Origin of the sequence: Providencia sp. PROV175, assembly GCF_032707045.1 — a bacterium.
Taxonomy (GTDB): Bacteria; Pseudomonadota; Gammaproteobacteria; order Enterobacterales; family Enterobacteriaceae; genus Providencia; species Providencia hangzhouensis.
In genome coordinates, this window is record NZ_CP120533.1 from 3,171,451 (window position 1) to 3,229,121 (window position 57,671).

The 57,671-nt window shown below is 40.0% G+C and carries 46 protein-coding genes and 1 pseudogene (2 of these 47 only partly in view); 25 read left to right on the plus strand and 22 right to left on the minus strand.

Annotation, left to right across the window (positions count from 1 at the left end; all coding sequences use genetic code 11):
- The 5 genes from P3L44_RS14390 to P3L44_RS14410 form a co-directional block, all read left to right on the plus strand.
- Positions 1-531, plus strand: the 3' portion of a protein-coding gene (locus P3L44_RS14390; RefSeq protein WP_140170793.1) for a type I secretion system permease/ATPase. 1,569 nt of this gene lie to the left of the window's left edge; the window shows 531 of its 2,100 coding nt (coding positions 1,570-2,100); the start codon falls outside the window, past its left edge; it ends in the stop codon at positions 529-531.
- A gap of 169 nt (positions 532-700) precedes the next feature.
- Complete coding sequence (ybfE, locus tag P3L44_RS14395) at positions 701-994, plus strand: LexA regulated protein (protein ID WP_004256256.1); 294 nt, start codon at positions 701-703, stop codon at positions 992-994.
- Between the two features lie 154 nt (positions 995-1,148).
- On the plus strand, positions 1,149-1,676 hold the full coding sequence (gene fldA / locus P3L44_RS14400; RefSeq protein WP_004256261.1) for a flavodoxin FldA: 528 nt from the start codon (positions 1,149-1,151) through the stop codon (positions 1,674-1,676).
- 268 nt (positions 1,677-1,944) lie between these two features.
- On the plus strand, positions 1,945-2,394 hold the full coding sequence (fur, locus tag P3L44_RS14405) for a ferric iron uptake transcriptional regulator (protein WP_004256285.1): 450 nt from the start codon (positions 1,945-1,947) through the stop codon (positions 2,392-2,394).
- Between the two features lie 636 nt (positions 2,395-3,030).
- Positions 3,031-3,564, plus strand: coding sequence for a polymer-forming cytoskeletal protein (locus P3L44_RS14410; protein WP_272661753.1), 534 nt, complete (start codon positions 3,031-3,033; stop codon positions 3,562-3,564).
- Positions 3,565-3,739: 175 nt separating this feature from the next.
- Here the strand turns inward: P3L44_RS14410 and chiP are convergent, their stop codons facing one another.
- Both chiP and ansB read right to left on the minus strand, forming a co-directional pair.
- Positions 3,740-5,137: a chitoporin ChiP gene (gene chiP / locus P3L44_RS14415; protein WP_004256290.1), complete on the minus strand. Its 1,398-nt coding sequence runs from the start codon at positions 5,135-5,137 to the stop codon at positions 3,740-3,742.
- Between the two features lie 537 nt (positions 5,138-5,674).
- The gene (gene ansB, locus P3L44_RS14420) at positions 5,675-6,718 is read right to left on the minus strand and encodes an L-asparaginase 2 (RefSeq protein WP_109911037.1); all 1,044 of its coding nucleotides are present in this window, start codon (positions 6,716-6,718) and stop codon (positions 5,675-5,677) included.
- Positions 6,719-6,912: 194 nt separating this feature from the next.
- Between ansB and ycaO the strand changes: the two genes are divergently transcribed.
- Entirely contained in the window at positions 6,913-8,667 is a 1,755-nt protein-coding gene (gene ycaO, locus P3L44_RS14425; protein ID WP_272661752.1) for a 30S ribosomal protein S12 methylthiotransferase accessory factor YcaO, read from the plus strand.
- Between the two features lie 67 nt (positions 8,668-8,734).
- Here the strand turns inward: ycaO and P3L44_RS14430 are convergent, their stop codons facing one another.
- The 3 genes and pseudogenes from P3L44_RS14430 to P3L44_RS14440 form a co-directional block, all read right to left on the minus strand.
- Positions 8,735-10,330, minus strand: a complete 1,596-nt coding sequence (locus tag P3L44_RS14430) for a UxaA family hydrolase (RefSeq protein ID WP_272661751.1) — start codon at positions 10,328-10,330, stop codon at positions 8,735-8,737.
- Between the two features lie 11 nt (positions 10,331-10,341).
- Positions 10,342-10,743: pseudogene (locus P3L44_RS14435) on the minus strand (MFS transporter); the annotation flags it as partial.
- Between the two features lie 151 nt (positions 10,744-10,894).
- On the minus strand, positions 10,895-11,788 hold the full coding sequence (locus tag P3L44_RS14440; RefSeq protein ID WP_272661750.1) for a dihydrodipicolinate synthase family protein: 894 nt from the start codon (positions 11,786-11,788) through the stop codon (positions 10,895-10,897).
- A gap of 345 nt (positions 11,789-12,133) precedes the next feature.
- Here P3L44_RS14440 and P3L44_RS14445 point away from each other — a divergent pair, with 345 nt between their 5' ends.
- The 4 genes from P3L44_RS14445 to pflA all read left to right on the plus strand — a co-directional run bounded on the left by P3L44_RS14445 (position 12,134) and on the right by pflA (position 17,659).
- A complete protein-coding gene (locus tag P3L44_RS14445; protein WP_272661749.1) occupies positions 12,134-12,907 on the plus strand; it encodes an IclR family transcriptional regulator in 774 nt (257 codons plus the stop codon).
- 462 nt (positions 12,908-13,369) lie between these two features.
- Positions 13,370-14,227, plus strand: a complete 858-nt coding sequence (gene focA, locus P3L44_RS14450) for a formate transporter FocA (protein ID WP_272661748.1) — start codon at positions 13,370-13,372, stop codon at positions 14,225-14,227.
- A gap of 70 nt (positions 14,228-14,297) precedes the next feature.
- Positions 14,298-16,580: a formate C-acetyltransferase gene (gene pflB, locus P3L44_RS14455; protein WP_140170798.1), complete on the plus strand. Its 2,283-nt coding sequence runs from the start codon at positions 14,298-14,300 to the stop codon at positions 16,578-16,580.
- Between the two features lie 281 nt (positions 16,581-16,861).
- Positions 16,862-17,659: a pyruvate formate lyase 1-activating protein gene (gene pflA, locus P3L44_RS14460; RefSeq protein WP_227528824.1), complete on the plus strand. Its 798-nt coding sequence runs from the start codon at positions 16,862-16,864 to the stop codon at positions 17,657-17,659.
- Positions 17,660-17,706: 47 nt separating this feature from the next.
- Here the strand turns inward: pflA and P3L44_RS14465 are convergent, their stop codons facing one another.
- Positions 17,707-18,129, minus strand: a complete 423-nt coding sequence (locus tag P3L44_RS14465; protein ID WP_272661747.1) for a DUF2000 domain-containing protein — start codon at positions 18,127-18,129, stop codon at positions 17,707-17,709.
- Between the two features lie 149 nt (positions 18,130-18,278).
- Here P3L44_RS14465 and P3L44_RS14470 point away from each other — a divergent pair, with 149 nt between their 5' ends.
- The 3 genes from P3L44_RS14470 to P3L44_RS14480 all read left to right on the plus strand — a co-directional run bounded on the left by P3L44_RS14470 (position 18,279) and on the right by P3L44_RS14480 (position 20,944).
- The gene (locus P3L44_RS14470) at positions 18,279-18,746 is read left to right on the plus strand and encodes an Lrp/AsnC family transcriptional regulator (protein WP_004256307.1); all 468 of its coding nucleotides are present in this window, start codon (positions 18,279-18,281) and stop codon (positions 18,744-18,746) included.
- Between the two features lie 346 nt (positions 18,747-19,092).
- Positions 19,093-19,899: a BPSS1780 family membrane protein gene (locus P3L44_RS14475; protein ID WP_004256309.1), complete on the plus strand. Its 807-nt coding sequence runs from the start codon at positions 19,093-19,095 to the stop codon at positions 19,897-19,899.
- A 151-nt stretch (positions 19,900-20,050) separates the two neighbouring features.
- Positions 20,051-20,944: a LysR substrate-binding domain-containing protein gene (locus tag P3L44_RS14480; RefSeq protein ID WP_272661746.1), complete on the plus strand. Its 894-nt coding sequence runs from the start codon at positions 20,051-20,053 to the stop codon at positions 20,942-20,944.
- Here the strand turns inward: P3L44_RS14480 and P3L44_RS14485 are convergent.
- The 6 genes from P3L44_RS14485 to lrp form a co-directional block, all read right to left on the minus strand.
- Positions 20,930-21,658 (minus strand): sulfite exporter TauE/SafE family protein, encoded by a 729-nt coding sequence (locus P3L44_RS14485; RefSeq protein ID WP_140170800.1) that lies wholly within the window; start codon positions 21,656-21,658, stop codon positions 20,930-20,932. The two genes, P3L44_RS14480 and P3L44_RS14485, sit on opposite strands and share 15 nt — an antisense overlap.
- 183 nt (positions 21,659-21,841) lie before the next feature.
- The gene (serS, locus tag P3L44_RS14490; RefSeq protein WP_004256329.1) at positions 21,842-23,134 is read right to left on the minus strand and encodes a serine--tRNA ligase; all 1,293 of its coding nucleotides are present in this window, start codon (positions 23,132-23,134) and stop codon (positions 21,842-21,844) included.
- A 108-nt stretch (positions 23,135-23,242) separates the two neighbouring features.
- Positions 23,243-24,586: a replication-associated recombination protein A gene (locus tag P3L44_RS14495; protein ID WP_094960674.1), complete on the minus strand. Its 1,344-nt coding sequence runs from the start codon at positions 24,584-24,586 to the stop codon at positions 23,243-23,245.
- Positions 24,587-24,672: 86 nt separating this feature from the next.
- The gene (lolA, locus tag P3L44_RS14500; protein ID WP_140170802.1) at positions 24,673-25,293 is read right to left on the minus strand and encodes an outer membrane lipoprotein chaperone LolA; all 621 of its coding nucleotides are present in this window, start codon (positions 25,291-25,293) and stop codon (positions 24,673-24,675) included.
- 88 nt (positions 25,294-25,381) lie between these two features.
- Positions 25,382-29,038: a DNA translocase FtsK 4TM domain-containing protein gene (locus tag P3L44_RS14505; protein WP_316928245.1), complete on the minus strand. Its 3,657-nt coding sequence runs from the start codon at positions 29,036-29,038 to the stop codon at positions 25,382-25,384.
- Between the two features lie 424 nt (positions 29,039-29,462).
- Complete coding sequence (gene lrp / locus P3L44_RS14510) at positions 29,463-29,957, minus strand: leucine-responsive transcriptional regulator Lrp (RefSeq protein WP_004256338.1); 495 nt, start codon at positions 29,955-29,957, stop codon at positions 29,463-29,465.
- Positions 29,958-30,492: 535 nt separating this feature from the next.
- On the opposite strand from lrp, the gene trxB reads away from it, so the two are divergent.
- The 6 genes from trxB (at position 30,493) to infA (ending at position 38,308) form a co-directional block, all read left to right on the plus strand.
- The gene (gene trxB, locus P3L44_RS14515; protein WP_004256339.1) at positions 30,493-31,452 is read left to right on the plus strand and encodes a thioredoxin-disulfide reductase; all 960 of its coding nucleotides are present in this window, start codon (positions 30,493-30,495) and stop codon (positions 31,450-31,452) included.
- Between the two features lie 182 nt (positions 31,453-31,634).
- Positions 31,635-33,314, plus strand: coding sequence for a DUF4153 domain-containing protein (locus tag P3L44_RS14520; RefSeq protein ID WP_272661744.1), 1,680 nt, complete (start codon positions 31,635-31,637; stop codon positions 33,312-33,314).
- Between the two features lie 413 nt (positions 33,315-33,727).
- Entirely contained in the window at positions 33,728-35,494 is a 1,767-nt protein-coding gene (gene cydD, locus P3L44_RS14525) for a heme ABC transporter permease/ATP-binding protein CydD (RefSeq protein WP_140170805.1), read from the plus strand.
- 2 nt (positions 35,495-35,496) lie between these two features.
- A complete protein-coding gene (cydC, locus tag P3L44_RS14530; protein WP_272661743.1) occupies positions 35,497-37,239 on the plus strand; it encodes a heme ABC transporter ATP-binding protein/permease CydC in 1,743 nt (580 codons plus the stop codon).
- 7 nt (positions 37,240-37,246) lie between these two features.
- Positions 37,247-37,948 (plus strand): leucyl/phenylalanyl-tRNA--protein transferase, encoded by a 702-nt coding sequence (aat, locus tag P3L44_RS14535; protein WP_140170807.1) that lies wholly within the window; start codon positions 37,247-37,249, stop codon positions 37,946-37,948.
- A 141-nt stretch (positions 37,949-38,089) separates the two neighbouring features.
- Positions 38,090-38,308, plus strand: coding sequence for a translation initiation factor IF-1 (gene infA / locus P3L44_RS14540; protein WP_004244560.1), 219 nt, complete (start codon positions 38,090-38,092; stop codon positions 38,306-38,308).
- Positions 38,309-38,368: 60 nt separating this feature from the next.
- Here infA and clpA read toward each other — a convergent pair whose 3' ends face one another.
- Together clpA and clpS are read right to left on the minus strand one after the other, a co-directional pair.
- Positions 38,369-40,651 carry an ATP-dependent Clp protease ATP-binding subunit ClpA gene (clpA, locus tag P3L44_RS14545; protein WP_004256354.1) on the minus strand — a complete coding sequence of 761 codons (2,283 nt, stop codon included), beginning with the start codon at positions 40,649-40,651 and terminating at the stop codon, positions 38,369-38,371.
- 31 nt (positions 40,652-40,682) lie between these two features.
- A complete protein-coding gene (clpS, locus tag P3L44_RS14550; RefSeq protein WP_377145624.1) occupies positions 40,683-41,018 on the minus strand; it encodes an ATP-dependent Clp protease adapter ClpS in 336 nt (111 codons plus the stop codon).
- 378 nt (positions 41,019-41,396) lie between these two features.
- Between clpS and cspD the strand changes: the two genes are divergently transcribed.
- A complete protein-coding gene (cspD, locus tag P3L44_RS14555; RefSeq protein WP_004256359.1) occupies positions 41,397-41,642 on the plus strand; it encodes a cold shock domain-containing protein CspD in 246 nt (81 codons plus the stop codon).
- A gap of 73 nt (positions 41,643-41,715) precedes the next feature.
- Here the strand turns inward: cspD and P3L44_RS14560 are convergent, their stop codons facing one another.
- The 5 genes from P3L44_RS14560 to P3L44_RS14580 all read right to left on the minus strand — a co-directional run bounded on the left by P3L44_RS14560 (position 41,716) and on the right by P3L44_RS14580 (position 46,989).
- A complete protein-coding gene (locus P3L44_RS14560) occupies positions 41,716-42,666 on the minus strand; it encodes a DUF1177 domain-containing protein (RefSeq protein WP_272661742.1) in 951 nt (316 codons plus the stop codon).
- Between the two features lie 251 nt (positions 42,667-42,917).
- The gene (locus tag P3L44_RS14565; protein WP_004256362.1) at positions 42,918-43,670 is read right to left on the minus strand and encodes an IclR family transcriptional regulator; all 753 of its coding nucleotides are present in this window, start codon (positions 43,668-43,670) and stop codon (positions 42,918-42,920) included.
- Entirely contained in the window at positions 43,667-44,500 is an 834-nt protein-coding gene (locus tag P3L44_RS14570; RefSeq protein WP_272661741.1) for a nitrilase-related carbon-nitrogen hydrolase, read from the minus strand. The genes P3L44_RS14565 and P3L44_RS14570 overlap by 4 nt, the downstream gene beginning before the upstream one ends.
- Positions 44,501-44,510: 10 nt before the next feature.
- A complete protein-coding gene (locus P3L44_RS14575; RefSeq protein ID WP_004256368.1) occupies positions 44,511-45,857 on the minus strand; it encodes a purine-cytosine permease family protein in 1,347 nt (448 codons plus the stop codon).
- Between the two features lie 436 nt (positions 45,858-46,293).
- Complete coding sequence (locus P3L44_RS14580; protein WP_140170811.1) at positions 46,294-46,989, minus strand: FadR/GntR family transcriptional regulator; 696 nt, start codon at positions 46,987-46,989, stop codon at positions 46,294-46,296.
- A gap of 200 nt (positions 46,990-47,189) precedes the next feature.
- Between P3L44_RS14580 and P3L44_RS14585 the strand changes: the two genes are divergently transcribed.
- The 3 genes from P3L44_RS14585 (at position 47,190) to P3L44_RS14595 (ending at position 50,286) form a co-directional block, all read left to right on the plus strand.
- Positions 47,190-47,873, plus strand: a complete 684-nt coding sequence (locus P3L44_RS14585; protein ID WP_272661740.1) for an RraA family protein — start codon at positions 47,190-47,192, stop codon at positions 47,871-47,873.
- 67 nt (positions 47,874-47,940) lie between these two features.
- On the plus strand, positions 47,941-49,203 hold the full coding sequence (locus P3L44_RS14590) for an MFS transporter (protein WP_272661739.1): 1,263 nt from the start codon (positions 47,941-47,943) through the stop codon (positions 49,201-49,203).
- Between the two features lie 78 nt (positions 49,204-49,281).
- Positions 49,282-50,286: a mannonate dehydratase gene (locus P3L44_RS14595; protein ID WP_272661738.1), complete on the plus strand. Its 1,005-nt coding sequence runs from the start codon at positions 49,282-49,284 to the stop codon at positions 50,284-50,286.
- A 63-nt stretch (positions 50,287-50,349) separates the two neighbouring features.
- Here the strand turns inward: P3L44_RS14595 and macB are convergent, their stop codons facing one another.
- The 3 genes from macB to P3L44_RS14610 form a co-directional block, all read right to left on the minus strand.
- Positions 50,350-52,293 (minus strand): macrolide ABC transporter ATP-binding protein/permease MacB, encoded by a 1,944-nt coding sequence (gene macB, locus P3L44_RS14600; protein WP_140170815.1) that lies wholly within the window; start codon positions 52,291-52,293, stop codon positions 50,350-50,352.
- Between the two features lie 2 nt (positions 52,294-52,295).
- Positions 52,296-53,402 (minus strand): macrolide transporter subunit MacA, encoded by a 1,107-nt coding sequence (macA, locus tag P3L44_RS14605; RefSeq protein WP_094960663.1) that lies wholly within the window; start codon positions 53,400-53,402, stop codon positions 52,296-52,298.
- Positions 53,403-53,616: 214 nt separating this feature from the next.
- A complete protein-coding gene (locus tag P3L44_RS14610) occupies positions 53,617-55,281 on the minus strand; it encodes a DUF2813 domain-containing protein (RefSeq protein WP_094960662.1) in 1,665 nt (554 codons plus the stop codon).
- Positions 55,282-55,683: 402 nt separating this feature from the next.
- Here P3L44_RS14610 and P3L44_RS14615 point away from each other — a divergent pair, with 402 nt between their 5' ends.
- Together P3L44_RS14615 and P3L44_RS14620 are read left to right on the plus strand one after the other, a co-directional pair.
- Complete coding sequence (locus P3L44_RS14615; protein WP_004256402.1) at positions 55,684-56,583, plus strand: lysine exporter LysO family protein; 900 nt, start codon at positions 55,684-55,686, stop codon at positions 56,581-56,583.
- Positions 56,584-56,634: 51 nt separating this feature from the next.
- Positions 56,635-57,671, plus strand: the 5' portion of a protein-coding gene (locus P3L44_RS14620; RefSeq protein WP_140170818.1) for a DUF2867 domain-containing protein. Its footprint extends 445 nt past the window's final position; 1,037 of the gene's 1,482 nt are visible here — the first part of the coding sequence; its start codon is at positions 56,635-56,637; its stop codon lies off the right edge, out of view.

The following is a 57,671-nucleotide window of genomic DNA, read 5'->3' on the forward strand; positions in this document are numbered from 1 at the left end:
ATGGATTTAGCTGTCGCAGATACTGTGTCATTACGTCGAAAAATGAGCGTTGTATTACAAGAAAGCACTTTATTCGTCGGTTCTATCGCAGAGAATATCCGTTTAAGCCACCCGCAAGCGACTAACGAACAAGTTATTCACGCAGCAAAATTAGCTGGAGCATATGACTTTATTATGGCATTGCCTGATAATTTTAATTATCCCTTATCAGAAAAAGGCTTGAACCTTTCAGGTGGTCAACGTCAAAGAATTGCACTTGCGCGCGCTTTACTCACCGAACCAGACATTTTAATTCTCGATGAAGCCACTTCTGCGCTCGATTACGAGTCAGAAGCTGCCATTATGGAAAATATGCCTTTAATTACGCAAGGAAGAACAGTCATTAGTATTGCTCACCGACTCAACACGATTATGCATGCTGATAGGATATGTGTTATTTGCCAAGGAGAAGTACACGAAATGGATACACACGAAAACTTGCTCAAATCAAATGGCTTATACGCCAATTTATGGCGCCAACAAACGCAATAACACGGATAAAAAAGCATCACACCTATAGCAAGTGGTGCTTTTTTACTAAAAGCGCTCATTTTACAACCGATTAAATCAAATCATCGTAGATGAAGCTATAGCACAAGGGGATTAGCTAGGGTATCATGGCGCGCTGAATTACTGGCACACCCTTTTAGCAGTTATAGACATGGCAAAAGAACAAACGGATCGAACTACACTAGATTTGTTCGCTGAGGAACGAAGGCCTGGGCGACCTAAAACAAGCCCGCTATCACGGGATGAACAACTGAGGATCAACAAACGCAACCAACTGAAACGAGATAAAGTGAAAGGATTGCGTAGAGTTGAATTGAAACTGAACGAAGAAGCTGTCGTGATATTGAATCAGTTAGCTGAAGATAAAAATATAAGCCGTAGTGAATTGATCGAAGAAATTTTGATGTCACAACTTGAGCATGTTAACACATCAATACTCAAATAACGTTATCTTGATAAATCACACAAATTTGACAGACTTAGCATCATTTTTTCGCCAGAATAAGGCGTAATATTCTATCTATTTTCGTTCTAAGTGGGCTCTAGAAGGCGAATTTTCACTTCTAGTCCTCTTAGAAAAACAAGAGGTTAATCACTTTATGGCAGTCATAGGCATTTTCTTCGGAAGTGACACAGGTAACACAGAAAATATTGCCAAAATGATCCAAGAAAGATTGGGCAAAGATGTAGCAGAAGTTCACGATATCGCAAAATGCAGTAAAGAAGATATTGAAGCTTTTGATATTCTACTTCTCGGTATTCCAACTTGGTATTATGGTGAAGCTCAATGTGATTGGGATGATTTCTTCCCTACTCTCGAAGAAATTGATTTCGAAGGTAAACTTGTCGCCTTATTTGGTTGTGGAGACCAGGAAGACTACGCTGAATATTTCTGTGATGCTATGGGTACGATCCGCGATATTATTGAGCCTCGTGGTGCTGTTATTGTTGGTCATTGGCCAACAGAAGGTTATCACTTTGAAGTATCCAAAGGTATGGCAGATGACAACCACTTTATTGGTTTAGCTATTGATGAAGATCGTCAACCTGAGCTAACTGATGAACGTGTTGATGCATGGGTAAAACAAATCTCTGAAGAAATGTCTTTAGCTGAAATTTTAGGCTAATAGATCATATAAAGAAACCTTACCCATAGATTACACCACTGTCTTGTACAAAATGAATCACTAAGCCAGCGGCGTAATCTAAAATAACCGATAAGGTATCCTAATAGGATAGGTTCTCAAGAGATTATCAAAATAATGAGACAATGCATGGTTTCTATTTTTATTTTCCATGCCTATAATTGTAAATCAGTTTAGAAGACAACTGTATTGATGTTAAAAATGTCTCATTATTGTTAAATTTATGATTTAAGATACAGGACAAACCCGCATGACAGACAACAACAAAGCATTGAAAAATGCTGGACTCAAAGTCACTCTTCCAAGATTAAAAATTTTGGAAGTACTTCAAGAGCCTGAGTGCCACCACGTCAGTGCGGAAGATCTCTATAAAAAGCTGATCGATATGGGCGAAGAGATCGGGTTAGCAACCGTATACCGCGTGTTAAACCAATTTGATGATGCAGGTATCGTAACCCGTCACAACTTCGAGGGGGGTAAATCTGTATTCGAGTTAACTCAGCAACATCACCATGACCATTTAATCTGTTTAGATTGTGGAAAAGTGATTGAGTTTACTGACGAATCCATTGAAACTCGCCAAAAAAATATCGCTGCTCGCCATGGCATTAAACTATCTAACCATAGTTTATATCTATATGGTCATTGCGCAGATGGTGATTGCCGTGATAATGCTGACGCACACGAAGCAAAAGAGTAATAGTATTCAACCATCGCTGATAAAACGTAATGGTTAAAAATACCAAAACCCTGATAATAAACTTTATCAGGGTTTTTTATTTCAAATATCCATATTTTTTTCACTCAATTAGTGATAATTTATGATGAGTAACTTAAATTTAACTATTTATCACTACAATTTTTAGTTAAAAAAAAATTTTCCTAGAAACTATAATAGTTGCAATTCAAATCAAAACCCTTATATTATTTCACTGATGAATATATTCTATCATCTAGAATTATACTTATATATCAAAGTGGTATATAAATAACATTATAGATGTTTTCTAATTTTTCATACTATATAAAAATTATTTTATTTCCTTTCTATTATTTTAACTATAATTTAGAAAGTTGATGATTCAAATGTAGTCATAAAGTTAAAATACACTTTAAATGTACAATTACATTTATTGACTAAACTAATTACGTATTTTAGTAATTTGTAAGAGATTATCTGATGAAAAAAACATATCTTTTTCTCAACACAAGTTTTTTCTTCTGGTTTCTTACTTTAATAGGGTGGTTTTTTAGCTATTTCTCTATCACCTTATTTTCGTTCGTATTATCAGTGCTATTCTTGATCGTATACTTCAATCAAAAAAAGGTAAGTAAAATGTTCACCAAAAGACAAAACAAGCCCACGCCTACATCGACGCCCCCTTCTATAAGTAATGAGCCTGAAGTGACTGCAAAGATAGAAGAACAAATTACACTATCAACGCCTACTATTAGTGAAGAAAAATCGAATACGGTTATCTCTAGGGACGTTATTTTTGAAGGGAATATTACCTCTAATGAGCAAGTACATATCTATGGAAAAGTCATTGGAAATATAACAGGAAAAGAAAATACGGTTAAAGTTATGTTAAACGGCCAAGTTACGGGAAATATCACCTGCAAAGAACTGGTGGTTAATGGTCGTATTGAAGGTGAATACTTATCTGATACTATTTGTATTGAAAATAATGGCGAAATCCACGGTACTATCCATTACAGTAGCTTATCAATTAAAAAAGGTGGGGTTTTATCTGGCCATGCTCAAATTAAAAATCCTCCTCATCAATCGGAAAAAGTTACCATATTAAAAGATAAGTTAAAACAAGACGCTATCATACCCAATGAAAGTGTAAATAACGCTTCTTTGTAGTCACCATAAAAATAAGGTGAATATACCCACCTTATTTTCAATTTTTATATCAGTATTTACACCCATTAAAACATCTCATTAATATTAAAATATATAGCAAACCTCTTTCCTATCTAGGCAAATGACTGCCATAGTTCCCCTATAGCAGTCATTTGTTACTAAAATATTTTCTACTCTAGAATACAGTAAATGGCATCATTACCATAAACTTAATATCTTTTTCATCTTGGAAAATATTTCCATAACCACCACCATAACTCGGAATATCTGTATGATTATCATATTTGGTAAAATGTAGCTTAAATAGCGTATCTTTTGCTCTACCTGACTGCACGGTATATAAAATATCAAAGTTCCATGCACTTTCTTTTAAGCGTACATCTTGAGCATATTGGCTATTCGTACTTGGTTTAGCATCCCAACCATAAATATATGAGGTTCCGACTTTCCATCCTGCTAAATCCCAATTTTTTAAATCATACATAACACCAGCCATAACGGCTTTTTCATTATTAGCATTCCAGTCTGAACGGCCATCCCACCAGATATCCATGCGGCCATTTGATGTTGCCCAACCAGGGGTCATACGCTGTAGGAAATAACCTTGATTACCTTTAGCTTTTACATAGGTTCCCTCTAATTTAAAATCAAATTCATCGTAGGTGTAACCTAATGTCATCGCTTGCAACCAAGCTAAACCGTCATAAACATCATTAACTCCGCCGTCTGAAACCTTGTCTTTTGCTCCATAAAATTGATAAGACATACGTAAATCACGGTCTACAACAGGAACAGCATAGGAAACCTTGGCAAAATATTGGTCCATATAGCTTTTTGCTTGCCCATATGCCCCTTCAAGAACTAAGTTGTTTTTAAAGTCATATTTGAAACCAATTGATTGTAAATAGCTGATCCCAGTTTTACCATCCGCTTCACGAAAATCATACATACTGCGGTACCAAGGTGCTTTATAGCGGTCGGTCCACATATAGGACATGCTGAGTTCACCATTTTGCTCAAAATCAAACACCCCGCCCACCTCTAATCCACGGTATGTTCCAGGCATATAACTCCAATGGGATGCTAATAGCGTTTGCCCCGTTGGTTGAATATAGCCGCCTCTCCCCCAGAAAGGGCCATATTTCAATTTTGCAGCCGCTTTATAAAAAGTCACACCACTACGATCCCCTGTCCATTTTTCATCCCAACGTGATTTTGCGTCACTAAAACCGATTTCATTTGGTGCAGCAGGCCCACTGTTCGATAGCTCAATAGCTGTAAAACCCGCTAAATCAAGCCCAATAATGTCCTGAAAATAGCCTGATGAGAAATCTAGGCTGGCATTAAACGTTGAGTGTTTAAGATTATCCGCATACTTTTTATATTTATCACTATTAGGGTCTAAATCTTTACGTGAACGATCTCGTTGCCAGTAGTAAAGGCCACCAGTAAGTTTTGAATCTTCAAGAAATTGCTCCGCATGCATGATTGGCTGGTAACCAATAGGCAGCATCGCTATTGCGATTTTTAAGACGAGCAATTTCCTGCCAGTATTGACATTTTTATTAACCATTCTTGTATTCCTCTAATATTTTTTAATTTTATTTTTCGGCCGAAATACGATTTAACTTTCCATTTAAATCTAAATATTCACAATGAGTTATGCCTCATGCGATGTATTTAGCCTATTTTTTGCAACGCGAATTATCAACACAGATACAGGCTTTGTTGCCAAAATATGATCAACGACACATTAATTTTAATTAATTGCCATTATCACCAGTGATGACCTTGCTAAAAATAAAATGTAATAAATTGATAAATATAAAAAATATATAGAGAATACACATAAGAAAGGGTTCAAGATAAAATCAATAAATTAACTGTTTGTACCTTAATTTTTCCTATTTTGTAGGAATTCTCAAAGTTCTATCACCACATTGACCTAATTGCCTTAAAAAAGCTCAGATTACTGAGTCAAATAATTAGGATAAATGTTGTTGTACTGAAAAATAACATACGTAAGTATAAAATTTCTTAACAAACAATAAAGCTAACGGGGTACAGGCTACTGCACCCCGCTGTATGAAATAAATACTCGTTTTGATAATTAATATTTTTCGAATAATGCCTGAATTTGCTGAGGATCTTTAGTCTGAGTTAAGGCTAATTGCAGCAATACGCGCGCTTTTTGCGGATTTAACCTTTCTGAAGCAACAAAACCATATAAGTTATCATCCACTTCGGCATTTCTTGTCGTATACCCTGTTGGTACACGGCTTGAGCGAACGACAACCACGTCTTCTTTCGCTGCTTTTGCTAAAGCGTCAAAGACAGTCTTATACATATTACCGTTACCCACACCCGCGCTTACAATTCCTTCAACCCCTTCTTCTCTCAAGGCTTTCACAGGAGCTGCTGATGCATTGGCATAGTTATAAACGATACCTACCGCAGGGAGCTTTTCGAGCTTACTGACGTCGAATGCCGCTTTGTCACTACGAGGTTGCGCTGCTTGGAAATAAGTAACTTTACCATCATGAATAAAGCCTTCTGCCCCACTATTAACGGCATCAAACGCTTGTACTTCAGTGGTGCTCATTTTCATCACATTACGGCCTTGCACGACTTTATCGTTCATTGCCATCAAAACACCGCGCTCTCCAGCAGACTTATCCGTCGCTAAAACGACTGCATTATACAGGTTCAAAGGACCATCAGCGCCTAAAGCCGTTGACGGTCGCATTGCACCAACCAAAACAATTGGCTTTTTACATTGCGTGGTTAAATCAAGGAAAAATGCCGTTTCTTCTAAAGTATCAGTACCGTGAGTGATTACAAAACCATCTGTTTTATCACAATCTTGGTTAATTTTTTTCGCCAGTGCCAACCAAACTTGGTCATTCATATCTTGCGAACCAATATTCACCAATTGCTCACCGCTTAAATTAGCGATTTTTTTGGTTTCTGGCACCGCATTAATTAAAGCATCAATCCCTACTTTACCCGCTTGATAACTGGAAGATGTGGCTGAATCACCACCTCCTGCTATCGTTCCCCCTGTCGCCAATACCGTAATATTCGGTTGAGCGATAGCGGATACGGCAAACAGTGAAACCAATGTCGCCAAAAGCGCTTTATTTCTGTTTTTCATCCTATTTTCCTTTCATTAATAAACTTCGGTTATTATGTGGAATTGTGCTGAATTTTATGTGACCTATACAATTATTTTAGGATAAATAATGAATTTTAAGATGATTTATCTATGAATGAATAAAAAGCGTGAGGCTTGCAGCAAAAATCCGTATCATAGCCCGTTTGAAACACTCTATTCACAAGTGACTGACAATGAGCCAAACTTTTATTCCCGGCAAAGATGCCGCTCTTGAAGATTCCATTGATGCATTTCAAACCAAATTAAAGAAATTAGGGTTTGATATTGAAGAAGCCTCTTGGTTAAACCCTGTACCTAACGTTTGGTCTGTACATATCCGCGATAAAGCGTGCCCACTTTGCTTTACTAATGGTAAAGGGGCGAGCAAGAAAGCTGCATTAGCCTCAGCGCTTGGTGAGTATTTTGAGCGTTTATCAACGAATTACTTCTTTGCGGATTTCTACCTAGGTAAATCTATTGCTGAAGGGGATTTTGTCCACTACCCTAATGAAAAATGGTTCCCATTAACCGAAGATGATAGCTTACCTGAAGGGTTATTAGACAATCGTTTGATTAAGTTTTATGACCCCGACAACGCCTTAGCCGCCAGCCAATTAATTGACTTGCAATCTGGTAATGAAGAACGCGGTATTTGTGCACTGCCATTTACCCGTCAATCAGACAACCAAACCGTGTATATTCCAATGAATATTGTCGGTAATTTGTATGTCTCTAACGGTATGTCTGCGGGAAATACAGCCAATGAAGCTCGTGTACAAGGTCTTTCCGAAGTCTTTGAACGTTTTGTGAAAAATAAAATCATCGCTGAAAGTATTAGCCTGCCAGCTATCCCAGAAGATGTTATGGCGCGCTACCCTGCAGTCGTTGAAGCGGTTGAAACCTTAGAGAAAGAAGGTTTTCCAATTTTCTGTTATGACGCATCACTAGGCGGACAATACCCTGTAATTTGTGTGGTGTTGTTCAATCCACAGAACGGGACTTGCTTTGCCTCATTTGGTGCTCATCCTGACTTTGGTGTGGCCCTTGAGCGTACTGTCACAGAATTGCTGCAAGGCCGTGGCTTAAAAGACCTCGATGTGTTTAATGCACCAACCTTTGATGACGAAGAAGTAGCAGAGCATACGAATCTTGAAACTCACTTTATTGATTCAAGCGGTTTAATTAGCTGGGATCTGTTTAAAGATAATGCCGATTATGCCTTTGCAGATTGGAGTTTTAAAGGCACAACTCAAGAAGAATTTGCAACACTTATCAGTATTTTCAATAAATTAGATGCTGAAGTCTATATTGCAGATTATAACCATTTGGGTGTCTACGCTTGCCGTATTTTAGTCCCAGGTATGTCTGATATTTACCCAGTAGAAGACTTACATATCGCCAATAACGCGATGGGCGCTTATTTACGTGACACCATTATCAACCTACCTGATAGCCAATGGGAAAAACAAGATTATCTTGCCCTTATCGAGCAATTAGATGATGATGGTTTAGATGATTTTACCCGTGTTCGTGAATTACTTGGTTTGGCTGTAGGTAAAGACAATGGGTGGAGTAACCTGCGTATTGGCGAACTAAAATCCATGTTGGCACTGGCTGGTGGTGATCTCGAGCAAGCACTTACTTGGGTTGAATGGACACAAGACTTCAATAGCTCGGTATTTACTGCTGAGCGTGCAAATTATTATCGTTGCTTGCAAACCCTGTTGTTGTTATCCCAAGAAGAAGAACGTGATCCTGCACAATACTACAACGCCTTTGTACGTATGTATGGTCAAGAGGCAGTAAATGCTGCATCAGCCGCTATCGCTGGGGAATCATGCTTCTATGGCTTGTGGTCTATTGACGAAGAACTTAAAGCACTTCCTGCGCATCAAGCCTTGCTGGCTGCTTATGAAAAGCTGCAAAAAGCAAAGCGTGATAATGCATAATGTGAATTAAATCGTTGACGGGGAACTTGCCCCGTCAACATTTTCACAATTTATTGGTTTATATTAATTATAAATCCAATGAACGTTTCCATAATAAGAAATCAAACTGTTCTAATCGGTCCGCTTGAACCTGATAGTCACCGCTTGCCGTTTCAATCACCCGTTCAAATAACCCTTTACTAATTGTTGGTAGTGGAACCCCATCAATAATTGGCCCGCAATCATAATCAATTATGTCTGACAGACGCTCTGCAATGGCACTATTAGTCGATATTTTTAAAACTGGCACAATCGGGTTCCCTGTAGGAGTTCCAAGTCCTGTTGAAAAAATAACCACATTACACCCCGCAGCAACAAGGCCGGTAACCGCATCAACATCATTACCCGGCGTGCAAACTAATGATAACCCGCTGTCAGGCATAGGCTCCGCATAGTCACACACTGCACTAATCGGCGACGTTCCGCCTTTTTTAGCCGCTCCCGTCGATTTAATTGCATCTGTTATTAATCCATCTGCAATATTACCGGGACTCGGGTTATCGGCAATCGTAGTATTAAAGAAATTTGCTGTCTTTTCATAACGCTCCATCAAGTCTAAGAATTTTCTCTTATCCTCAAAAGACACGCACCGTTTCACCATGTCCCCTTCTGCACCACACAATTCAGGGAATTCAGCTAAACCTGATGCGCCCCCCAAGGTCACTAACCAATCAGAAACTAGCCCCATCGCAGGATTACCCGAAATACCAGAAAAACCGTCAGAAGCGCCACATTTCACACCGAGTTTTAAATGAGACAACGGAACATCCACACGGGACTGTGGTTCGACAGCCTTCATGCACTCATAAGTTTGCTTCAAAGCGGTTTGCATCATTTCTTCTTCGCTATTCCATTCTTGCTGGCGGAAGTAAAGTGCAGGCTTATTAAAATTGGAGTTTCGAGCAGCCAGTGACTCTTTAAACATTTTGCGCTGTGCTTTTTCGCAGCCCAAACTAAACACCGTAATACCTATCACATTAGGGTGATCTGCATAAGCAGCAAGCACATCACACATCGTTTTACTGTCAGAAGTCGCCCCACCACAACCACTCGTGACCGTAATGCAACGCACACCTTCTATATGTGGGAATAATTTAGGTTTTGCGGCTTCCCTTTGCTCGCCTGCGGTTAAATCTAACGCAAAGTTTTTCAAACTATTATTGGTATAACCTAATGCCTCATTTAAGGCATCAGTGAGCTTTGTTACATTGCGGTTTTCACAAAATACTAATGGAAAGATTAACCAATAGTTTGCAGTTCCCACTCGCCCATCTTCACGTATATAGCCTTTAAATGTGCGTCCTTGATATGCCGATACATCTGGCGCATTCCACTCATATGGCGCATCTTGCTCTAAAGAAACCGGAGCTGCATAGTGGCGAATATTATCGACTGTGATAACTTCACCTTTTGCGATTGGCTTTGTGGCTTTTCCTACTGCAGTACCATACATCGAAACAATACCATCAACGGGTATCGCTTCCATGGCGAACTTGTGTTTTGCTTTCACATCGGTCACTAGGGTCACTTCTTCACTTCCCCAGTGGTAGATATCTCCTGCTTGCAGGTCTTTCAAAGCAACAATTAGGTTGTCGCTCTCATCAATTTTGAGAATTTTTTGCATGTCACACCTTCCTAAAAATTGTCATTAGTTAGATGACAATGCTTTGAGGTTGTTGTTATGAGTGTTTTTTTAAGTAATGCGATTAAAACGGCACAACCGACGGTGATCACCGCTAATATCACGATACCTGCGGTATTGCTATTCATCATTTTATCGACTTCCACGCGAATGATTGGTGCGAGGAATGAACAGAATGCCCCCATGGTGGTACAGAAACCAATTCCTGCTGCTAATGCAGGGCCGCTTAATAACTGAGGAGGAAACGTCCAAAATACTGGTTGAACGGATAAAAAACCAACAGCGCTTAAACATAATGCTGCAATAGCAAAAACAGGGCTTGCAAATGCTGACAATGCCAAACCTAATGCTGCGGCTAACATACACAGCACTGAGATTTCGATGCGACGAGTTGGCAACAAAATACAAAATAAACATCAGGGGTACTAAACGTTTCCACGATTTGGCTATCGCAGAATTTAAAACAGGATTGTTATAAGCTTTAGTTGTCGCCATGATATTTTTCCCTGTTGGTAAGATGTTCTATTGTGTTTGATTCAGGAAAGGTCAGAGCGGTGAATCAGCAAGGGTTAACAACTGCTGAAGTTGCTCAATCTGTATATTGTTCAACCCCATAAATGGTGCTGTACAATAATCTGAATTAACCACACCTTTTAGCTGCAACGCTTTCTTAAAGGTTGGGATGAATGGCGCATTGACGCCATATATAGCCATCAATTGGTCTACTCGTTGCTGGTGTTTTGCCACTAACGCTAAATCACCTTGGGTAAACGCCTGCATCCATGATGCAAAAAATTGCGGCACAATATTTGAAAGCCCACCAATGCACCCATTTCCCCCCGATAACACCACATGAGCAAAGTTATTATCGTAACCTGCGTATACCTCAAAATGAGGCAAGCGTGATTTCACCGTTTCAATCACTTGGGCGGTATGAGTCGTGTCAGGAATGGTATCTTTTAATCCGATGATATTGGGATATTTATCCGCTAAACGTAGGCAAACATCAGGGGAGACAGAATAACCTGTTCGTTCAGGGAAGTTATAAATGAAAATGTTAGCAGATGTTTTGGCTGCTATCGTGCTGTAAAAACGGAAAACACCTTCATCATCCAGCGGAAAATAATATGGGCTAATGATCATCACCCCATCAATTCCTTTTTCATATGCATAGTTAGCCAATTCAACCGACTCTTGCACATCAAGGCGGCTTGCTCCTGCATAAACACGCATTTCCTCCTTTGGGTAACGACTACATAGGTCGATGAGTTTTTTTGAGCTCTGCATATTAAGCGCAAAAAATTCCCCCGTGCTTCCCATAGTGACAAAACCGGAGACTTTGCCCTTCAATGAGTCATAAACACGTATATTTTGTTCTATATCCACTCGACCTTTGTCATCAAAGATGGTCACTACTGGAGTGATATAACGACTTTCCATACTGATAATCTCCTTGTTACCGATATTCATATATACAAACTACATTCATAAATAAAAACCAAAAACAAGAAATCATGAATTATGGATTGAGTCAAATTCATACAACTCATATGAAAATTTTATGTAATAATCTGATTAAAAAGATATTTGAAGGGATTAAGTGGTCATAAAGCTAACTAAAGAATAATTTTTTTATTGCTAAATTTTGAGCAAGGTCACGCCTTTTGGATGACTTTACCCATTATTAAGAGTGACCAATTTGAGATTAAACGTATTCCTGAGATGATTTACATAGTGGTATTTTAAACCTAGAATAGCGACAAAATTAATCAGTGAGGTGGTTTAATGTCTACGGGGCACATGCCGACAATTCGGGTATTAGAAATACTGCAAGTTTTATCGGCTGAAAATACTGGGCTTTCTTTGACACAACTTTCTGATAAAACACAAATCTTAAAGGGGACTATTTATCCTATCTTAAAAACGTTGGTTGAACATCGATATATTAATTATGATGACAATAGCCAGCTGTATTATTTAGGTATCGCCTGCTCACTCCTTTCCCGCTCATTTTTCGAAAAATCCTATTGGCTAAAAATGGTTCATCGGGAAATGGTACATATTGTTGATGAATGCAATGAAGTGTGTCAAATGGGGATTTTAGACGGTGCTAATGTGTTATACATTGATAAAGTTCAATCGGCGCAAAAGGTCCAATTAATCTCTAATATTGGAACTCGTTTGCCTGCGATTTACTCGGCACTGGGTAAGGCTATGATTTTTAACTACAGTGACCAACAAATTTCCGAGCTTTATCCTTCAGGTTTTACCCCGTTAACCCAATACAGTGTGCAAACTTTGGCTGAACTGCGCCTACAGCTTAACGCAGTTCGTGAAAATAATTATGCCGTTGATAATAAAGAAATAAATGAAGAAACGACCTGCTATGCTGTTGCATTGCGTCAGCGGGATAAAATCATAGCTGCAATTAGTGTGTCTATCCCAACTTTCCGCATTGATGAATCCAAAGTGAACCAAGTCATCAAAACACTTTTAGCAAGTCGTGAACGTATTGAGCAAGAATTGAACACACTCGAAGATATTGAGTTTTATACCTAGCCATAACATTAAAAGCTGTTTGATTAGTTAACATATATCACTTTCATTTGTAGATTCATTTATACGAATCTTTTATTATTTACATTATTGTTAGATAAATATTGCAGAAATAAGGTTTGGTTAAGGAATATATATCGGAATCCCCCCGAATTAAATAGGGTATTATGCAAACATAAGTTAAATTGTATGCCAAAAGGATCATATTCATCTTAAATAGTTAACATTTACGCGTATATTTTTACTTATTTTAATGCTCAAAACTGACCTTATAAAAATTTTATATAAATTTTAAAAAATATTTATACATTATATATCAACAAGATAGATTCAAATTTAACAATTTACTAACCATTTTCACCGCTCTCTCTAGAGAGTTCATGATCCATATCAAATTTATCAATTCACCCCTTTGTTACTATTATTGCGTGCTATAATTAATCAACTTTGTAAGAGAGTGTTGGTATGAAAGCTGACAACCCTTTTAATTTATTGCCACCTGCTGTAATGGCGCAAGTCGCAGATGATGCCTCTTTTTATAAGGCAAATAAACATCCTGCAATTACTTACTTGTCAGCATTCACTGCCGGTATTTTTATCTCTATCGCGTTTGTATTCTATATCACAGCAACAACTGGGGCAGCTGAAGCGCCTTATGGTTTCACTAAACTTATTGGCGGGATTTGTTTCTCCTTAGGTCTGATGTTAGTGGTTGTATGTGGCGCAGATCTTTTCACCTCCACCGTACTCACTATCGTCTCAAAAGCCACAGAAAGAATTACTTGGGGGCAAATGTTCCGTAACTGGTTTAATGTCTATATTGGTAACTTAATTGGTGCGTTATTCTTTGTTGCACTGATTTGGTTTGCAGGACAATACACCGCAGCCAATGGTCAATGGGGGTTAAATGTATTACAAACCACCAGCCATAAATTACACCATACCTTTATTGAAGCGGTTACATTAGGAATTTTAGCAAACTTAATGGTTTGCCTTGCGGTTTGGATGAGTTACTCCGGCCGTAGTTTAACTGATAAACTGGTCGTTCTAGTGTTACCTGTCGCGATGTTCGTAGCGAGCGGTTTTGAGCATAGTATCGCAAACATGTTCATGATCCCGTTAGGCATTATGATTAAAGAGTTCGCCCCCGCTGAATATTGGTCTCAAATAAATATGTCTCCTGACCAATTTTCACACCTAACGGTTGGTAACTTTATTACAGATAACTTAATTCCAGTCACTATCGGAAATATTATTGGCGGTGCGATTTTAGTCGGCCTCATTTATTGGTTTATGCATTTACGTAGTGGCCAAAAACATTAATAGCCACTGACACACACGAAAAGATTTATTAAGATCCCTAAAAGATCCATTGTTAAAAGGTAAAAGTATCATGTCCGAGTTAAATGAAAAATTCGCTTTAGCATGGCAAGGTTTTAACCAAGGTGACTGGCAGAATAACGTCAACGTACGTGACTTCATCCAGAAAAACTACACTCCATATGAAGGTGATGAATCTTTCTTAGCAGGCTCTACTCCAGCAACTGACACGTTGTGGGATAAAGTCATGGAAGGGATCAAAATCGAAAACCGCACTCATGCGCCAGTTGATTTTGACACTGATGTCGCTTCAACCATCACTTCTCATGATGCAGGTTACATTACTAAAGAATTAGAAAAAGTCGTTGGCTTGCAAACTGACGCACCTCTGAAACGTGGTCTTATCCCATTCGGTGGTATCAAAATGGTTGAAGGCTCATGCAAAGCTTACAACCGTACTTTAGATCCAGAAATCAAAAAAATCTTCACTGAATACCGTAAAACTCACAACCAAGGTGTTTTCGACGTTTACACGCCAGACATCTTAAAATGCCGTAAATCAGGTATCTTAACTGGTCTACCTGATGCATATGGTCGTGGTCGTATCATCGGTGACTACCGTCGTGTTGCACTGTACGGTATTGATTTCCTGATGAAAGACAAATTTAACCAATTCACCTCTTTGCAAGAAAGATTAGAAAAAGGTGAAGACCTACAAATGACTATCCAACTGCGCGAAGAAATTGCTGAACAGCACCGTGCATTGGGTCAAATGAAAGAAATGGCTGCAAAATACGGTTACGATATTTCTGCACCAGCAACAAACGCACAAGAAGCAGTACAGTGGACTTACTTCGGTTACTTAGCCGCTGTTAAATCACAAAACGGTGCTGCAATGTCATTTGGTCGTGTTTCTACCTTCTTAGACGTGTATATCCAACGTGACTTAGAAGCAGGTAAAATCACCGAACAACAAGCGCAAGAATTGATTGACCACTTAGTCATGAAACTGCGTATGGTACGTTTCTTACGTACTCCTGAATACGATGAGCTGTTCTCTGGTGACCCAATCTGGGCAACTGAATCATTAGCAGGTATGGGCCTTGATGGCCGTACTCTGGTAACGAAAAGCACATTCCGTTTCCTGAACACACTGTATACCATGGGCCCATCTCCTGAGCCAAACATGACTATCCTGTGGTCAGAAAAACTGCCAATGAATTTCAAAAAATTCGCAGCTAAAGTGTCTATCGATACCTCATCAGTTCAGTATGAAAATGATGACCTGATGCGTCCAGACTTCAATAACGATGACTACGCAATTGCATGTTGCGTCAGCCCAATGATTGTTGGTAAACAAATGCAGTTCTTCGGTGCTCGCGCAAACTTAGCGAAAACCATGCTGTATACCATCAACGGTGGTGTTGATGAAAAACTGAAAATGCAAGTTGGTCCTAAACATGCACCAATCATGGACGAAGTCTTAGATTTCGATACTGTGATGAACCAAATGGACCACTTCATGGATTGGTTAGCAACTCAGTACGTCACTGCACTGAACTGCATCCACTTCATGCACGATAAATACAGCTATGAAGCTTCGCTGATGGCGTTACATGACCGTGATGTTTATCGCACCATGGCTTGTGGTATTGCGGGTCTATCTGTTGCTGCTGACTCACTGTCTGCAATCAAATATGCGAAAGTTAAACCAATTCGTGATGAAGACGGTATCGCTATCGACTTCGAAATCGAAGGTGAATATCCACAATTTGGTAACAACGATTCTCGTGTAGATGATATCGCGTGTGACTTAGTTGAACGTTTCATGAAGAAAATTCAGAAACTGCCTACTTACCGTAACGCGGTACCAACTCAGTCAATTCTGACCATCACATCTAACGTTGTGTATGGTAAGAAAACAGGTAATACACCAGATGGCCGTCGTGCAGGTGCGCCATTCGGACCAGGTGCAAACCCAATGCACGGTCGTGACCAAAAAGGTGCGGTAGCTTCACTGACTTCTGTTGCTAAACTGCCATTTGCTTACGCGAAAGATGGTATTTCTTATACTTTCTCTATCGTACCAAATGCGTTAGGTAAAGATGATGATGTTCGTAAAACGAACTTAGCGGGTCTGATGGATGGTTACTTCCACCACGAAGCGTCTATCGAAGGCGGCCAGCATCTGAACGTTAACGTTATGAACCGTGAAATGCTGTTAGATGCAATGGAAAACCCAGAGAAGTACCCACAACTGACTATCCGTGTATCTGGTTATGCTGTACGTTTCAACTCACTGACTAAAGAACAACAGCAAGACGTTATTACTCGTACTTTCACCAGTACAATGTAATAATTAGCTCATTAAAATAAAGTAAATTAAAGACCCCGCTTTACGGGGTCTGAGGTTGTTGACAAAGCGGGATAAAAGCGTGATTTTTCCCGCTTTGTGTTATCAGCCGAAAATCAATAAATTGATTTTCCTAGTTTATTTTCAAAACCTATTCGACTTGCAGCCAAACATAATATGTTTGTCAGCAGTCTGAGCCCCCTCACGGGGGCTTTTTATCTATACCAGCAACGATATTTTTGCTCTAAAGTTTGCGGTATGAAGGATATTTTGGAGTGCCTGCTATGTCTATCAATGATACTAAAACCAAAACAATAGCGACGACTAATGTGACAGAAACCCCAACCACACTCGGCCGTATTCATTCGTTTGAATCATGCGGAACCGTTGATGGTCCTGGGATCCGTTTTATTGTGTTTTTCCAAGGCTGCTTAATGCGCTGCCTGTATTGCCATAACCGCGATACTTGGGATACCCACGGTGGCAATATTGTTACCGTTGAAGAATTAATGAAAGAAGCCGTAACCTATCGCCACTTTATGAATGCGACTGGCGGAGGTGTTACCGCCTCAGGCGGAGAAGCTATCTTACAAGCTGAATTTGTACGTGACTGGTTCCGTGCCTGTAAAAAAGAAAATATTCATACTTGCCTTGATACCAATGGATTCGTGCGCCGCTACGACCCAGTGATTGATGAACTGATGGATGTCACTGACTTAGTGATGTTAGATTTAAAGCAAATCGATGATGAAATTCATCAAAAATTAGTGGGTGTTTCTAACCATCGTACTTTGGAATTTGCTCGTTACCTTGCCAAACGCAACCAGAAAACTTGGGTACGCTATGTTGTCGTGCCGGGTTGGAGTGATGATGACCATTCAGTACATTTACTGGGCGAATTTACCAAAGATATGAGCAATATCGAAAAAATCGAATTACTGCCCTACCACGAACTCGGTAAACACAAATGGGAAACCATGGGTGAAGAATACAAACTAGATGGCGTTAGACCACCATCAAAAGAAGTGATGGAACGAGTTAAAAGTATTCTAGAAAGTTATGGTCACAAAGTAATGTACTAACCAATTTGAGGCTCTTTATAGAGCCTCTGCTTTATCTGCCATTATTCCTATCTAAACAAAGGTAAGTGGCCAATAAGCTGCGTCACCGCCTTTTTATTTCCTACCAATCCAATACCAGCTAACTGAATATTTTTATATTCGTGTTCTAATAATTTTTGCTGATACTCATCATAAGTCCGGCACGATTGTGCCAATAAGCTAAAAGGAATAATGTATATTTCATTTACCTTTAATGCAGCCACTTCAATCTCTTTAATATACTGCTCCGGTGATTTTAAAATCGGTAATGGCGCATAAATCACACCGGGATAATTGATATTATCCGCACTGTTCAAATCTTCCCCTACTATATTGTTAACTTTATTTCCTAAACTCACGCCAATCACACTAGCGGCATTCATTGCCAACCCGTTAGATAAATCCTGATTAACGACGATACCGCAACGATGCTCAGCTGGATTAAATATCATTCCTGTCCCCTATGATTTTATCTGTATTCAATTTCCCAATAATTATGGCATTTAAAGAAAGAAATAGGCTTTCTAACTCAGTCATTACACGCTAAGATTTAGGTAAATTTATCCCATTTAAAGCATTTTTAAGGTAGAGATTTTCATTTATGGCAATAGATAAGACAGAAATAAAAATACTAAAGTTACTACAAGATGACGCTCGAATAACTAACCAAGTGCTTGCCGAAAAAGTAGGCATGTCAGCCTCTCCCTGTTGGCGAAGGGTTAAAAAATTAGAAGAAGAAAATATTATTCAAGGATATCGCGCCATTCTCAATCGTAAAAAGATTGGCTTAGGTGTGATGGTTTTTGTTCGCGTCATTATTGATAGTGATAGCGAGGCTGAAGCACAAAAATTTGAACAAGAAGTGACTGAGCTAGAAAATGTCGTCGCTTGCTACAGTATTGGTGGTGATACTGACTTTTTATTACAGGTTGTATCCCATGATTTAGACTCCTATGCCGACTTTGCTATGACGGTTATTCGCCGGTTACCGGGTATCAAAGAAATGCAAAGTATGTTTGTACTTAAAGAAATTAAGCCGTTGGATGCTTACCCAATATCACTTATTTAGCTTTTAAATTAAATAAAATCTTACTTAATTATTATGAATCGTGATTATTTAATTGACGATTTAACCTTGTTGATAGAACCAAAAAATAGCTTTTTTCACTAAATATACTAAATATTCGTATTTTATTCAGTACATTAAGGAATAGATAACCTTCTTATTTCGATAGAAAATATTTTATACAAGAAAATTTTAATCAAAAATACCTTACCAGAATAGTCTGCTTTATAATAAGCTAACTTATCTGCATACTACTGCCGATAAGTTACAAGAATGAGTATAAGCTCAAAAAACTTATTAATAATAATATATCGCTAATTCACTACGACTAACAGGTTCCTTTTTTATCATGAATAATGAAAACTTCAGTGCAGATAACAACCCTGCACCTACAATTAACGCACAAACTCAAGCCGATACATTCGTTTTTCACGCAGAACCTCGCGCAGTAGATGCAGGTGAAGGTGTTAACTGGATCAGCCAATCATGGTCTCTCGTTAAAGAAAAACTGGGAATGTGGATCCTAATTAACATCGTTCTGTTTGCGGTGATCTTTATCATTTCAATGATCCCATTCTTGAACTTACTGATTACTTTTATTACACCTATTTTTATCGGTGGTATTATTGCTATCAGTGAAAATCAACGTAAAACAGGCCAAGCAGAAATCGGCTTATTATTTGCAGGCTTCCAAAATAAATTTGGTACCCTATTTGCCGTTGGAGCCATCAACTTTGCTGCTAACTTAGTAGGAATGATCATCGCATTTATTATCGGTGGTTCTGCAATGTTCGGTTTACTGATGGAAAGCAACCAATACGGTTCGCCATCTGACGCGGCTATCCTTGCGTCTTCAGGTACATTCTTCTTTGCAATCATCATAATGGCCATTGCAGCATTAGTGGGTACAGCCTTAACTTGGTTTGCTCCTGCATTAGTGATGAACCATGATTTCACTGTTGGCGCTGCAATCTCAGCAAGCTTACAAGCTGTTAAGAAAAACCTCCTACCAGGTATCCTGTTCTTTATCGTTTTATCAATCTTAATGATAATTTCAGTTATCCCATTAGGTTTAGGTTTATTAGTTTCTATGCCAATTATGTATGTTTGCTATTACAGCAGCTATCGCAGCCTGTTTTTCTCACAAGTAAAATAAACCAAAATCTAATGATTTGACGACTTTGTTAAATCATTAAATCTAAAAAAAGGAAAGCAATTGCTTTCCTTTTTGCTATCCCGAAAAAATTCACATATATTCCTTTAAATGATAATTTCCCTCTTCTTTTCATAATTTGGAGTTGTTTTCCATGTATTTCGATACCACTGATTTAAAACTGTGTGTTAATGTCGCCAATGCAGGAAGCATCACCCAAGGAGCAAAACTAACTTATCTTACACTGCAATCTGCAAGTGAACGAATACGTGGGTTAGAAAATGAATTAAACATCGATATATTTATTCGTTCAGTGAAAGGGGTTTCATTATCGAATGCAGGTCATGTATTTATCGAGCATGCGAAAACAATTTTGCAGCAAATTGAATTAATGCAAGATGAACTGCGAAAATATAGTCGACACCTGCGTGGGCATATTAATATTCTTTGTAATACTTCAGCTCAAATGGAATTTTTACCCGCCCGTGTTAGCGCTTATTTACGACAACAACCCACTATGTCTGTATCCGTGAAAGAAATGCCAAGTGCTAATATCGTCACTGCCATCAAAAATAAAATTGCAGATATTGGTATTATCGCAGATTCTACTGACCTCACTGGTCTGGATATTCGTCCATTCAGCTCAGATGAATTAGTCGTTTTTGCCCATAAAGATAGCCTTTGGGTAAGCCAAAAAAGCGTTCTATTTTCTGATATTATTGATGCTGAATTTATTGGTTTAATGGAAGATAACCCATTACAAAAACATATTGATAATAACGCTAAACAACAAGGCAAACGGCTCAACTACCGGGTACGCATGCCAACACTAGATGCGGTAATGCAAGGGGTTAACGATGGAATTGGCATTGCTATTATTCCCAAACAAGCGGCACAGCGTAGTCAATTTTCTACTAGTAAAATACTGCAATTGACCGAAGATTGGGCATGCCGAAAATTAGTTATCTGCGCACGAGATTTCAGCCAATTACCTGATTATACCAACGAGTTTATTCATTTTTTAATTAACTGGTCATCTGAAAGCTAATTTTGCCGTCATGTAAATCCCTAATCCGATTAACCCAATAAAAAAGCAACGACGGAATAATTTCTCGCTAATAATCTTGCGTAAATATTGACCAAGATACATTCCACCAATAGCAGGTATTAAGGCAAAGGCAGATAAACTCCAATTAATATCATATTGTTGATGGTCAATGGATAACTTGATGGCTAATGCAACTGTTGATGCGGTAAATGCTAACCCTAGAGCCTGAATAAGCTCATCTTTATTTAATTTTAAGGTTTGCAAATAAGGGACTGCTGGAATAACAAATACTCCTGTAGCTGCTGTAATTACACCTGTAATATAACCCACTGTTGGCGAAAGCCATGTTTCATGTTTCTCGAAAGATGGCGTTTTTTTAGCAATTAAGCCCCAAATTCCATAGATAATAAGCACGATACCCAGTGCAGGTAGTGTCCAACGAGATGCCGAGGTTAAAGAAGGTAAAAAACTGAATAATGTGCCAAGCATGACCCCAATAATAAAACCACTGAGCCGTTTGATTAGTGCTATAAATTGTGGGCCAATCAATAATTGCCATATATTAGTAATTAATGACGGAATAATTAATAAGCTCGCAGCTGCAGCAGGCTCCATTGATGTGCTTAATAACCCCATCGCGATTGTTGGTAGGCCTAGCCCGATCACCCCTTTTACAATACCCGCTAATAAGAAAACACCAATAATTACACCCATCAATATCACCCCGATAAATTTATTTTACCGTAGATTAATGTCATGCATTGAATGCTGCTATTTGGAAAATATTGAGGGGGGATCAGGTTTAACCTGAGGATGCTTTTTCCAGAACACTTTAAATTTACACAAAAAAACGCGACTGTCGTCAGTCGCGCTTTATGTTTGAAAGAGTAACGGAAATTAACCGATGAACTCTAGCCCTTTCATATATGGGCGCAATACTTCTGGAACTTCAATACGGCCATCTGCTAATTGGTAGTTTTCTAAAATCGCCACCAATGTACGACCAACCGCTAAACCAGAACCATTCAGGGTATGAACAAGTTGTGTTTTCTTATCACTCTTACCGCGGAAACGCGCTTGCATACGGCGCGCTTGGAAGTCCCACATGTTTGAACAAGATGAAATTTCACGATAAGTATTTTGCGCTGGTAACCACACTTCTAAGTCATAGGTTTTACGTGAACCAAAACCAATATCACCGGTGCACAAAATCACTTTACGATAAGGCAAGTTCAGTAATTGTAATACTTTCTCTGCATGGCCAGTCAGCTCTTCCAATGCATCCATAGATTTTTCTGGATGTACGATTTGCACTAACTCAACTTTGTCAAATTGGTGCATACGGATCAAACCACGTGTATCACGGCCATAAGACCCTGCTTCAGAACGGAAACAAGGCGTATGTGCCGTCATTTTCAGAGGAAGTGAGTCTTCATCTAAAATTTCATCACGAACCAAGTTAGTCACTGGAACTTCTGCGGTTGGGATCAACGCATAAGTACTGCTGTCTGCTTCTTCTTCCAGTGGTTTAGTATGGAACAAATCTTCACCAAACTTTGGTAATTGGCCAGTTCCGTACAGTGTGTCATGGTTGACTAAATATGGAACATACAACTCTTGGTAACCATGTTGTTCAGTATGTAAGTCAAGCATAAATTGAGCCAAGGCACGATGCATGCGAGCAATTTGCCCTTTCATGACAACAAAACGTGCTCCTGTCAGTTTTACCGCAGCAGGGAAGTCTAAGCCACCAGATAACTCACCAAGGCTAACATGGTCTTTAACTTCGAAGTCATACTGGCGAGGTTCACCCCAACGAGCAACTTCAACGTTGTCAGAATCATCTTTACCATCAGGTACTTGGTCATCAGGGATGTTCGGGATACTCAAGGCAATATCACGGATTTCTTGTTGCAGCTTATCTAGCTCTGCTTTTGCAGAATCCAATTTTTCGCCTAATTGGTTAACTTCCAGACGTAATGGTTCGATATCTTCACCACGTGCCTTCGCCGCACCAATAGTTTTCGATCGCGAATTACGGTCTGCTTGCAGGGTTTCAGTTTCAACTTGTAAAACTTTGCGGCGTTCTTCTAATTCACGCAGCTTTTCCACATCAAGGGTAAAACCCCTGCGAGCCAGTTTTTCAGCAACCGCGTCTAGCTCCGTACGCAGTAAATTGGGATCGAGCATGCTTATCCTGTGATTATTGTTAGTAATTAATGATACTTTTTGAGGTGCATTCCAGCACAACAAATAAAGTAAAGTATTTCGCTATATAACCTTACCGCATTGCCTAGTTTAGCGATAGCGTTTTGTGGTGCTAATTTGATCCTGTTGGGCTAACCAGTCTAATTTTTCAGCAAACTTGCTTTCTTGGCCCCGTTTCGTAGGGTAGTAATAACGTGTTGTTTGCATAGGTTCAGGAAAATAATTTTCTCCCGCAGCATATGCGTTAGGTTCATCATGTGCATAACGATATTCTTTCCCAGCACCCATTTCTTTTAATAGTTTAGTTGGGGCATTTCGAAGATGTTCTGGCACATCGTAGTCTGGTTGCATTTGTGCATCTTTAATCGCTGCTTTATAGGCGGTATAAACCGCGTTACTTTTCGGCGCACAAGCTAAATAAACAATAGCTTGGGCAATTGCACGCTCGCCTTCGGCTGGCCCCACTCGCGTGAAGCAATCCCAAGCTGAAATGGCGACTTGCATCGCACGAGGATCCGCATTCCCCACATCTTCTGATGCAATTGCAAGTAGCCGACGGGCAACATACAGAGGGTCACCACCCGCAGTAATAATCCTTGCAAACCAATACAGTGCGGCATCTGGTGCTGAGCCTCTAATCGACTTATGCAGAGCAGAGATTAAGTCGTAATAACGGTCGCCTTTGTTATCAAACCGTGCAGTACGTTCACCGCTAACTTCTTTTAACAGATCAGCGGTTAAAATACGCTGCCCTTGGCTATCAGCCTCTGCCATATCTGCCATCATTTCCAGCAGATTTAATGAACGCCTAGCATCCCCATTAACCAACTGAGCGACCATTTTGCGCGTGTTATCAGGCAGAACAATATTTTGCCCACCAAGGCCACGAGATGAATCTGCCAGTGCTTGTAACAAGACCTGTTCAATATCATTTTCTTCAAGGGATTTAAGCAAATACACCCTAGCACGTGATAATAACGCGGAATTTAATTCAAATGATGGGTTTTCAGTTGTTGCACCAATAAATGTAATCGTGCCATCTTCTATATGAGGTAAAAATGCATCTTGCTGGCTTTTATTAAAACGATGAACCTCATCGACAAATAAAATGGTTCTCCGCCCCGCACTGCGATTTTGCCGGGCTTTTTCGATGGATTCTCGAATTTCCTTAATACCAGAAGTAACTGCTGAAATACGTTCGATATCGGCTTGTGCATAATTACCAATAATTTCGGCAAGGGTTGTTTTACCTGTTCCAGGGGGCCCCCATAAAATCATGGAGTGCAGATGACCCGCTTTAATCGCACGTGGCAACGGCTTCCCCTCAGCCAATAAATGCTTTTGGCCAATATACTGTTCAAGGGTTTCAGGCCGCATTCTTGCTGCTAAAGGTTGAAATTCATTCTGCGAAAAATCAAGAGACAGGTTACCCACTATATCCTCTTTTTTACTTCTTAAAATATCTTATATATTAACCAGCAAGTATGAATACTGCTGGCTAATATTTTCTCTAATCAAGCTTATTTAGCATTTGAACGCTGGTCATCTAAAGTGACGCCTTTTGGTACTGTAAACTTGAATTTACTCGCATCAACGCGACCATTTTTTTGCTCTTTTAATTGATAAGCACTGGTTTGGCCATCTTGTTCAACCGCTGAAAACTGCTCAATCGTCCCTTCGGGAGAAACCGTAATGGAGAAACGTTTTAAAGTCCCATTAGTTTGTTTTGGTTTTAAATCAAACGTATTTCCCTGCTGAATGATTGAGTACTGTTTCCAATCTTTCGGGTCGTTACGTGTAATTAGTAGAAATGGCGTATCCTGCGTAGCATCTGCTAAATTAGTCACCGTCACTTGTTCTACGAACGGGTTATAAAACCACAAATCTTTACCATCTGACACCAATACGCTTTCATCAGGTGATGTCATGTTCCAATTAAATAAATTTGGGCGCTCAAGCCATAAATCCCCAACACCTTCTTGAACCAAATCCCCTTCAGGACTCGTCACCTTTTGCGAGAAGCTAGCTTGGAAGCTATTGACCTTATTCAAACGTTCTTGAAGGTCTTTGCTTGCGTCTGCCAATACTTGGCCAATATGTAAACTCAGGGCTAACGCACCCAATAACATCATTTTTTTCATCGATGAGAGACCTTAAAATTATTACCATAAGAGGTGTTACGTCTTTATACACCCCTTAAATTAAACCAGCAATTAGCACACTAAATTATTAATGTCCCATTGACGGAGGAGCAAGAACTTCACGGTTACCATTGTGCCCTTGCTCACTGACAATACCTTGGAGCTCCATTTGCTCAACAATCCTTGCAGCACGGTTATAACCTATCCTAAATTGGCGTTGAACCCCAGAAATGGAAACGCGTTGTTTCTCAACAACAAACTCAACTGCCTGGTCAAACAGTGGGTCAAGCTCTTCACCTCCGCTATCATAACCACCACCTTCGCTATCGTCACTACAGGTCGTGATGCTATCAATATATTGTGGTTTACCGCGAGCTTTCCAATCATTCACAACTGCATGAACCTCTTGGTCACGAACAAAAGCACCGTGTACACGCACAGGAATTGAAGAGTTTGGTGGTAAATACAGCATATCCCCCATGCCTAGTAAAGATTCAGCGCCGCCTTGGTCAAGGATCGTGCGTGAGTCAATTTTACTGGATACCGTAAATGCAATCCGCGTTGGAATATTTGCTTTGATTAGTCCAGTAATGATATCAACCGATGGCCGTTGAGTTGCCAATACTAAATGAATGCCCGCGGCACGTGCTTTTTGTGCCAACCGTGCAATTAACTCTTCCACTTTTTTACCTGCTGTCATCATTAAATCGGCAAATTCATCAACCATGACAACAATGTAAGGTTCTTTTTTCAGCATTGGGTGTTCTACATCCATGCTATCACCGGGTTTCCAATGTGGATCAGGAATTGGCCGCCCCATTTCTTCTGCTGCTTTAATGCGGTCGTTATAACCCGCTAGGTTACGTACCCCTAATGCAGACATGAGTTTATAACGGCGTTCCATTTCATTCACGCACCAGCGCAAGGCATTCGCCGCATCTTTCATGTCAGTAACCACTTCAGTCAATAGATGCGGAATACCTTCATAAATGGATAACTCCAGCATTTTCGGGTCAATCATGATAAAGCGAACATCTTCGGGTTTGGCTTTATACAAGATACTGAGGATCATTGCATTCACCCCAACCGACTTACCAGAGCCGGTTGTCCCCGCAACGAGTAAATGAGGCATTTTCGCTAAATCCGCAACAACAGGGTCACCTTCAATATCTTTACCCAATACAATAGTGAGAGGAGATGGGTTTTTGCGGAAATCATCGCAGTCTAAGACTTCACTTAGGTAAACGGTTTGCCGTTTCTCATTAGGGAGTTCGAGGCCTACATAAGGTTTACCCGGTATCACTTCTACAACACGTACGGCTACGGTTGATAACGAACGAGCAAGGTCACGTGACAATGTGGATATCCGTGCAGCTTTTACTCCCGGTGCGAGGTCAAGTTCAAACCGAGTAATGACAGGGCCTGGAGAAAAACCAACCACTTCAGCTTTAACGCGGTAATCATTAAGCCTTGCTTCAATCAACCTTGCTGTTTGTTCTAGTTTGAACATATCCACTGGCTCTTCTTGTGCTGGCGGACTTGCCAGCAAATCAAGAGATGGCATTGGCGTTGTTGGTTTTGGTAATGGTTGGTCATTACGCACTAAGAACGGGTGGAATAAGCTATCTTGCTGTGGCTGCTGTGGCTGCTGTGGCTGCTGTGGCTGCTGTGGCTGCTGTGGCTGCTGTGGCTGCTGTGGCTGCTGTGGCTGCTGTGGCTGCTGTGGCTGCTGTGGCTGCTGTGGCTGCTGTGGCTGCTGTGGCTGCGCAAAAGTTTGTGTTACTGATGGTGAGCTAGCAAGCCCTTCAGCGATATTATTTTGTGGGGTACCTGCTGTAACAGAAGTCGCGCTAAATGATGGCATAAATAATGGGTCAGCTGGTTCGTTGTCAACCAAATCATCAACAGGGGTAAAACTATCCAGCACAGAGAACTCTTTTCTTAAATCAATTTTAGGCTCAAAGTCTTCTTGCTCTTGTGTAAACTGAGATTGATAGCCATTATCCACGACTGGCACGGCCTCATCAGGCTCTGGAATTGTATGCGTATTATTGGATTGTTGTGAAGCTGACGCCCAACGGTGTTCAATTTCTGGCTGCGTAAATGCGCTGACTCTATTGTCAGTCATTGGCTCATTTTGTAATTGCTCATCATGCGAGTGCAGGCTATTAAGCGATACATCATAATCAGTTTCATCAACTTCACCATAACGTTCACGTTGCTGTTCTAAGAACTGCGCTCGTAGTAATTCGTCTTGTTGTGCCTCATCATCAGTTTCAGGTTGCTCAGACTCACTCGTAGACCACTGCTGATATATTTGTTCACGTTTAGAGGCCTCTTCTTCGCGCCGCTGTAGTTCCGCATCACGTAACGATGGAATGCGAATACCATATAACTCACGACGAGTCGGCAAACGAACAGGATTTGGCCGTGGAAGCTCTGGCTCCATATTTTGTTTAACCTGAGCATGGCGCTCCAGTGCAGCGACTGAAATACCCGCAGCCGCTAATGCAGCTGGATTAGAGACCCTTTCAGTAACTGATGATGGAATAAAACTTTCTGTTGTACTTGAAGAGTCAAGTGGGAGCACTGATGTTGCTTGAGCTTCAAACGCAGCTTGATTAACAGGTGTTTCTTGTTTATCCGAATATTCTTGATAAGCGGTATTGTCTTGTTTTTGTTGTTCTATTTGTTGATTATGCTGAACACTAAATATCGGTTCTTCTGGTGCAACATACGGTGACGCTTGAACTAACGGCTCATTAACGGTATCTGATGTTGAATCAAAACTTGCACCGAGCTTAGGCTGGTAATCTTCTGGTACTTCAAAATGATATGTGCTCGGCTCATCCACTGCAGAGAAAGCAGGTACCGAATCTTGCTCTGATGTGTTTTGATTCACTGAAGGAATTGGGTTTTCTGTAGTAACAACCGCTTCACCCGTATTTTTTTCCGTTGTTGGAGCGACTTCAGTGACTAATTCAGCCACAGTGGGTGCGGAAAACAAAACATCATCCGCATCAATATTTTCTAGGCTATCATTGGCTCTGTGCTCAGCTTCTTGCGCACGCTGTAAAGCTCCTTCAGTTTCTTCAACGTCGTAATCATAGTTATCTAAATCGTCTCCCCTCGCTCGATTTGTTAGCAAAGTAATAGGGAGAAGTACCGCTGCACCAATTTTTTCTGCGATTGTAAGCCATGACCATCCCGTAAACAGCGTAAAGCTTATCGCCCATAAAAACAGCAATGCTAACGTAGCACCTAATGAATTGAACCACGGCATAATTGCATTACTAAATACACTGCCAATCACACCACCAGAGGCGAAATTAGGTAAGTCGTCAAAATTGAGAGCCGCAAGTCCACAAGAAGATAAAATAAGTGCTAAACCACCTATTAATCTTAACGATAAAGAGAAAAAATCAATATATCGGCGCTGACTTTCATATTGGAAAATCGCCCAGCAACCTAGGAGTAATAGTGCAGGAATGGCAAATGCAAGAATACCAAAAGCAGAGAAGAGAATATCGGCACTCCATGAACCTACACTCCCCCCTAAATTCTTCACTGGGGCATTCCAAGTGGTCTGTGACCAGCTTGGATCTGAAGGGCTAAAGCTCAATAAAGCCACCATTAAGAAGAGTGCGCTCAAGCATATTGCGAGCAAAATAACCTCTAATAGCCGTCTTCCGCTACTTAGTTTTTTAAATTTGATATGTTTATCTTCTGTATATTCTTGGCTCATTATTATTTCTTTGCTAACTGATGTTCTTGACTAACCTAGGTTTATTCTACCATTAAACGCCTGACTCTGCCTGTTTTACAGCGACTAAGAGATATCAAGGCTTCACAAAAGCACTAAGGTGCAGTATTCCATCTAATGTATGATGATTCAATTTCTATTTCTCGTCAAAAATCCTAAATATTTATAGCTTTAGAATCAATAAATTGGAAATAAAACTTATCAGTTGCTAAGTAATTTACGTAAAACAAGGTAGAAAGGCATGGATAGCAGCCAGTTGAAGCTGTGAAACAGCAAAATATTACGTTTTTATAAAGCAACAAATGAGGCGAGAAAAACGGAACAACGCTGAGTAAACTCAGCGTTGAAACTGCAGTGCGGCAACAAAGCTGAAATGCTGTGCTGAAGCGAGGTTAAAAAGCACTAATTAGCGAGTTTTGATCACTAAGCGGTTGCTTTGTTTAACTTCTTCCATAACTACATAGGTGCGAGTGTCGTTTACGCCTGGTAAACGTAACAGAGTTTCACCTAACAGTTTACGATATGCGGACATATCTGGCACACGCGTTTTCAACAGGTAGTCAAAGTCACCAGAAACCAAGTGGCATTCCTGAATTTCTTCCAGTTTTTGAACTGCTGTATTGAATTGCTCAAATACATCCGCAGCACCACGGTTAAGTGTGATTTCAACAAACACGAGCAAAGATGCATCTAAGTAGTGTGGATTTAATAACGCAGTATAGCCAGAGATAAATCCTTGTCTCTCAAGGCGACGTACACGCTCTAAACAAGGTGTTGGAGATAAACCAACTCGTTTAGATAACTCTACGTTAGAAATTCGCCCGTCTTTTTGTAGTTCGTTTAATATATTCCTGTCGATACGGTCAAGGTCTTTGCCAGGACGCTTTTTATTGTCAATCATCTCTTTATCTCTCTTTCTCTAATTGTTATTTTCTACATCTAAAAATAAGCACCTTAGCCACCACCTTTTTTATTTAGGAATTCGTGTTCAGGAGCAAATTTTATTCATAATGCTGAAGTTAGTGTGAATGTAATTATCATCCACAATGTTTACTTGTATTTTAAATTTGTAAGTAGTGTAAAGTTAATTTTCCAGCAAGAACAAAAATGCGCCATTTCCATTGATCAGCTAGATAATTAACTCTTACACTGATGTTTTCGCAAATGCGCAGCCGATTGTCAAAGCAAATGAATAAAAATCAGTACAAGATTTCGCTTTTTTTTCCAGTAAAACGTTTCGCAGCCTTAATTCAAGATAATTCCTAAAAATTGTGATGCGTGACACAAGCAACTTTTTGTCATATTTTTTTACATTTTGTCGGTATTACCTATTGATGAAATAAGCCAAATGAAACTAAGTCGCACTTAAACCACTTTTGTTAACCTCTTATTTCTCCTACAATCTGATAAATGCTTTTTAGATTAAAGAGGAATTCATGAGCACAACAACACATCGCAAGTTAATCATTCTTGGTTCTGGCCCTGCGGGCTATACTGCGGCTGTCTATGCTGCACGTGCAAACTTAAACCCAGCATTGATTACTGGGGTGGAAAAAGGCGGTCAATTGACCACCACAACTGAAGTTGAAAACTGGCCTGGTGACCCAGAAGGTTTAACCGGTCCAGGGCTTATGGAACGCATGCATGAGCACGCATCAAAATTTGACACCGAAATCATATCTGACCATATCCAAAAAGTGGACTTAAAACAACGTCCTTTCCGTTTAATTGGCGATGAAAATGAATATACCTGTGATGCATTAATTATTGCAACAGGGGCTTCCGCTCGTTATATCGGCCTACCTTCAGAAGAAGCGTTCAAAGGCCGTGGCGTTTCAGCTTGTGCAACTTGTGACGGTTTCTTCTATCGTAACCAAAAAGTCGCTGTTGTTGGTGGCGGAAACACTGCGGTAGAAGAAGCATTGTACCTTTCTAATATTGCTTCAGAAGTTCATTTAATTCATCGTCGTGATAGTTTCCGTGCAGAAAAAATCCTGATTAATCGTTTAATGGATAAAGTTGAGAACGGTAATATTATTCTGCATACCGACCGCACATTAAATGAAGTATTAGGTGATGATATGGGCGTGACGGGTGTGCGCTTAGAATGTACTAAAACACACGCAACAGAAGATATCCCTGTTATGGGGGCATTTATTGCCATCGGCCACAGCCCAAATACAGCTATTTTTGAAGGCCAATTAGATTTAGACAACGGTTATATTAAAGTGCAATCTGGCACCCAAGGCAATGCAACTCAAACTTCTGTTGAAGGTGTGTTCGCGGCTGGTGATGTCATGGACCATATATACCGCCAAGCAATTACCTCTGCGGGCACAGGTTGTATGGCAGCCTTAGATGCAGAACGTTATCTTGATGGCTTAGCATCAAAATAATCAATAAGTGATTGTAATTTAGATAGGCTTCAATTTTTCCTCAATTGAAGCCTTTTTTATTACTTATACTCCCCATCCTAACTATTGGTTTTGCATATATTTTTAAGACCAAGTTTATATTGTACTTTTTTAATACTGCCTATACTGTTTTTACATAACATTAATTAATATAAGGTGTAGGTATGGGGCAACAATTAGAACGTGATGCCATTCGCGGTTATTCTTATTTTATTATTGTCATACTTGCCGTGATTCAAGGCATCGTCATCACAGCCACTACTGATTACTCTATCCGCCTAGAAAGCCAACTAAGCGCCACCACCCTATATCTGCCTATTTTGCTCGCCATTTTTGTTCCTTCAGCAATCAGTTACCTAATTACCAATGCAAAATCCGCTATTTTTTATCTGAACATTGCGGTCATTATTGGGTTAATTTTCTGGCTCAATTACTGGCATGCCCAAGACTTTCTAAATTCTTCAGATACAGACCCATTCTTCGCCTTTATCACCCTCACCGTCCTGCTCTTTTTTATACTTCCTTGGATGCAATCGTGGCAAACCACAAGAACATGGAAAATTGATTACGGTTGCTTAATGGGGCTATATATTAAAAATACCTTTCTGGGTATTCTCGCTTCTATAATCGGTGGGTTGCTAACATTAATCGTAAAAATAGCCAGTTTTTTATTTGGCATTGTTAACCTAACTTTTTTGAGTGAAGCTCTTGATAACGACGTTATCTATTGGGTGAGCTTTGCCCTTGGGTTCAACGTGAGTTTAGCTTTTTTACGCACAGCACTGAATGTACAACTCAGTAATTTTGTTAGCTTTATTGCGCGTTTTTTCTTACCTCTATTGAATATTGTTGCTGTTATTTTCTTAGGCGGTTTCGTTGTTTCATTCTTTTCAGGTTTAACCTCTGCAGGCTTAGGCTCCGCAGTAATGCTGTGGTTTTTAATTTTAAACCTTATTTTTATCAATTTCGTGTATGGCGATGGCACAACCCAATATCAATTCCGTGCGGGTCTCAACGGTTTTGTCTTAATTAGCATTATGTTACTTAATGCATTTTCAGTGCTTTCGCTCTATGGAATTTTAGTACGAGTTAACCAGTATAGTTGGAGTGTTGAGCGCCTATACGCCTTTACTATTGCCCTATTCCTATTTGTATTGGTTTTTGCTTATAGCATCGCAATTATCTATAAAAAATCAGCCTGGATGTCCTATTTAGGCCCTATCAATAAAGCGGGAATTTTGTCTCTAATTGCCATTATATTGGTCATTAACAGCCCTATTGCTGATTTTAAACGCATCACACTGAACAGTATTCTTGCGGGGATTGAAAATGGCAAAATCAAAGTCAATAGCTCGCTTGCTTATGACTTAAAACAATTAGGTGAGAAAGGGCAACAAGCTTTTGAAAAACTCAATAATAACCCTGAATATCAAAAACTATTCCAAACCAGCCCTTATGAAGAAGAACAGCGCAGATCGCTAAAATCAGTATTAATTCAAGCTCAAAATAGCCCTGCAATACCGGAGAGTTGGTTCGACCTCGGGGAAAACCTTAGCAGTGCTTGGTATTGTACCTCACAATACGACCCATACCCGTGTGTGGGCTTTATGGCCGATGTTAACCAAAACAATCAAGATGATGTGGTTATGTGCTATTCCTATCCAAGTAGTTCTAGTATTGATTGCAATATATGGCAACAAACGGAACAAACCTGGGAGTTAATGGATACGCAAACTCGCTCATTTAATACCATGAAAGAAAAAGATCAGGCTTGGGATAATTTATTAAAAGGAAACTATAGATTAAAACCCAAAGAATGGTTAATGATAGACCCCACATTCTAATTGTAGTGAAAAATGCCGGTGGCTTAACATTTCTTTGTTAAGCCACCTTTTTATTACGTAAAAATACAGTAATATCCCAATATCATTACATCTAAAAATTTACTGAAATATTAAATTTACCTTTATAAAACAATTTAATAACAAAGCACAACTCACTTTAAATAACCCACTTTTATTAGGTAACATATCGCGGTGAAGCTGTTATGATGTACTCTAATACTCGAATTTGTGGGTAAGATCAAAAACGCAGATTTTCTTATAATCACCAATTGCGTTACCAGATCAAAATTTATCGTTCTCATGCGGTTTAAAACAGGTCAACTGCAATATCACGCATGGTAAAAACAACGTTAGGGTGATGTTTCCTAACTATACTCAATGACATTAAAACTACACCTGCTAACTAAATCATTATGGATAAATCAAGACAGACTGAATTGGTACGTTGGTTAAAACAATACAGTGCCCCTGCCAAGCGCTGGTTGCGGATCTCTATGTTACTAGGCATTTTGAGTGGATTACTGATTATTGCTCAAGCTTGGTTCTTAGCTGTTATCTTACAAGCATTGATTATGGATAACGTTCCTCGAGAACAGTTATTAACCCCTTTTGTTCTTCTGCTTTGCGTTTTTATCTTACGCGCAATTGTCACTTATGTACGAGAACGCGTTGGCTTTCGTTGTGGCCAAGTGGTGCGCCAAGAAATACGTACCATGGTACTCGATAAACTTCAAGAACTCGGCCCTGTGTGGGTTAAAGGTAAGCCAGCGGGTAGCTGGGCTACAATTATTCTTGAACAAATTGAAGATATGCAAGACTACTATTCGCGCTATCTTCCTCAAATGTATTTAGCTGGGATCATCCCCATTATGATCCTGATTGCTATTTTCCCCTTTAACTGGGCTGCAGCACTTATTTTATTCGTCACTGCCCCGCTGATTCCTATCTTTATGGCATTAGTCGGATTAGGCGCTGCGGATGCTAACCGTCGTAACTTTATTGCCTTAGGTCGTTTAAGCGGGAGTTTTCTCGATAGATTACGGGGCCTTGATACCTTACGGTTATTTTTTCGTGAAAAAGCAGAGATTAAGCAAATTCGTGAATCAACAGAAGATTTTCGTTCCAGAACGATGGAAGTATTGAGGATGGCATTTCTGTCTTCTGGCGTTCTTGAATTTTTTGCGTCGATTTCTATTGCTGTTGTTGCTGTCTATTTTGGTTTTTCCTACTTGGGCGAAATGAACTTCGGTAGCTATGGTTTACCTGTCACGCTATTTGCAGGTTTTCTTGCCCTGATACTTTCGCCAGAGTTTTTCCAACCATTACGTGACCTTGGCACATACTACCACGCCAAAGCGCAAGCTGTTGGTGCCGCTGAAACACTCGAAACGCTATTAAACAGTGATGGCGAACAAAAAGCTCAACAAGGAACCCAAACACTGAGTGATGAGGCTATCTATATTCAAGCTAAACAATTAGAAATTTTATCCCATGATGGTGTGCGCCTTGCTGGGCCATTAGATTTCAATATTGAGCCACAACAACGTATTGCAATTGTTGGCCAAAGTGGTGCGGGAAAAAGCTCATTACTGAATTTATTGTTAGGCTTTTTGCCTTATCGCGGTTCCATCACCATAAATGGTGTTGAACTTCGTGAATTATGCCCTGATAAATGGCGTGAATTACTCGGTTGGGTTGGGCAAAACCCTCACCTTCCAGAGCAAACACTGGTTGAAAACATCTGTTTAGGCAAGCCAAATGCTACAGAAGCGGAAATTCAACAGGCGATTGATAATGCATATGTTTCCGAATTCTTAGCCCATTTGCCTGATGGCCTAAATACCAAGCTGGGTGACTATGCCGCTCGCCTTTCGGTCGGGCAAGCTCAGCGAGTTGCCGTTGCACGAACCCTGTTGAAACCCTCTCGTATGCTCCTTCTAGATGAGCCTGCTGCGAGCTTAGACTCCCACAGCGAACAACGTGTTATGCAAACACTTAACCAGCTATCAAGTCAGCAAACGACCCTTTTAGTCACCCATTTACTGGAAGAAACCCTTGATTATGACCAAATTTGGGTAATGGCTAACGGGCAAATCATTCAACAAGGTAATTACACACAGTTAAGCCAGTCAGAAGGCGCTTTTGCCCAGTTACTTGCCCATCGCAGTGAGGAGCTTTGATAATGAAAATTTTATTACCTTTCTTAGCCCTTTACCGCCGCCATTGGTTTTTAATTACATTAGGCATTATCTTGGCGATTGTGACCTTACTGGCAAGTATTGGCTTACTTACCCTTTCTGGTTGGTTTTTAGCCGGAACCGCCATTGCTGGTTTTCCGGGTCTTTACTATTTTAATTACATGTTACCCGCTGCGGGTGTCCGTGGTGCCGCTATTTTTCGTACCGCTGGCCGCTATGGAGAACGCCTAGTTAGCCACGATGCTACTTTTAAAGTACTTGCTCATTTACGGGTTTTTGCTTTTAGTAAAGTATTGCCCCTTTCGCCGGGTGGTATCAGTCGTTTTCGTCAAGGGGAGTTACTCAATCGTCTGGTCGCTGACGTAGAGACCCTAGATCACCTCTATTTACGTGTTTTATCGCCGATCATTACTGCATTTTTTGTTACCTTTGTCCTTATTTTTGGTTTAAGTTATCTCGACCCTCGTCTTGCTTGGACACTGGGTGGCATCATGCTGTTCTTGCTATTTACAATGCCATTTATATTTTATCGTGCAGGAAAACCCATTGGCCGTGAGCTAACCGAATTACGTGGAAGTTATCGCACTATTTTAACCTCCGCACTGCAAGGGCAAGCTGAGTTAACATTATTTGGCGCCACTGAACGTTTTCGCCAAAACTTGCTTAATATCGAAAATACGTGGCAAGTGCGTCAACAACAGCAAGCGGCACTCACTGGGTTATCTCAAGCCATTATTTTATTTGCCTCTGGTGTTACAGCAACACTACTTCTTTGGATGGCTGCCGACCATGTAGGGGGCGATACAAAACCGGGAGCACTGATTGCTTTATTTGTATTCTGTGCGCTAGCGGCTTTCGAAGCATTAGGCCCTGTTGCTGTTGCCTTCCAACATATGGGTCAAGTGATTGCATCTGCCACTCGCGTTTCCCAATTAATGACCGCAAAACCAGAGGTAACTTTCCCAAGTGAAAGCCCTTCAATCGCAACATTGGAAAATCTGACTGTCGATAATATTTCATTTACCTATCCAGAACAGCCATTTGCCGTTCTTCAAAATGTGTCTTTAACATTAAATAAAGGCCAACACCTTGCTTTATTAGGTAAAACAGGTTGTGGTAAATCCACTCTTCTGCAGTTATTAACCCGTGCTTGGGATGTTGATAGCGGAACCATCTACTTAAATAGCACGCCTATTAACGAATTTAGCGAAAAATCGTTACGTAATATGATGTCTGTAGTACCACAACGGGTTCATGTCTTTAGTGATACATTGCGCAATAATCTGTTGCTCGCCAATGAACAAGCGACGGATACCGAATTAAGCGAAGTATTGCAGCAAGTTGGTCTAGGTAATTTATTAGAAAACGAATTAAAGCTTAATGCGTGGATGGGTGAAGGCGGCCGACAACTTTCTGGAGGGGAACAACGCCGCTTAGGTATTGCCCGTGCTTTATTACATAACACACCATTAATTCTAATGGATGAACCAACGGAAGGGCTTGATGCACAAACTGAACAGCAAATTTTAGCACTGTTAAAAGAAAAATGTGCCGATAAGACGTTAATTGTCATTACTCACCGTATGCAGGGCTTAGAGGAAATGGATAACATCTGTGTGATGGATAATGGTAAAATCATCGAACAAGGTACCCATCAAGCGCTGTTAGGTATGCAAGGCCAGTATTATCAGTTCCGCCAGCGCCACTGGGCACAGCAACCGCTCTGAGGCGTATATGTACCAATTAGATGATGACTCCTATTTATTCCCTCCCGTGTCTGAAGCCATGCGGGAGCCCAATGGCTTATTAGCGATTGGCGGAGATCTTTCATCAAAAAGGCTGCAAGCTGCCTATTATGATGGTATCTTTCCTTGGTTTAATCCTGGAGAGATGCCTTTATGGTGGTCTCCGGACCCTAGAGCAGTACTCATGGTTGGTGAACTCCATATTAGCCGGTCAATGAAAAAAGTTTTAAAAAAGCAGACTTATCGCATTACTGTTAACCATGCATTCAAGCAAGTTATTGCAGCTTGTTCTGTACGCCAAGAAGGCACATGGATTTTACCCGAAGTTCAAGCTGGGTATTTAGCGCTACACCAAGCAGGTATGGCGCATTCCATTGAAGCTTGGTATGGCGATAAACTCGTTGGAGGCCTGTATGGCGTGAACATGGGGCACCTATTTTGTGGGGAATCTATGTTCAGTAGAATGAATGATGCATCCAAATTTGCTTTTATTACATTCTATTTTCATTTTTTGCGCTATAATGGGCAACTTTTTGATTGTCAGGTACTTAACCACCATACCGCCTCAATGGGCGCAAAAGAGATATCCCGTAGGGATTTTTTACATATTCTTTATCGGTGGCGTGACAAAGCGATTGACCCCGCCTGCTGGATACCGCAATCGATTGAAATACCGCCAATTTTCGATTAATGAATTTTGGTTTTACATTAATTTTATTCCTTCACTTAAAAATAAAGATCGCGTTAAAATGCGACACTTCTTTACTTAGTGCGGGTTTTTGGGCATTATCTTGCCCGTTAAAAATCACGGTTATTAAACTTAGAGGATTAGATGGCCAAAGAAGACAATATTGAAATGCAGGGCACAGTTTTAGATACCCTGCCAAACACAATGTTCCGTGTTGAACTGGAAAACGGTCACGTGGTGACTGCTCATATTTCTGGAAAAATGCGTAAAAACTATATCCGCATCCTGACAGGCGACAAGGTAACTGTAGAGTTAACACCTTATGACCTGAGCAAAGGCCGAATCATTTTCCGTAGCCGTTGATATTCTCTTCAGGCAAGGCCTGACAACCACAGGTGCATTGATACACCTGTGGTCTATTCGTCAGAATACCGCATCCTCCGGAGAGGCCTTGTGCACGCTACTGAAGCTGTATGTCAGTGTGTTACTTTTTTCATCAAGCCCGATACTTACAGAGCCACCATTGGTTAGTGAACCAAATAACAACTCGTTTGCTAATGGTTTTTTCAGGTTATCCTGAATGGTGCGAGCCATAGGTCGGGCACCCATCGCTTTATCATAACCTTTTTCACACAACCAGCGGCGAGCCGCGGCGCTAACTTCAATTGATACACCCTTTTCATCAAGCTGAACTTGTAATTCCACAATAAACTTATCAACGACTTGCGTAATAATTTCTGGAGTTAATGAGTTAAACCAAATGATACCATCAAGGCGGTTGCGAAATTCTGGTGAGAACGCCTTTTTGATTTCAGACATCGCATCAGTGCTATTATCTTGCTCAGCAAAACCAATAGAACGGCGCTGAGTTTCTTGCACCCCAGCGTTGGTTGTCATTACCACAACAACATTACGGAAATCCGCCTTACGACCGTTATTGTCTGTTAACGTTCCGTGGTCCATTACCTGTAAAAGAATATTAAACACATCTGGATGCGCTTTTTCGATTTCATCTAACAGCACCACTGAATGCGGATGTTTGATAACCGCATCGGTCAGTAAACCACCTTGGTCAAAGCCGACATAGCCAGGAGGCGCACCAATTAAGCGGCTAACCGTGTGGCGCTCCATATATTCAGACATATCAAATCGCAGCAATTTGATATCCAACGCTTTCGCTAACTGGACGGTCACTTCGGTTTTACCCACCCCTGTTGGACCAGCAAATAAGAAAGAACCCACAGGTTTATTTTCTAACCCTAAACCTGCCCGATTCATTTTGATTGCCTCAGACAATGAATCTATCGCTTTGTCTTGTCCAAACACTAACATTTTCAAACGAGAGTCGAGTGTCTTGAGTTTGTCTTTATCACTTGAAGAAACCGTTTTTTCAGGAATGCGGGCGATACGCGCCACAACAGTTTCAATTTCGGGTACACCAATGGTTTTTTTACGCTTACTTGGTGCAACCAATCGCGTTCGCGCACCAGCTTCATCGATCACATCAATGGCTTTATCAGGCAAATGCCTGTCGGTAATATATTTAATGGATAAATCCACCGCCGCTTGGATCGCTTTTGCGGTATAACGAACATCATGATGAGCTTCATACTTAGGCTTCAACCCATTGATGATACGAATTGTTTCTTCGGGAGTTGGTTCTACAATATCAATTTTCTGGAAACGACGAGCCAACGCTCTATCTTTCTCAAAAATACTGCCAAATTCTTGGTATGTTGTTGAACCAATAACACGAATTCGACCACTTGATAGCAACGGTTTAATTAAGTTCGCTGCGTCAACTTGCCCACCAGACGCGGCTCCTGCACCGATGATAGTGTGAATTTCATCAATAAATAAAATGCTCTTCGGATCTTTTTCCAGCATTTTTAATAATGCTTTGAAACGTTTCTCAAAGTCACCACGGTATTTGGTTCCAGCCAATAATGAACCAATATCTAATGAAAAAATTGTGCAGCCTTTCATTACGTCAGGTACATCATCTTGCTCAATACGCCATGCTAGCCCTTCAGCAATCGCGGTTTTACCGACACCTGACTCACCGACTAATAGTGGATTATTTTTACGACGGCGGCACAATACTTGAATCGTACGCTCTAATTCAGCCTGACGTCCAACCAGAGGGTCGATATTCCCTTTCTTGGCCTGCTGGTTCAAGTTGGTCGTAAAGTTGTCCATATGGTCTTCTGGGACCGGCTGCTCTTCGTTTTGCACACTATTAGAGGAGATATCTTGTTCTGATGACGACTCTTCGCCTTTTATCGTGCCATGAGAAATATAATTAACTACATCTAAACGGCTTACATCATGCTTGCGTAATAAGTACGCAGCTTGGGACTCTTGCTCACTAAAAATCGCGACCAATACGTTTGCACCGCTGACTTCGTTGCGCCCAGATGATTGCACATGAAAAACAGCGCGCTGTAATACACGCTGAAAACTCAGCGTAGGCTGGGTGTCTCTGCTATCATTTTCGGGTAACAAAGGTGTAGTTTGCGCGATGAAGTGTTCAAGTTCTTGACGTAATGCAACAAGATCAACCTTACAAGCATCTAAAGCTTCGCGAGCAGAGATATTACTCAGTAACGCTAGCAATAGGTGCTCTACAGTCATAAACTCATGGCGACTGTCTTTCGCTTTCGTAAAAGCTACGTTTAAACTAAGCTCCAGTTCTTGATTGAGCATAAGCACCTCCCAAAATTGATATTAAGCCAAATTAGACTTTCTCTATAGTGCAAAGCAAAGGGTACTCATGTTCACGAGCAAAAGTATTGACTTGCGCCGCTTTAGTTTCAGCAACCTCTGCAGTAAAAATTCCACAAACTCCCTTTCCTTGAATATGGACATCTAACATTATCTGTGTAGCGCGTTCTTCATCAAAAGAAAAGTATTTTTGTAACACTTCGACAACAAAATCCATCGGGGTGTAATCGTCATTATTTAATAGCACCTTATACATCGATGGTGGCTGTAAGGTTTGTTCTATTTCATCTTTAAAAATGACGTCAGTTTTAAATGTGCCCAGAAAATCACTCATTGCTTTCTTGCTCAGTGTTTAACTTCAATTTAAGCATAGTCTTTATTATCAACGATTTCTATCAATCATATTGATAACATCATAAAACTATACCATTTAGTTACTATGCTGTTTTTTGTCTATATTGCATCAAGCGACAGTGTATCATGGGAATCACCTTTGCTTCCATGGTTAGCAATCTGTGAGCCATATCAAATATTATAGAAAATGAGCGCTATTGATTAGCGAATTCTTAACACTTTCCAGCAATTCCTGAACCGTACCTCTTGACCTTAGAAGGTAATTTATTACAGTATATTTTACGAACAAATAACATCGTATTTATATTTATTTTGTATGTGTTTTTTATACATCGTTCTAAATGCAAATACTGGTAAATTTGAAGGATAAAATATGGAGACGGGTATCGTTAAGTGGTTCAATAACGCAAAAGGCTTTGGTTTTATTTGCCCGGCTGATGGCGGAGAAGATATTTTTGCTCATTATTCCTGTATCCAAATGGACGGTTACAGGACACTAAAAGCAGGCCAGAAAGTTCAATTTAGTGTGACTATTGGCCCAAAAGGTAATCATGCAGACCTCATTGTTCCTATTGAAAATGAGGATGTTCCAGACAACACAACAGAATCGAATTTATAGCTCACTAATAGAGCACAGTTAATTATTTTAATAACACTGACAACGCTAATAATTAACTGTGACTATTTATAAATTAATCATTTTTTGCTGCATTATTACCTGCTGTTTGCAGGTGTGACATATCACCATACAATGATGTCAATAAATCATATTGTTCAACATCATAAAACGCACATTGTTTTCCTGTGAATGCTTTAGCCACTTCTATCATAAATTTTACAGTAGCCGCAATATCAACCTCATGGCTAGCCCCTGTAGAGCAACCTGGTACTACCGTTTCTGAGCAAATAGCGACACCAACCACTGGTGCAGATGTTGATACCGCAGGTTGTAATATACTGTTGATATGATGTAGACCATTACCATATGGCGTAATGTCTTGAATTGATAATGGAAATGTCACCGCTTTTTGGCCACTACTCCACTCCATCAAACGAATTAAATCCTCTGATACAGGTAAAATATAACCATTTTTTACTGTTGGAGACAGTGCATACCCTTTATGATTGAGTAAACGATTTCCCTTCGTGGTATCTACGGACAAAATAGCATCCGCTTCAGGGATCGCCTCATGTTGATTCATCGTGGCATCTTCAAGGGGCGAGTCCATAAAATCAACAGGTGTATGCGGACGTGTTGGTGCATTTGGGCAAATATGGGTCGTGATCACGACATCACCGAGTAACTGGTCACCCTTTTCATGCATTTGTGCCAGTTTAAGCGCTGCTGCAAGTGCGGCAATCGCACCATCTGCATCAGACACAACACCTATTCGAGAAGGCCTAGCACCAATTCCACCTAAACGCCCGATGATTCCCAGTGTTAGCGCGTCTTTATGCTGTGATTTACCTTGTGTTCCTGGAATAAGAATGCGAACAAAGTCACTTTGTCCTTTGTGATCCTTAACCGTTTTAGACATGACTTCAATGTGTGGGAAATCTTGGAACAATGCAACAATGTCTTCACCTTTAACACTAGCGCAATCGATTAGATCATATACGCAAAGAGTTTGTTTTAGACTCATTGTACTTCCTTTAATTTTAATTATTTTTTATGAGAGTAAAGAGCTACTTTGAGATTAACTCGCATAGAATAGCGAGTTAATCTCATTTCACTCTAGATGGAATCTCACGTAATAGAGGTTCCATTTTTCCTGATGAAGGCGTATTCACGCACTTAAAATGCTAACAATATTAAATATTTATAATTTACTATTTACTTCAACTACTTACTTCAACTACTTACTACTTTTTGCTTTTATAACATGAAATAATCTCATGACTTATTCATGCTTTTTTGCAACCAATACGGGTCACCCACCATACACCCAAGATAAGCGGCTTTATGACAAAGGCTCTTAGATAACTGCACCATAACCTCATCATTCATTTGTGCAGCAGGCAAACTTAAACACAAGGCATATAACGTATTTTGTGCAGGGTCGAACACCGTGCTGGATATGGAAGCGACTCCAGCAACGGATTCATCCATCGAAAATTCCCAGCCACGATCTGCCACTAAGTCCAAACGCTCAACTAATTTACCCCGTTCTTCTTTTGGTTCACGGTCGATAATTTTTGACCGCTCATTTAGCGGTAACCTTGCTAATAGTGCACGCCCCGTTGACGTTCCCAGTATGGGTAAGCGGGTACCCGGTTGAGTGATCACTTGCAGCATGCTATTACCAAAACGAGCATGAACAACACGAACCATATCATCATCAAGTGCTGACACATAACTGGTAAACCCACTATCTTTCGCAAGTTCATCAAGTGCTTCAAGCATCATATCGATTAGCGGGTTCATCCCCCTTGCCCGATGAGCTAATTCCATAATCAGCAAGCCAGGTCGATATATCGGTGCATTGTTTTTCTTTTCCAGCAATCCGAGTTCAGCCATTTGCTTTAAAAGACGGGAGGCCGAGCTTTTTGGCATACCTAATTCATTAACCAACGTTGTCACCGTCAGTTCATTGCCTGAACGTAAGAACAGTTGGTAAACATCAACCACGCTAGATAAAATACTCATGACCCTAAACCTTGGGTTAATACACTGTAGCTTTGTGGCTTTCTGTCTCTCAGATAAGGCACTTTTAAACGTGTATGGGCTTGGTTTAAAAAATCAACCTCACCGATTAATAGCTCTTCGCCCTCACAGCTCGCTTCACAAAGTACTTGGCCGCGAGGACCTAAAACCTTGCTACCACCAAATAAATGCAGATCTTCTTCATGACCCCAACGGTTCACTGCAAGTAAGTGAGTTCCATTTTCTAGTGCTCGACAGGCGCTATTAATATCCCATACATCTCGATCTTGAACACACCAAGCTGAAGGGGCTAATAACAATTCCGCGCCTTGTAATGTTAAAATTCGTGCGACTTCTGGAAACCCCATGTCATAGCAAATCATGATACCGATTTTACCGATCGGCGTTTCAAACACAGGGAAACTATCACCTCGTCCAAACCATTGTTTTTCTATGCCGAAAGCATGAACTTTACGAAAAACACCACTAATACCTTCACACCCCGGGTTCCAAACACCGACAGAGTTATAAATATCGCCTAAATATTCACCGCGCTCAACAAAACCGCTAACAATAGTGATATTTAAACGAGTAGCAAGTTCGCTAAATAGCGTATAAGTTTCACTTCCGATGGAATCGCTTAAATCCCACAACTTAGTGGTCAGTAAGTCACCACGGTAACCCGTTGTCGCCAGCTCAGGGAAACAAATCAGTTTTGCCCTTGAATCTGCGGCTTGTTGGCACAACTGTGCCATGCGTTGTAAATTATTGGTTTTATTGCCAAGTTCTGAATCAAACTGAGCCAGAGCAACTTTAACTTTTGTACCTGACATTGTTTAATCCTTAATCTAAATGAGAGACTTTGCGAAAGTGTACCGTTTCAACACCTCTCGCTTTCGCCTGCCAGCGCATGCCTATCCAATAAGCAACTGCACCAGTAATCAAAGAGTTAAGCGCTGGGATACCGTAGTCTGCATGCAGCGGACCTAACTCTGATGTCCCCCAGCCAACCAGTACTGCGATCACCCACACCACGAGTGTTACTGGGTTATATGCTTCACAGCTCGGTGGTAATATGCCTTGCTCTCGAGTGATATCTAGTTCTTTGCGATCACGTTTTAACAAGTAATAGTCAACAACCATAATCCCTGCGACAGGAGGAATGGCTATTCCTAAGTAAATTAAGAAACCGATAAAGTTATCTAATATCCCTAACATTGAAGCGATTGTGCCAAAGATACCAATCACCCACGTTAAATAACGACGGTCAAAACGCTTATTAAATATGGCATTTAACAGTGTTGAAAAACCTAACGATGATGAATACAAATTGATATCATTCATTTTTATTGTTGAGAAGATAACAATCGATGCACCTAATAGGCCTGTCAGCGCCATCATTAAATCAAATACTTGGCTTGTACGTAATGACAGCGCCATTAGTACCGCTATCATATTGACCAGTAACTCACCAAAAAATGTGCCGATAAGCGTCATCCAAAACACATCTTTAGGCCCTTTCATGAAACGGCTGATATCGGGTGTTGTCACTGCTGCAATAATAAAACCACCAGCAACCATTGTGATGGCAGCAGGCATAGTCATTAATGGCCCGGCGGGTTCAGTGTCATTGATAAGCGTACCAATGTCTTGACCTGATAATAAATTATATGTCGCCCAACCTAACGCGAATAAAAATAGCGGCGTTGAGATATTGGCAGTAATAGATAAAAATCGATACCCATATACTGTTATAACCGTCACCGCAATACCTGTAATAAGTGACCAAGTCCCTGGTGTTAGCACATTAGTCGCTTTATACATTCCATCCGCAAAGAAACCATTTTGGACGCCAAACCAACCCATTAAGGAGATAGCAATCGCACCACCAATGAGGGCTGAGCCTAACTTACCAAAACCCGCCCACCGAGACAGTAGGCTGATCGACATTCCTTCGCGGCACGCAGCCGCTCCAAGCCCCCAGCTGACAACCTGTAAAATTACAGATCCAAGCATCGTTGCCCAAAACGCCTGCCAAAAAGTTAACCCATACCCAAGAGCCGCACCTAACATAACTTGTGAAACACAAGCTAGTGCGCCAATTCGTAGAATTAACACTTCATAGAACGGCCTACGAGCACTTTGGGGTACCCGAGCCAAAGAATAATCTTCACCTGCTTTATTCGCCATATCGCACCTGCTGTGTGGTTGTCTTTGCTTAGTTTTTTACTGGCTTTATTATAAGTTCCATTATATGGAACTAGGTTTCATTTATTCTACAAGGCAAATCATATCCATGATCGATACCAATTCGCAAGTAGAATTTATCTTTTCAGACAGTTTTTTATTATGAAATATTTTAAGAAACGAGGGAATATACAGACTGAAAAAAATATTATCGGGAAATGAAGGAGTTAAAAATAACGCATTTAATTAGCAGAATTTAATTGAGGAACTTGGTTCCGAAAAATGAGACCACCCCTAAATCAAATTATTTACAAGCAGATGATTCACATATTGATAATTGACCTTAAAACTGAGTTACACAGAAAGTAGAGCGAAGGAATTTAGCTTATCCTTCGCCACTCAAAAATCTCACTAAGAAAAATTATTATGGGTGGCTGATCTAAAAACTATCCATGGTTAACTTAAAGTGAGTATCCATCTTTAACCCAGTTGCCACAAAGTCTTGTTTTTCAATTGACTCTAAAATATCAAAATGAATATCAATGATCTTTTTATGTTCATCATGGTTGTTTTGGTTTAATAAACCAGCTGAAATAGAACCACCTAATGCGCCTCTTAATGCTTTTAGCATCAATGCATATAACGGATTTTGTGACATTTCAGCTAATGTTAAGTGGAAATCAATATCACTCTCAATGAACAAATCCCAATCATTAGAACTCAACAAGGATTTCCTCATTTTATCTGCAATTTTTCTTAACTTGATATAATCATTTTTATTTCCATGCATTGCAGCCAACACTGCAGAATCAACTTCAATCGCACGTCGAAGGCCTAAGATTTGCTTATAATTAACCTGCTGAGTCACAATGGCATGATTAAAAATAGTTTCTAACGGGTTTGAGTTAATTTTTTGTATTTTAGGTTTTTTGCCACTACTAATATCTAAAATACCTAATATAGAAAGGCTTTGAAAAGCCTCTCTAACCACCCCCCTGCTCACCCCTAAACGTTCAATAATCTCTTTTTCACTCGGTATTTCATCACCTGGATTTAGATTTGATTGAGATATTAAAGATAGAACATAGCTTCTAACTTGCTCTGAAAGTGTTTGTTTTTCAATTAAAGGATGCAATCTAACCCCCAAAATTAGGAATATCCATTTGATTTAAAATCAAAAAATAATCTTCCTGTGATTAAAACAATAATAAAACTAGAGTCGTATCACAAAACCTATATTAACCCTCTTTTAATATTAAGGCCATACTGTTAGCCTGTACGACAGGTTGACAGCCAAACAGTAAGATTAAAACCTTAGATACATAGGAATATGAAATGAATAAAGATAATGATTTGTTTGACAAGATTAAAAAGGAATTACCCGTAGCTCTTCTAGGGGATATTTTAGATGAAATAGGATTACACCATCAGTTCTTGCCTCCTATACTCAAACCTTTATCTGAGGATATGAAGATTGTAGGTCGAGCAATGCCTGTACTAGAAGCTGATTACATGTTACCGCCTGACGTTACATCTAATGGGCCATTAGGAAATAAAGATTTCGGTATTATGTTTGAAGCACTAGATGGCTTAAAGGAAGGTGAAGTTTATATCGCTTCCGGTTCTTCGCATAATTACGCCCTGTGGGGTGGATTAATGTCGACAAGAGCTAAAAAACTTAACGCTGCGGGCGCTATTATTTATGGCTATTCAAGAGATAAGAGAGAAATACTAGAACTTGATTTCCCTGTATTTTCATTAGGTAGTTATGCTCAAGATCAAAAAATAAGAGGTAAAGTATTAGATTATCGAGTTCCAATCAAAATCAATAATATTTTAATTGAACCAGGTGATTTAATTGTTGCCGATGAAGAAGGCGTATTAATTATTCCTAAAAATGTAGAGTCTTACGTTATTGCAAATGCATTTGAAAAACAAAAAATGGAGAATAAAGTACAAAAAGAAATAGCAAATGGAATGGGTGCTGTAGAAGCATATAATAAATTTGGCGTCATGTGATAAACATAAAAATAGATATGTCTTATTAAATTTAATAATAAACATATCATTATATCAAAGGTGATTTATGTTTAGAAAAATAAGATGGAATTTAGTTTTATTTATTTCTCTTGGAGGAATGATAAACTATATGGATCGCTCTGCATTTGCTATTGCAGCTCCTGTTTTTTCTAAAGATTTAAACTTAACACCAAGTGAAATGGGTGTACTTTTCAGTAGTTTTTCTATTGGATATGCTTTATTTAATTTCATTGGCGGATACGCATCAGATAAATATGGTCCCAAAAAGGTTTTTGCCGTAAGTATGGCTCTTTGGTCTATCTTTTGCGGCATGATTGGGGTAACTGTTGGTTTTATCTCTATGCTTATTATCCGAACTTTATTTGGTGCAGCTGAAGGCCCCTTTGCAGCAACACTCAATAAAATGGTTAATAACTGGTTCCCTAAAAAAGAAGTTGCTACTGCTATAGGTATAGCAACTGCTGGTAATCCAATAGGTGGAGCTATTGCTGGCCCTATAATGGGAATATTAATAATTACAACTGGTTGGCGTGTTGCTTTTTTTATACTTGCTGCAATAGGCTTTATATGGCTAATTGGGTGGTTAAAAATTGCCAAAGATAAACCGGAACAACATAAAAAAATATCAAAAGAAGAATTAGAATATATTTTATCTGACGATAATAATGTAGAATCAAAAACCACAAATACTATATCTAAACCATTATCTTTTTATATAAAGAGTCCGACTATATTAGCAACAACTCTTGCATTCTTCAGTTTGAATTATATTTTATTTTTCTTTTTATCATGGTTTCCAAGTTACTTATCTAATGTTCAAAATCTCAGTATAAAAGATATGAGTATAGTAAGTATTATACCTTGGCTATTAGGTGCTATTGGAATGGCTCTAGGGGGAATACTTTGTGACTTTGTTTTAAAGAAAACAAATAAACCATTATTCTCCAGAAAAATCGTGTTGGTTAGTTGTCTAGGAATATCGGCAATCCTTGTCTTTCTTGTCGGTAATGTTACTCGTGTTGAAAGTGCCGTAGCACTCATGGCATTCGGAATATTTTTCTTATATTTATCTGCTACAACCTATTGGGCAATCCTACAAGATACCGTTGCAAAAAATAATATTGGTGCAGTTGGTGGATTTGTACACGCAATGGCAAATGTTGCCGGAATTTTAGGCCCTATTATTACAGGCTATATCATTGAATGGTCTGGAATGTATAGCATCGCATTTTTTGTGGCAGGTGGAATCGGTATTGTTGGCGCAATCAGTGTCGCATTATATGTAAAACCACTAAATCTCACTAACTAAGAAATTTTCAAATTAAAAGGTTAATAATTATAAAACTAGGATTTGGTTTATATCGACATATGCTTAATGATGAACATTATGCTTTCGCAAAACAATGTGGAGCAACTCATATCGTTGTTCATATGGTCGACTACTTTACGATTTTCACGTAGCGACCAGCCAATTGGCGATAATGATGGCTGGGGAACGGCTGTTGGTGATGTCTGGACAGTAGATGAACTAATAAAAATCCGTGACCGGATGCAAGAGTTTGGCTTAACATTTTATGCAATTGAAAATTTCGACCCTTGCCACTGGGATGATATTTTGTTTGACGGCCCTAAAAAATTAGAACAGCTTGAAGTCGTCAAAAACATTATTAGAAATGTAGGGAAAGCAGGTATTCCTGTCTTTGGATATAATTTCAGTCTGGCAGGAGTCGCAGGGCGAGTTATCGAAAACAAAGCACGAGGAGGTGCTCAAACTGTTGGTTTATCTGGCATCAATGAAGACATTCTAGAGCCAATGCCGGATAATATGGCATGGAATATGAAAATCAATAACCATAGTGCTGGTTATCGTCCTGAAACAACAACAGAGCAACTCTGGGAAAGGTTAACCTGGTTCTTAAACCATATTATCCCTGTCGCTGAAGAAGCAGGCGTTCGCCTAGCTGCTCATCCAGACGATCCTCCACTAGAGTTTGTCAGAGGCCAGCCAAGGCTCGTCAATCAACCTCACTTATATCAAAAATTACTAGATATAAAACCAAGTAAATCAAATGCACTAGAGTTTTGTCTTGGAACCATTGCCGAAATGTCTGAGGGCAACGTTTACGAAGCAGTACAACAATATGCAAGTCAAGATACGATGGCATACGTCCATTTTAGGAACGTTAAAGGTAAAGTGCCACACTATCATGAAACCTTCATTGATGAGGGCGATATTGATATGTTGAAGGTATTAACAATATTAAAAGAAAATAATTATACAGGTGTATTAATCCCTGACCATACGCCACAAATGTCATGTGATGCGCCATGGCACGCAGGTATGGCTTATGCGATGGGATATATGCAAGCATTACTTAAAGTACTGAAATAATATATAAACAATGCTCCATGCACTATTTTGATAAATGTGCATGGAGAGCTTTATACGAACAATTTATTCCCTCGCCAACGCATCAATTGGGTTCAAGCGAGCTGCATTTCGAGCAGGTAAAAAGCCAAAAATAATGCCAATGGCTGTTGAACAAACAAAGGCACTGACTAATGCCACCGGGTCAAAAGAAAAAGTCCAGCCTGGTAGTGCCATTTGAGCCAATAAACTAATCCCATACGATAGGCCAATCCCCATCAACCCGCCCATTAAACAGACTAGTACGGCTTCGATAAGAAATTGCTGCATCACATCGCTAGTCCTAGCCCCTACCGCCATGCGAATACCAATTTCTCGCGTCCTTTCGGTAACAGAAACCAGCATAATATTCATCACACCAATACCACCAACCACCAGCGAAATAACCGCGACTAATGTTAGAAACAGTTGCATAGTCTGGGTGGTTTTTTCCGCTGTTTTTACAAAAGTGTCAAGGTTATAGGTGAAAATATCCTTTTTACCATGGCGCAACGTGAGTAAGCGGGTCAGTTGCTGTTCTACCGTTTTCGCATCGTAACCGTCTTTCACCCTAACAACAAAGCTCTCATAGTATGGACGGTTCAGAATTTTACTATTCACCGTAGTATCCGGTAACCAAACCGATAGCGACTTACTCGAACCAAAAGTCGATTTTTTCTCTTCAAGCACACCGATAACCGTTACAGGCATATTACCAATGAGCAAAGTTTCGCCAATAACATTTTCTTGTTTAGGGAAAAAGCGGCGCTTAGTATTGGCATCAATAACCACCACTTGTGCGCGCTTATCCACCATATCTTGCGTGAAACTCATACCTTCTGAAAATTTAGAGGCATAAACATTAAAATAATCCCGACCAACACCGGTGAGCTGTGCCGAAGCGTCAACATTCCCTTTTCTTAAGCGTGTTGAGTGGTTGAGCTCGCCAGAAATCGCGTACACATAAGGCTGTTTTGCTAATGCATCAATATCTGAGGCTCTTAAGGACTGACGATTTTTTGCATCATCGTACCCAAAGTCTTCCCCTGGATAAATTGAAATGGTATTCGTCCCGATTGATTTTATATCATTAAGGACCATGCCTTGAGCAGCATCACCGATCACCATTATTGATACCACCGACGCAATGCCAATGATAATCCCAAGCATAGTCAGCAATGTACGCATCTTATTAACGACCATGGCACGCCAAGCCATTAATAAGGCCTCACTAAACCGCCCATACGCCTGAGCTAAAGAGAATTTTCGTGGGGGAGCTTTTGGTAATGAATTTGTTCGTTTCGTGGCTTTGCTACCCGAGTCATTCAAAATCTCGCCATCTTTAATTTCGATAATACGTTCCGCTTGTTGAGCAATTTCAGGGTCATGCGTGACAATAATTACGGTATGCCCTTGGGCACAGAGGTCTTTTAAAATATTCATGACCTCTTCCCCCGAATGGCTATCCAGTGCTCCTGTTGGCTCATCCGCGAGAATTATCTGCCCACCATTCATAAGAGCGCGAGCAATACTCACGCGCTGTTGTTGCCCACCAGACAACTGACTTGGGCGATAATCAACTCGCTCCCCTAACCCTAGACGCTGTAATAGCTGGGCTGCTCGCTCACGACGTTGGTTTTTACCCGCCCCTGCATACACCGCAGGCACCTCAACATTTTGTTCCGCACTTAAATGACTCAGTAAATGGTAACGTTGAAAAATAAAGCCAAAATGCTCTCGGCGCAGTTCTGCCAATTGGTCGTTATCTAACGTTGCAACGCTTTGACCATCAATGCAATAATTCCCTTCAGTTGGTTTATCTAAGCACCCAATAATATTCATGAGCGTGGATTTACCTGAACCAGAAGCACCAATAATCGCCACCATCTCACCTGCATTAATTTGCAGTGAGACATTTTTTAAGACTGTAACTTGGTTTTCGCCTTCCCCGTAGCGGCGAGTGATCCCTTGAAGATCAATTAACGCAGACATAGTTAGTATTCCGTCTCGCTATGGCCAATGACCACTTTGTCACCTTCATTTAGGCCTTTGGTAATTTCCACATACACATCATTTCGACCACCAATTTCAACATGTTTTTTCTCGACTTTATTGCCTTGAAGGATATCCACTTCATAGGTTTGTGGTGAAATTTCATTGCCTAATGCAGATAGCGGTAGTAACAGAACATTTTTACGTGACTCTAATTCAATAGTGACCTGAGCGGTCATTTGTAATTTCAATAAATGTTGCGGATTGGGTACCTCAAAGCGCGCATAATAGAAAATGGCATCATTGATTTTTTCAGGTGTTGGTAAAATATCTTTTAGTTGCCCTGAGAATTTTTTATCTGGAGCGCCTAAGACGGTAAACGAGGCATCTTGCCCAGGCTCCAAATAAATCACATCTGCTTCAGAAACTTCCGCTTTTACTAGCATCGTGTCTAAATCCGCAAGTGTTAAAATCGTTGGTGCTTCCTGAGCAGCAATAACCGTCTGCCCTTGTAATGTTTTAATAAAGGTGACAATGCCATCCATTGGAGCCGTAATTTGAGTGTATTTCAAATTTGTTTTTGCCGAATCTAAAGTGGCTTGGTTACGCTTAATTTGCGCTTGATAAGTGGCAACTTGCGCTTTTTTCACTTCTACATCCGTTTTGGCTTTATCAAGCTCTTGTTGGGAAACGGCTTGCTGTTTCGCTAGGCTTAAATGACGTTGATAAGTCAGTTGAGCAAGGCGAAGTTCCGCTTGAACTAATGATAGATTCGCTTCAAGTTCACGAGTCATCGCTTCAGACTCAGTCACATCATTTTGGGCTTTTTTCGGGTCAATAACGGCTAATAAATCACCTTTTTTAACATAATCACCCTCTTTAACATACAGAGTTTGTAGTTGCCCACTCACTTGAGCCCCCACATCGACTTTACGTACAGCGTCAAGTTTTCCCGTTGCCAGCACTTGTTTATCTAAATCGCCTCGAGTGACATCTACGGTTTGAAAAACCTCTTCTTCCTCACGATTAAAAAGAAACCCAGCAGTGACTAGGGCAACAATAATGATTGCCAAATAAATCGGCCACTTTTTCTTAGGCTTTGCCTTCATGTTTATTCGCTTCCTATGAACAAAAAGAGGGCATTGCCCTCTAAGATCGCTGACAACTTGTAAAAGGAGGTGACTTTCCAATTTGTTGCCAGCTAAAAACTAATGATCAAATTATATATCACTTAAGTTATCAATTGATTCAACATGAGATAAACCTAAGAGTGGGATTTCTCAATAATCCATCAACAACCCGTAAAATTTATCGATATCACCATTAATTTGCTTTACCCCTTGCCAACCATGCCACACGAGAAAACATACTTTTCAACTGTAGAGGGATACTATCTGGACCTAACTCAGCCGCCCGATTAACAGTTGCTAACGCTAAATCTGGCTTCGATGTACGAGAGATCGCCTTAATAATCACTCGCCTTGTTGAAACTTTCGCATTATCTGGAATATCAGCAATTTCATGATAAAGTTTTCGAAACCCTTCACGATATAGGAAATGTTCCATATCTGGTGCGGGTAGCATCGTTAGCCTATCCCTATCTGAGGAATTAATTTTATTAGCATAATGCGTCGCTGTTGCCGCATATTTACGCCCTGCCTCATCACCATCAGTTAAAACATGCCATTCAATTCCCATTTTATTGGCAAACTTTAGCAGTGGTTTCAAACCACTTTGCGCAAATGCAATAACTTTTATTCCTTCTGTTTCAAAGTAATAGTTACACTGGCGCGAGAATTCATTCATCAGCCAAATTTCAGTTTCCCCTTCAACTAATAACCAACAGCGAGCGAACAAGGCTGACGGACGATTAAAGCGAATATGGAAAGAAATTTTACGTAATTCTTCAGCACTCAAATCATTTTCATTTAAACGATAAGCTGAAACTTTATTCGTATTACGAACCAGACGACATAAATCCTCCAAAGGCGCTAATGAAAGTAGCTCCCCTGAATTCGTCGTGGTGATCCTCTGTAGAGAAAATAAGCTAAATAAGCCCCATGCAATGGAAAGCATAATTGGATGCAAACGCGTTTCAGGGTCTTCAACAATAATCAATGGCCGAGCGTATTTATCTAAATGAATATTGCCCTTTGATTGTAATAAAGAAGAAAACATCCCTAAAATGATTAACCGAATATTACGTTGATTTGGCTTGGCAATTAACCGGTTAATATTATCAAGCGCTTTCCAACCGCGTTTACGCGGTTCTATTTTAACCATTGAATTATCTGAACGAATAATATGGGAGCTTTGCCCAGAGAAGTAATGACTAAGCAACTGTTGCATGGCATCAACCCCATCACAGAGATCTTCATCACTTAAGCGTTCAGGGTTGTTGACCAATGCGCTAGTGAGTTCCTTAATACGAGCATTAAATAAGTCACGTACCTCTTTTTGCCCTGAAACAATCGTTTCTGGATTAAGTGAGTGTAAAAAACGCGCATCACGAAGGCGAATAACAGGATACAACCGAATAATTTCTTTAATATATTTACCGACGTTGTCCAATGAAAGTTTATTACCACCTGCATTTAAAAAGCTTTTATCGACAACTATCGTGTCATCATCTTTAAGTTCCGCACTAACACGATAAAAAATATGTTTAAGGTCATCACCGTTATCTACCCAAACTGAGGCTAAGTTATGAAAACGATAGGATTGATGACGCCCTTTGCGGCGTTCACAAAATTTTAAGACTATCTGCAATGAACGGTAACGTGACTCATCATTCCCTGCGGGATAGTGAAAATCATGAAGACTGAATTGGTAATCTATATGTTCAGGAGAAAGAAGAAGGTCAAGTGCATCAAGTAAGCTCGACTTTCCCCATGAATTCTCGCCAACTAAAACTGTACTGTTATTCAGTTCTAATGAAAGGCGGTTAATCCCTCTAAATCCGTATATTTCCACACGTTCCAGGTACATATCACTCTCCTTGGAATATTTTTAGTTCACCCTAAATATTATTAGTTTTCATTACATATCGGGTGATTCCGTCAATTGGATATACTAAAGAACAATATTTAGAGCTTACCGATTAACCTTCTTTATTACTATAACTATGTATGTAAAATAAAAATTCTTCATAGCAAAATAGCAAACTATGTTGAGCATCTAATTGCAGTGTTATAAAATAGTAAAACTTTTATTTTTAGTGTTTTTGACCTATTTTTTATTAGTTAGCCAATAAAAACATTTTATAACAAAAAGAACTTTTAGCACGGGGCGTTAAATCGGGTTTGTACTTCAATAACCTAAATAAATAAAATTGTATAACCCTTTGTTTATATTTAGCTAGTCGATGGGATAACCTCTAAGGATGCGGCCATGTATTCAGGACTCTTAATTATTCTTCTACCATTAACGCTTGGTTATCTTATTCCTATTAAAAACAAGCAAATTCTCCATCGAGTACACCAATCCTTGAATTCAATGGTGTATGTTATTTTATTTTTAATGGGAATTACTCTTGCACTTCTTGAAAATTTAAGTGTTCACTTATTTTCTATTTTAATTTATGCAGTTACCTTTTTTGGTTGCATATTTTCATTGAATGTAATCTCACTGTTATTGCTGGATAAATTTGATCCTTGGAAAATTCCGCAACATAAACAAGAAAAACCACCTTCACGAATCAAAATGGTTCTCGAATCCTTACAGCTATGCGGTGTGCTACTGCTCGGATTTGTCGTTGGCCTAACTCATTTTGACTTTCTACACTATGCCGACAAAGGCAGCCAACTGGCGTTAATGCTATTGTTATTACTTGTCGGTATCCAGCTACGTAACAGCGGCATGAGCATCAAGCAAATTTTAATCAACCGACGCGGCACAACCATTGCGTTTGTCATGGCAGTCAGTGCATTAGCGGGTGGTGCGTTAGCTGCATTCTTACTAGACCTTCCCGTGAAAATGGGGTTAGCACTGGCTTCTGGCTTTGGCTGGTACTCATTAACAGGGATTGTCCTCACCGATGCTTATGGCCCAGTCATGGGGAGCGCAGCTTTTTTCAATGATTTAGCAAGGGAACTTGCTGCAATCATGCTTATCCCAATTATTATTAACCGTTACCGCTCAACCGCTCTTGGCATTTGTGGTTCAACATCAATGGATTTTACACTGCCTGTTTTACAACGCAGTGGTGGGGTTTCAATTGTCCCTGCTGCTATTGTTCACGGCTTCGTACTGAGTCTTATTACGCCAATTCTCATGGCCTTCTTTACATAGGTAAAATTTCAGTCACAATAGCTGTTAATTTGCGTGAATCAGGAAATTAACATGACAGATAAACAACGTGTTTTAGTGTTGGGCGCTAGTGGCTATATTGGTCAGAATCTGATCCCTAAACTCATTGAGCAAGGATATGACGTAACAGCAGGTGCACGCCGTGTTGATTGGATGTTATCTCAAGGCTGGCAAGATACCCAATGCATTTATGTGGATCTTCACGACCCTGAAACACTAAAAGGTGTCATGGAAGGCATCGATATTGTTTATTTCCTCGTTCATAGCATGGCCGACCAAGCCAATTTAGTCGAGCGTGAGCGTGCAGCCGCTCGCAACGTGCAACAAGCCCTTGAAGGCTCAAGCGTTAAACATGTTATCTATCTCAGCGCATTACAACACGGGCATACCTATTCACCACACCTAATTGCTCGACGTTTAACCGGTGATATTTTACGTGAAAGCCAAATTCCTATTACCGAAATCCGCTCATCAATTATCGTTGGGTCTGGTTCTGCCGCATTCGAAATTATGCGTGATATGGTCTACAACTTAGCGATTTTAACGCCACCACGTTGGGTTCGTTCTAAATCGTCACCTATCGCCTTATCGAATATTTTGTATTATTTAACGCAACTGGCAAAAATACCAACAACTGAGAATCGGATTTTTGATGCAGGTGGCCCTGAGTTTATTAGCTACCAAGAGCTATTTAAGCGCTTTATTAAAGTCAGTGGTAAGCGGCGTTTACTTATTCCTATTCCGATCCCCATCAGTATGATTTCCGTGCATTTCATCAGTTTGATCACCTCCGTACCACCGTCAATCGCTAAGGAGTTAATTCAAGGCTTGCAGCACGACCTCCCCGCGGATGATAAAGCGTTACGAGAACTGATCCCCCAAACCTTAATTTCTTTTGATGATGCCGTTAGAACGACTTTAGCAGAAGAAGCCGATGCCGTTGATAACGCAGATTGGGGTTATGATCCAGAAGTCAGAAAACGCTGGCGTCCCGGCTATGGCTATTACCCAAAACAAGCGGGAGCAACCCTTGGAACAACAGCCAGTTCAGAATCGCTTTGGTATACAGT

Excerpts from the sequence above, each read along its gene's own strand:
- pflA (WP_227528824.1), top strand. The coding sequence starts at position 16,862 with ATGTCTATCAATGATACTAAAACCAAAACAATAGCGACGACTAATGTG.
- P3L44_RS14410 (WP_272661753.1), top strand. The coding sequence starts at position 3,031 with ATGTTCACCAAAAGACAAAACAAGCCCACGCCTACATCGACGCCCCCT.
- P3L44_RS14465 (WP_272661747.1), bottom strand. The coding sequence starts at position 18,129 with ATGATATTTAATCCAGCTGAGCATCGTTGCGGTATCGTCGTTAATCAG.
- fur (WP_004256285.1), top strand. The coding sequence starts at position 1,945 with ATGACAGACAACAACAAAGCATTGAAAAATGCTGGACTCAAAGTCACT.
- cspD (WP_004256359.1), top strand. The coding sequence starts at position 41,397 with ATGGAGACGGGTATCGTTAAGTGGTTCAATAACGCAAAAGGCTTTGGT.
- P3L44_RS14445 (WP_272661749.1), top strand. The coding sequence starts at position 12,134 with ATGTCTACGGGGCACATGCCGACAATTCGGGTATTAGAAATACTGCAA.
- aat (WP_140170807.1), top strand. The coding sequence starts at position 37,247 with ATGTACCAATTAGATGATGACTCCTATTTATTCCCTCCCGTGTCTGAA.
- ansB (WP_109911037.1), bottom strand. The coding sequence starts at position 6,718 with ATGAAAAACAGAAATAAAGCGCTTTTGGCGACATTGGTTTCACTGTTT.
- P3L44_RS14480 (WP_272661746.1), top strand. The coding sequence starts at position 20,051 with ATGTATTTCGATACCACTGATTTAAAACTGTGTGTTAATGTCGCCAAT.
- chiP (WP_004256290.1), bottom strand. The coding sequence starts at position 5,137 with ATGGTTAATAAAAATGTCAATACTGGCAGGAAATTGCTCGTCTTAAAA.
- P3L44_RS14575 (WP_004256368.1), bottom strand. The coding sequence starts at position 45,857 with ATGGCGAATAAAGCAGGTGAAGATTATTCTTTGGCTCGGGTACCCCAA.
- trxB (WP_004256339.1), top strand. The coding sequence starts at position 30,493 with ATGAGCACAACAACACATCGCAAGTTAATCATTCTTGGTTCTGGCCCT.
- cydC (WP_272661743.1), top strand. The coding sequence starts at position 35,497 with ATGAAAATTTTATTACCTTTCTTAGCCCTTTACCGCCGCCATTGGTTT.
- P3L44_RS14505 (WP_316928245.1), bottom strand. The coding sequence starts at position 29,038 with ATGAGCCAAGAATATACAGAAGATAAACATATCAAATTTAAAAAACTA.
- ycaO (WP_272661752.1), top strand. The coding sequence starts at position 6,913 with ATGAGCCAAACTTTTATTCCCGGCAAAGATGCCGCTCTTGAAGATTCC.
- lolA (WP_140170802.1), bottom strand. The coding sequence starts at position 25,293 with ATGAAAAAAATGATGTTATTGGGTGCGTTAGCCCTGAGTTTACATATT.
- fldA (WP_004256261.1), top strand. The coding sequence starts at position 1,149 with ATGGCAGTCATAGGCATTTTCTTCGGAAGTGACACAGGTAACACAGAA.
- ybfE (WP_004256256.1), top strand. The coding sequence starts at position 701 with ATGGCAAAAGAACAAACGGATCGAACTACACTAGATTTGTTCGCTGAG.
- P3L44_RS14430 (WP_272661751.1), bottom strand. The coding sequence starts at position 10,330 with ATGCAAAAAATTCTCAAAATTGATGAGAGCGACAACCTAATTGTTGCT.
- P3L44_RS14595 (WP_272661738.1), top strand. The coding sequence starts at position 49,282 with ATGCTTTCGCAAAACAATGTGGAGCAACTCATATCGTTGTTCATATGG.
- lrp (WP_004256338.1), bottom strand. The coding sequence starts at position 29,957 with ATGATTGACAATAAAAAGCGTCCTGGCAAAGACCTTGACCGTATCGAC.
- P3L44_RS14585 (WP_272661740.1), top strand. The coding sequence starts at position 47,190 with ATGAATAAAGATAATGATTTGTTTGACAAGATTAAAAAGGAATTACCC.
- P3L44_RS14440 (WP_272661750.1), bottom strand. The coding sequence starts at position 11,788 with ATGGAAAGTCGTTATATCACTCCAGTAGTGACCATCTTTGATGACAAA.
- P3L44_RS14570 (WP_272661741.1), bottom strand. The coding sequence starts at position 44,500 with ATGTCAGGTACAAAAGTTAAAGTTGCTCTGGCTCAGTTTGATTCAGAA.
- cydD (WP_140170805.1), top strand. The coding sequence starts at position 33,728 with ATGGATAAATCAAGACAGACTGAATTGGTACGTTGGTTAAAACAATAC.
- clpA (WP_004256354.1), bottom strand. The coding sequence starts at position 40,651 with ATGCTCAATCAAGAACTGGAGCTTAGTTTAAACGTAGCTTTTACGAAA.
- P3L44_RS14560 (WP_272661742.1), bottom strand. The coding sequence starts at position 42,666 with ATGAGTCTAAAACAAACTCTTTGCGTATATGATCTAATCGATTGCGCT.
- P3L44_RS14590 (WP_272661739.1), top strand. The coding sequence starts at position 47,941 with ATGTTTAGAAAAATAAGATGGAATTTAGTTTTATTTATTTCTCTTGGA.
- pflB (WP_140170798.1), top strand. The coding sequence starts at position 14,298 with ATGTCCGAGTTAAATGAAAAATTCGCTTTAGCATGGCAAGGTTTTAAC.
- P3L44_RS14565 (WP_004256362.1), bottom strand. The coding sequence starts at position 43,670 with ATGAGTATTTTATCTAGCGTGGTTGATGTTTACCAACTGTTCTTACGT.
- P3L44_RS14470 (WP_004256307.1), top strand. The coding sequence starts at position 18,279 with ATGGCAATAGATAAGACAGAAATAAAAATACTAAAGTTACTACAAGAT.
- infA (WP_004244560.1), top strand. The coding sequence starts at position 38,090 with ATGGCCAAAGAAGACAATATTGAAATGCAGGGCACAGTTTTAGATACC.
- focA (WP_272661748.1), top strand. The coding sequence starts at position 13,370 with ATGAAAGCTGACAACCCTTTTAATTTATTGCCACCTGCTGTAATGGCG.
- P3L44_RS14475 (WP_004256309.1), top strand. The coding sequence starts at position 19,093 with ATGAATAATGAAAACTTCAGTGCAGATAACAACCCTGCACCTACAATT.
- P3L44_RS14485 (WP_140170800.1), bottom strand. The coding sequence starts at position 21,658 with ATGGGTGTAATTATTGGTGTTTTCTTATTAGCGGGTATTGTAAAAGGG.
- P3L44_RS14520 (WP_272661744.1), top strand. The coding sequence starts at position 31,635 with ATGGGGCAACAATTAGAACGTGATGCCATTCGCGGTTATTCTTATTTT.
- P3L44_RS14610 (WP_094960662.1), bottom strand. The coding sequence starts at position 55,281 with ATGTACCTGGAACGTGTGGAAATATACGGATTTAGAGGGATTAACCGC.
- macA (WP_094960663.1), bottom strand. The coding sequence starts at position 53,402 with ATGAAGGCAAAGCCTAAGAAAAAGTGGCCGATTTATTTGGCAATCATT.
- serS (WP_004256329.1), bottom strand. The coding sequence starts at position 23,134 with ATGCTCGATCCCAATTTACTGCGTACGGAGCTAGACGCGGTTGCTGAA.
- P3L44_RS14615 (WP_004256402.1), top strand. The coding sequence starts at position 55,684 with ATGTATTCAGGACTCTTAATTATTCTTCTACCATTAACGCTTGGTTAT.
- macB (WP_140170815.1), bottom strand. The coding sequence starts at position 52,293 with ATGTCTGCGTTAATTGATCTTCAAGGGATCACTCGCCGCTACGGGGAA.